Below are 56,142 nucleotides of genomic sequence, written 5' to 3'. Positions count from 1 at the left end.
GCGGGGGTGATCCGCGAGCGGTGCAAGCTTGGTGTGCAATGTCGTCTCGAGCCGCGCGGCCTCGTCGAGCAGCCCTTCGTTCTCGAGGATGTCGAGGTTCGCCAGGGCTGCCGCGGCCGACCCCGCGTGTCCGCCGTAGGTGTAGCCGTGGCGCCACCACACCCCCCCGGCGAAGAACGGCTCGGCCACCCGCGGAGCGACGAACACGGCGCCCATCGGCAGGTAGCCGGACGTCAGACCCTTTGCGGTGGTCATGATGTCGGGCTGCAGATCGAACCGTGACGACGCGAACCACGATCCACCGATGCGGCCGAATCCGGTGACCACCTCGTCGACGACGAACAGGATGTCGTGGTCGCGGCAGATGTCACGGATCTCGGTGAGGTAGCCCTCCGGCGGCAGGTACACCCCACCGGCGCCGATGATCGGTTCGGCGAAGAACGCGGCGATCGTGTCCGCACCGACGGACTCGATGAGCTCGAGCAGCGCCTTCGCGTCGTCCCACGGCACCGTCGCGGTGTCGTCCCACAACTGCCCGTAGCCCTCGCCGTTGACGGGGATCCCGGCCAGCGACGTGCCACCGATGTGCATGCCGTGATACGCCTTCTGCCGTCCGACGAGCAGCGTCTTGGTGGACCGGCCCATCTCCTGCCAGTAGCGGCGGGCCAGTTTCGCGGCGGTGTCGATCGAATCGGAGCCGCCGGAGGTGAAGAAGATCTTGCTGTCCGGGACGGGCGCGATCGCGGAGAGTCGTTCGGCGAGCGCGACCGTCGGCTCGAGCGCGAGATCCCCGAAGTTCGAGTAGTGCGCGACCTTTGCGAGCTGCGCGGCCACGGCCTCGCCGATCTCGGTGCGGCCGTGCCCGATGTTCGCGAACCACAGGCCCGCGGTCGCGTCCAGGTAGCGGGTGCCGGCGTCGTCCCAGATGTAGGCGCCCTCACCGCGAGCGACGACGAACGCTCCGTCGCGTTCGATCGCGCCCATGTCGGCAAATCCGTGCCACAACGCGCCCACGATCCACTCCCGTCCACGACCGTTCATGTCCGTCGGCCATCGTACGTACCGGCAACGATTCTGGCGTGCACGGCGCGCGTGCGCCACGCTGGAGTGCATGACCGGATTCCGGTTCTCCGTCAACGTACTCGGCATCGAGTCCCCGGAGGCCTTCGCACGGTCCTGCCGGGCCGTCGAGGAGGCCGGATACGACGCACTCTTCGCCGCGGATCACCTCGGGGTGCCGGCACCGTTCCCGACGCTGGTGGCCGCCGCGTACGCCACCGAGCGGTTGCGGGTGGGGACGCTGGTGCTCAACGCCGGGTTCTGGAATCCGGCGCTGCTCGCCCGCGAGATCGCCACGACCGACGCGCTCACCGGCGGGCGGCTCGAGGTCGGCCTCGGTGCGGGTCACATGAAATGGGAGTTCGAGTCCGCAGGCATCGTGTGGGAACCCTTCGGCGCCCGCGCCGACCGCCTCGAAGCGACCATCGCCGAACTGCGGCGACTCTTCGCGCATCCCGGCTACGAGCCACAGGCCGCGATGCGCGAGGCCTTCGGCATGCCGGTGCTGCGACCGGTCCAGCGGCACGGCTTCGGCGGTGAGGGTCCGCCGCTGATCGTCGGTGGCACCGGAGACCGGATCCTCGCGATCGCGGCGGCGCACGCGGACATCGTCGGTGTCGCCGGCGCGTACCAGGTGCGAGGCCGTCCCCCGGGCACCTTCCGGATCGGGTCGGCAACCGAAGCCGACGACCGCGTCCGGTTCGCGCGGGCCTGCGCCGGGCCGCGCGCCGACCACATCGAGTGGCACACCCTGCTCCAGCTGGTGCTCGAAACCGACGACCGGGAAGCGGCGGCGGCGTCCGTCGCGCACAGGCTCGGATTGCCGGTGGGCGACCTGCTCGACACCCCGTTCCTGCTGATCGGCACGGTCGAGGAGATGGCCGCGCAGATCCTGAACGCGCGCGACCGTTACGGCTTCACCCACTTCACGGTGCACGCCCCGTTCCGGGACGTCTTCGCGCGGGTGATCGCGCGGGTCCGGGAGACCGAGCGCCCACCCGCCCCGGCCGACTGACCGCTCGCCGTTCCCGAAGCGTGCCTGTGACGGGGCCCGACGATCGTGTTTCGCTAGGCTGTCTCTTCAGCATGTCCATCTCTCCCGCCCCGAACCGCCGCGACCTGAAGTCGGCCCTCGCCGAGGTGTCGCTCCGCGACGAACAACGTCTCCGCCGCAAGCTCGATCGCGCTCGCGGCGCCGACGCGCTCACCGCGATCGCCGCCGAGATCGAACGGGCCCGCATCCGCCTCGCCGAGCGGGCCGCCGCCGTCCCCGCGATCACCTATCCCGAGACGCTGCCGGTGTCGCAGCGCAAGGACGACATCGCGGCCGCGATCCGCGACCGGCAGGTGGTCGTCGTGGCCGGCGAGACCGGTTCGGGCAAGACCACGCAGATCCCGAAGATCTGCCTCGAACTCGGTCGCGGTGTGCGCGGGCTGATCGGGCACACCCAGCCGCGGCGCATCGCCGCGCGGGCGGTCGCCGAACGTCTCGCCGAGGAACTCGACACCGAACTGGGCGAGACCGTCGGCTACACGGTGCGCTTCACCGACCAGGTGTCGGACTCGACACTGGTCAAGCTCATGACCGACGGCATTCTGCTCGCCGAGATCCAGCGCGACCCGCTGCTGCGCCGCTACGACACCCTGATCATCGACGAGGCTCACGAGCGCAGCCTCAACATCGACTTCATCCTCGGCTACCTGCAGCAGCTGCTGCCCCGACGGCCCGATCTGAAGGTGATCATCACCTCGGCGACGATCGATCCGGAACGGTTCGCACGGCACTTCGCCGCCCCCGACGGGACCCCGGCACCGATCGTCGAGGTGTCGGGGCGGACGTTCCCGGTCGAGATCCGGTACCGGCCGCTCACGGTCGAGGTCGGCGATCAGCTGATCGACCGGGATCCCGTCGATGCGGTGTGCGAGGCGGTCGAGGAACTGCAGGCCGCCGGTGACGGCGACATCCTGGTGTTCCTCTCCGGTGAACGCGAGATCCGCGATACCGCCGACGCCCTGCGCGACCGCAAGCTGCGCAACACCGAGATCCTGCCGCTGTATGCGCGGTTGTCGGCGGCCGAGCAGCACAAGGTCTTCACCCCGCACACGGGCCGCCGGGTGGTGTTGTCCACCAACGTCGCCGAGACGTCGCTGACCGTCCCCGGTATCCGCTACGTCGTCGACCCCGGCACCGCGCGCATTTCGCGCTATTCGGTGCGGACCAAGGTGCAGCGGCTGCCTATCGAGGAGATCTCGCAGGCGTCGGCGCGGCAGCGGTCCGGTCGCTGTGGCCGCGTCGCCGACGGTATCTGCATCCGGCTGTACTCCGAGGAGGACTTCGAAGCCCGCCCGGAGTTCACCGAACCGGAGATCCTGCGCACCAACCTGGCGTCGGTGGTGCTGCAGATGACCGCGCTCGGTCTCGGCGACATCGCGTCGTTCCCGTTCGTCGAACCACCGGACCCGCGCGCGATCCGCGACGGCATCGCGCTGCTCGAAGAGCTCGGTGCCCTCGAGCCGGCCAAGCGCGACGAGCTGCCCAAGCTCACCGCGACCGGCCGCGAACTCGCGCGGCTGCCCGTCGACCCGCGGATGGCGCGGATGATCGTCGAGGGCCACCGCAACGGCTGTCTGCGCGAGGTGCTGATCATCGTGGCGGCGTTGTCGATCCAGGACGTGCGTGAACGTCCCGCCGAGTTCCAGCAGGCAGCCGACGAGAAGCACGCCCGCTTCGCGGTCGAGGGCTCCGATTTCCTGGCCTTCCTGCGCCTGTGGGACTATCTGAAGGAACAACGGAAAGCACTGTCGTCCAACCAGTTCCGGAAGATGTGCCGCAACGAGTTCCTGCACTGGCTGCGGATCCGCGAATGGCAGGACCTGCAGGGGCAGCTGCGTCAGATCACCCTGAACCTCGGCTGGGAGACCCGCCACCAGGACGTCTCCGAGGACTCGATCCACCAGTCGCTGCTCGCCGGTCTGCTCTCCCACGTCGGGCTGCGCGAGGGCGACAAGCGGGACTATCTCGGGGCGCGCGGTTCGCGTTTCGCGATCTTCCCCGGGTCGTCGCTGTTCAAGAAGCCACCGCGTTGGGTGATGGCCGCCGAACTCGTCGAAACGTCACGATTGTGGGCGCGCATGGCGGCGCGCATCGAGCCGGAATGGGTCGAGAAATTGGCCCCGCATCTGGTCAAACGCACGTATTCGGAGCCGCACTGGTCGATCAAACGCGAGGCGGCGATGGCCTACGAGCGCGTCACGCTCTACGGCATCCCTCTCGTGGCGCAACGCCCGGTGCAGTACGGCACGATCGATCGGGAGGTCTCGCGCGACCTGTTCATCCGGCACGCGCTGGTGCAGGGCGAATGGCGCACGCGGCACAAGTTCTTCCACGCCAACCGGGCGTTGCTCGAGGACGTCGAGGAACTCGAGCATCGTGCGCGGCGACGGGACATCCTCGTCGACGACGAAACGCTGTTCGCCTTCTACGACGAACGGGTCGGACCGAATGCCGTGTCGGCCAGGCATTTCGACACGTGGTGGAAGAAGGCGCGCCAGCAGGATCCCGAACTGCTGACGTTCACCCCGGAAACGGTCGTCAATCAGGACGCCGCCGCAGTGCTCGAGGGGGACTATCCCGACGCGTGGCGGCAGGGCGATGTGCAGTTCCCGCTCACCTACCAGTTCGAGCCGGGCACCGAACAGGACGGCGTGACCGCCCGCATCCCCGTGGCGTTGCTGGCCGGGATCCGCCCGGTCGGGTTCGACTGGCTCGTGCCGGGCATGCGTCACGAACTCGTGACGGCATTGATCAAGACCTTGCCGAAACAGCTTCGGCGCCAAGTTGTTCCGGCACCGGACTTCGCGGCGGCCGCGCTCGCGTCGGTCACCCCGCGCAGCGAGCCGCTCGTCAACGCGATGGCCCGCGAGTTGTCGCGGCTCGGGAACTGCCGCATCGAACCGAGCGATTTCGACGTCGCGGCCCTGCCCGAACATCTGCGGCTGACGTTCGCGGCGGTCGACGAGCGCGGGAAGGTCCTGGGGCACAGCAAGAGCCTGGCGGACCTGCGCAAGAAGCTGGCGGTGCGCGTCGACGCGGAGGTGGCGCGCGCTGCGTCGAGCACCGAACGCGCGCCGGCGCTGGTGTGGACGGCAGAGACGCTCGGCACGCTGCCGGAGACCGTGACGCGCACGGTCGGGAACCAGCAGGTGACCGGCTATCCGGCCCTGGTGAGCGAGGGGTCCGGTGTCGCGGTCCGAGTCCTGAGCACCCCGCAGGCACAACGCGCCGCGACCCGCACCGGCCTGCGGGCGCTGCTGCTGGCGGCGGTTCCGACGCAGGCGCGCGCCGCCACGTCGGGGCTGACCAACGCGGAACGTCTCGCGCTCGGCCGCAATCCGGACGGTTCGTTCGACGCGCTGCTCGAGGACTGCCGGGCCTGCGCCGTCGACGAACTGGTCGCGGCGCACGGCGCGCCGATCCGGACCCCCGAGGAATTCGAGGCGATGGTCAAGACGGTCCGGGCGCAGCTGCCCGGCCGGGTGTCGGCGCTGCTGAAGCTGGTGGTGCCGGCGCTGTCCCGGGCCCACGAGGTCGGGGTGCTGCTGGACCGGGTGCGCGGCGAGGCCGCCGACGATGTGCGGGAGCAACTGGCCTCGCTGCTGTTCGCGGGCTTCGTGACCGACCTCGGCAGTCGCCGTCTCGCGGACCTGCCGAGATATCTCGCCGCCGCAGCGCAGCGCCTCGAGGCACTTCCGGCGAGCGCCCACCGCGACGCCCAGGGCATGGACGTACTCGACCGGGTGTACGCCGAATACGATCGGCTGCTCGCCCGGCTGCCCGAGGAACGCCGGGCCGGCGCGGACGTGAACGAGGTGTACTGGTTGATCGAGGAGCTGCGGGTGAGCCTGTTCGCGCAGGGCCTTGGAACTCGGATCCCGGTGTCGGAGAAGCGAATCATGAAGGCCATCAGCGCGATTCGCTGAACGGTCGAGCACCGGCGCCGAGCCGTGCGCCGCACCGACACCCGCGAGGGTCAGTCCTCGCCGGGGTCGGTGCTGCGCCGCGCCTGATGCTCGCGCAGTTCCTTGATCTCGCGTTCGAAGTCCTCCGCCGAGCTGAAGCCCCGGTACACGGACGCAAATCGCAGATAGGCGACCTCGTCGAGGTCCCGGAGCGGGCCGAGGATGGCCAGACCGACTTCGTGGCTGGGCACCTCGGGAGAACCCTTGGCCCGCACCGCGTCCTCGACCTGCTGCGCCAGCAGGTTGAGCGCGTCGTTGTCGACCGCGCGACCCTGGCACGCGCGGGCGACGCCGCGCACGACCTTCTCGCGGCTGAACGGCTCGGTCACGCCGCTGCGCTTGACGACGGACAGCACCGCGGTTTCGACGGTGGTGAATCGGCGGCCGCATTCGGGACATGCCCGGCGCCGGCGGATCGCGGCGCCCTCATCGGCCTCGCGCGAATCGACGACCCGAGAATCCGGGTGCCGGCAGTACGGGCAATACATGTCGGTTCCTTCGTCGCTGCCGTGCGGGCCGCGACGTCGGCGTCGAACCGTCTTCCCGAGGTCATCCCCGCCCTGAGGTGGAGCTGCCCCGACGCGACCACACGGGGTGGTGTGGCTTACAGGAATCGACAATACCTGCCGGCCGGATTCGTCCCGGTCCGGTCCCCGGTCGAGCACGGCAGCTCACCCGCGGCCGACGACCGGAACGATGAGCTGCTGACCGGGACGCACCGTGGTGCCGGACAGCATGTTGAGCTCGGAGATCTGCTCCACTACCTGGACCGTGGCGGCGTCCGGGGCGATCCGGGCGGCGACGTCGGCGAGCGATTCGCCGATTCTGACGACCGCGACGTCGGTGCGCGGAACATGCGCCGCGACCTCGCTCGTCCGCAGGTACCCCACCGCGAGGATCGCGACGAGCGCGGTCGCAGTGAGGAGCACCGTCACCACCGTCTGCCGCACGGCCCGGGGGAACGACAGCGCCGCCGGGCGGGTGCGGTCGGTGCACGCGACGGGAGCCGCTGCCGGACGGCGGTATTCGATGTGTCCCGCATTCGGGCGGGGAAACGGCGGCCGGACCGGGAAGCGATAGATCCGGGCGTCCCGCTCGTGGGCGGGGTCGACCCGCATCGGGCCGGTCGTGAACTCGTTCCACTCGGTTCGGCGAACTGCTGCTGCACCCATCGGATCCTCCGTGCTCGACCGGTCGCGGTACTCGATCGGCTGCGCGAACTGCGCATTTCTCGCTCGATCGCTCAAGTGTTCGATCTATGTCGACCCTTCGTTCGATCAAAGGTTCGAAGAACATCTGTTCGAATTTCTACCACGCCATGATCGACTTGTCAGCTTTTCGAGCCGGAAATCTCGAACAGGTGTTTGATAACGCGCGCGAATGCGGATAGATTCGATACATCACAACCAGCACATCCGACACTCGACGCACGGAGGTCACGACCATGACGGACGCCAACTCCGCGAGCGGCCCCGCCCGGACGGTCGTCGCCGATTCGACGGCCGGGCTCACCGAGCGCCAGCGGCGCGTTCTCGAAGTGATCCGCGATTCGGTGGCCGAGCGAGGGTACCCGCCGAGCATCCGGGAGATCGGCGACGCTGTCGGGCTCAACTCCACGTCGTCCGTGGCCCATCAGCTGCGCACCCTCGAACGCAAGGGCTTCCTGCGGCGCGACGCCAACCGGCCGCGCGCCGTCGATGTCCGCGGCCTCGAGGACAGCGCGGTCACCCCCGACGACAGCACCGAGACCACCGCTCCCGCAACGTCGGCGGTACCGTCCGCGGCGATGGTGCCGGTCGTGGGCAGGATCGCGGCCGGTGGCCCGATCCTCGCCGAGGAGGCCGTCGAGGACGTCTTCCCGCTCCCCCGCGAACTCGTCGGCCAGGGATCGCTGTTCCTGCTCAAGGTCGTCGGCGAATCGATGATCGACGCCGCGATCTGCGACGGCGACTGGGTGGTCGTGCGCCAGCAGAACGTCGCCGAGAACGGCGACATCGTCGCTGCGATGCTCGACGGGGAAGCCACCGTGAAGACCTTCAAGCGAGTGAAGAAGGACGTGTGGCTCATGCCGCACAATCCGATGTTCGAACCGATCCCCGGCAACGACGCCGTCATCCTCGGCAAGGTCGTCACCGTGATCCGGAAGATCTGAGATCTCCCACAACGACATCGGGGCGGTACCGCGATTGCGGTACCGCCCCGATGTGGTTTTCCGGAAGGTCGCTCAGACGTTCAGCGAACGGCCGATGACCTCCTTCATGATCTCGTTGGTGCCGCCGTAGATCTTCTGCACGCGAGCATCCAGGTACGCCTTCGCGACCGGGTACTCACGCATGTAGCCGTAGCCGCCGTGCAACTGGAGGCACCGGTCGATGAGCTCGACCTGCTTGTCGGTGGTCCAGTACTTCGCCATCGCCGCCTCCGGCACGGTGAGCGTGCCGGCGTTGAGCGACTCGATGCACTTGTCGACGAACACGCGCGCGATCTGCGTCTCGGTGGCGAGTTCGGCCAGCTCGAACCGGGTGTTCTGGAACTTGCCGATGGACTTGCCGAACGCCTTGCGGTCGCGGCAGTACTGCAGGGTGTCCTCGAGGACCTGCTCCATGGCGGCCGCGGCGACCACCGCGATCGACAGGCGCTCCTGCGGGAGGTTCTGCATCAGGTAGATGAAGCCGAGGCCCTCTTCACCGAGCAGATTCGCGCCGGGCACGCGCACGTTGTCGAAGCTCAGCTCCGCGGTGTCCTGCGCGTCGAGACCGATCTTGTCGAGATTGCGGCCGCGCTCGAAACCGGGCATGCCGCGCTCGACGACGAGGAGCGAGAAGCCCTGGGCGCCCTTCTCGGGGTCGGTGCAGGCAACGACGATCACCAGGTCGGCGTTGATGCCGTTGGTGATGAACGTCTTGGAGCCGTTGAGGATCCAGTCGTCGCCGTCGCGCACCGCACGGGTCTTGATGCCCTGCAGGTCGCTACCGGTGCCGGGTTCGGTCATCGCGATGGCGGTGATGATCTCGCCGGAACAGAAGCCGGGCAGCCACCGCTGCTTCTGCTCCTCGTTCGCGAGGTTCAGCAGGTAGGGAGCCACGACGTCGTTGTGCAGCATGAAACCGACACCGCTGTAGCCGCCGCGGGTGGTCTCCTCGGTGAGCACGACGTTGTACCGGAAGTCGTCGACACCGCCTCCGCCGTACTCCTCGGGAACGGCCATGCCCAGAAAGCCCTGCGCCCCGGCCTTCTTCCAGACCTCACGGTCGACGATCTTGTCCTTCTCCCACTGCTCGTGGAAGGGTGCCACCTCCTGCTCGAGGAACTTCCGGTACGACTCGCGGAAGAGTTCGTGTTCGGGTTCGAAGAGGGTGCGTTCCATGTGCGCTCCTGTAGGTCACGGCGTACTTCGCCCTTACGGTAGGCAAGTACCACCTGTTGTGACGCTGACAGGAGCGAGCACGTTTTGTGACAGTTGTCGCCGGTGTGGAACGGCGGCAGGGTCACCCTCGGAGGTTCGCCAACTTCCGGAGGATCGGGTAGGCGACGAGGATGCCGATCGATCCCCATGCGATGCCGCCGAGTTCGACCGATCCGATCGACAGCGTCAGGTCGCCGATGCCCGCGACGAGCGCGGCAGCCACGACGGTGAGGTTCACCGGGTCGGTGAAGTCGACCTTCGCGTCCATCCAGATGCGGACGCCGAGGATGCCGATCAGGCCGTACAGGACCAGGGTCGCGCCGCCGAGCACGCCGTCCGGGACGGTGAAGACGAGTGCGCCGAATTTCGGGGAGAACGCCAGGACGACGGCGGTGGCCGCGGCAACCCAGTACGCGGCGGTCGAGTAGACGCGGGTGGCGGCCATGACCCCGATGTTCTCGGCGTAGGTCGTCGTGCCCGAGCCGCCCCCGAAGCCGGCGAGGGTCGTAGCCAGGCCGTCGGCGAACAGGGCATCGCCGGCGACGTCGTCGAGATTGCGTCCGGTCATCGCGGACACGGCCTTGACGTGGCCGACGTTCTCGGCGATCAGGACGATCACCACGGGCAGCGCGACCAGCACGACCGACAGCTGGAACGTGGGGCCGCGCAGTTCCGGAACCCCGAACCAGGCGGCGTCGCGCAGCGCCGTGAGCCGGTCGTCGGCCAGACCGCCGGTGACCGCGGCGAACACCCAGCCGATCACGACACCGACGAGGATGCCGAGCCGGCCGAGCAGGCCGGGACCGAGCACGGTGACCAGCAGGATCGAGACCAGGGTGATCGCGGCGATCAGCGGCTGCGCCTCGAACGAGCCGACGGCGGTGGGGGCCAGGTTCAGGCCGATGAGCGCGACGATCGCGCCGGTCACCACCGGCGGCATCACGGCGTCGATGACGCGGGCGCCGAGCGCCTTGACCACGAGCCCGACGACGGCGAGCAGCACGCCGACGGCGACGATGCCGCCCAGTTGCGCGGCGGGTCCATCGGCCGCCGACGCGGTGAGCGGGGCGATGAAGGCGAAGGACGAACCGAGGTAGCTGGGCACCCGGCCCCGCGTGATCAGCAGGAACAGCGCGGTGCCGATCCCGGAGAACAGCAGCGTCGTGGTGACCGGGAAACCGGTGATCGTCGGCACCAGCAAGGTGGCTCCGAACATGGCGATGACGTGCTGCATGCCGATGCCGACGGTCCGCGGCCAGGACAACCGTTCGTCCGGAGCAACGACCCCGCCGTGGGTGATGCGGCGGCCGTCACCGTGCAGTGTCCAGCCGACGCCCGCACGTACCCTCTTCGTGGTCTTCACCGGTTCGCTCACGAAACGGAATCGTAAGGCCAGGAAGGCGCGCCGCGCAGTGCTCAGCCCAGGATGCGGGTGACCGCCGCACGGGCGGACGCCGGATCCGCGGCGGCGACGGCCGCTTCGGCGGCCTCCCGGCACCGGTCGAGAGTGACCGTCGCGAGCCGGGCGCCGACCGCGCCGACCGCGGCCGCCGCGCACGACAGCGAGGTGACGCCGAGCCCGGCCAGTACGCAGCCGAGCAGCGGATCGGCGGCGGCCTCCCCGCACACTCCGACCGGTTTTCCGGCCGTCCGGCCGGCCTCCGCGGTCCGGGCGACGAGCGCGAGCACGGCCGGCTGCCACGGGTCGGTCAGCGCCGCGAGCTGCGGGGACATGCGGTCGGCGGCCATCGTGTACTGGCCGAGATCGTTGGTGCCGACGGACAGGAAGTCGACGTGCTCGAGCAGCCGGTCGGCGAGCAGTGCCGCGGCGGGCACCTCGATCATGACGCCCGGCACCATCTCCCGGGCCCGCACCAGCGCGGCGAACCGGGCGGCCTCGGCGACGGTCGCGATCATCGGGGCCATGACCCACGGCGACTGGCCGGTCCGCGCGGCCGCCTCGGCCACCGCGTCGAGTTGCCGCTCGACGATGCCGGGTGCGGTCGCCTCGATCCGGATGCCCCGCACACCGAGCGCCGGGTTGTGTTCGTCGGGATGGGTCACGAACCGCAGCGGCTTGTCGGACCCGGCGTCGAGGGTGCGCACGACGACCTTGCGCCCGGCATAGGCGGTGAGCACCTCCGCGTAGATGTCGGCCTGCTCGGCCACCGACGGTTCGACGTCCCGGTCCAGGAAGCACAGCTCGGTGCGGAACAGGCCGACTCCCTCGGCGGGGGTCTGCCGGGCTGCACGCGCGCCGGCACCGTCCTGCACGTTCGCGAGGATCGCGACCGGGTGGCCGTCGGCGGTGGCACCGGGGCCGGTCCAGGAGGCCACGCGGGCGCGTTCCTGCCGGTCCACCTCGACCGCCGCGCGTGCGGCCTCCGGGTCCGCATCCATGCGGATCTCGCCGGTGGAACCGTCGAGCAGGACGGCCGCGCCCGCCGGGATCGCGTCGAGTCCCGCCGCGGCGACCACGCACGGAATGCCCAGCTGGCGCGCGATGATCGCGGTGTGGCTCGTGGGTCCGCCCAGGGTGGTGGCCAGCCCGATGATGCGGGTGGGGTCCAGGCCGGCGGTATCGGCCGGGGCGAGGTCCTCGGCGAGCAGCACCGACGGCTCGTCGGGCAGCTGGATTCCCGGTTCCGGATGTCCGCTAAGTTCCGCGACGACGCGGTCGCGGATGTCGCGCAGGTCGGTGACCCGCTCGGCCATGAGCCCACCCAACTGCGCGAACATCGTCGCGAACTGCTCGGTGGTGTCGATCGCGGCGGCCACGGCGTCCGATCCGTTGCGGATCCTGCCGGTGGCGGCGCCGATCCAGGCGCGGTCCTCGGCGAGGCCGGCGTTGGCCAGCAGCACCTCGGCGGCGGCGCCGGAGGCGTGGGCGGCGCGGGCCCGCAACCTGTCGGCGACGACGCTCGCGGCGGCCGTGAACCGTTCCGCTTCGGCTGCGCGGGCGGTGTCGGGAACGCCCGCGTGCGCGGTGGGTAGTTCGGGGCGCGGCGCGGGGCGGATCGCCGGGCCGTAGGCCACACCGGGCACGACGGGGGTTCCGTGGACTTCGCGCACCGGCGAACCGTCTGCCACCGGCATCACGTTCTTCATGCTTCCTCCTCGCCACTGGCGGAGATCGATGTGATCGAGATTACTCCGGAGCATTGACATGTCAACACATACGGGCGTAAAACAACATAAAGCAACATTTTCCGCAGGCGACGAGGAGACCCGGTGTACGCAGAGGAACGGCAACAGGCGATCGGCGAGCTGATCGAGCGGCGCGGACGCATGTCCGTCGCCGAACTCGCCGGTCGGTACGGCGTCACGACCGAAACCGTCCGCCGCGATCTGGCCATGCTCGAACGGCTCGGCCACGTGCGGCGTGTCCACGGCGGCGCCATCCCCGCCGCATCCCTCACCGTCACCGAACCCGGCCTGGCGGAACGCGACCAGACCCGCGCCGGATTCAAGGACCGCATCGCCGCGGCCGCCACCCGATTCCTGCCGGAATCCGGCGGGAGCGTCGTCATCGACGCGGGAACCACGACCGGTCGCCTGGTCGCGGCCCTGCCCACCGACGTCGACCTCACCGTCGTGACGAACTCGGTACCCATCGCGGCACGGCTCGCCGGGCTCGGCTCCGTCCGGCTGCATCTGCTCGGCGGTCGCGTCCGCGGCGTCACGCAGGCCACCGTCGGCGAGGACGCGTTGCGCTACCTCGGCATGCTGCACGTCGACGTCGCCTTCATCGGTACCAACGCACTGTCCGCCGATCACGGCCTGTCGACGCCCGACGCGGACGAAGCCGCGGTGAAGCGCCGGATGGTCGAGGCCGCGGACCGCGTCGTCGTGGTCGCCGACTCCTCCAAGATCGGCCGGCGGCACCTGCTGAGTTTCGCTCCCCTCGCTGCCGTCGACGTCCTCGTCACCGACAGCGAGATCGACGAGACCGACCGAATCCAGCTCATGGAACAGGGAATCGAGGTGGTGACGGCGTGATCGTCACACTGACCGCCAATCCGAGCCTGGACCGCACGATCGCGCTGTCCGGCCCGCTCGTCCGAGGCGCCGTGCACCGCACCGCCGACGTGCTCGTCGACCCCGGAGGCAAGGGCATCAACGTCGCACGGGTCCTGCACGCCGCCGGCCACCCGGTTCTCGCGATCCTGCCGGGCAACCCGGGAGACCCACTCCTCGCCGCCCTCGAAACACACGGAATCGACTGCCTGGCAATAGAAACCGCATCGCTCGCACGAACCAACACCACCGTCGCCGAACCCGACGGCACCACTACGAAACTCAACGAACCCGGTAGTGCATACGGCCCCCGGACACGCGCGGAACTCCGGGCCGCCGTGGTCGCCCGGGCCGCCGGGGCGGACTGGACGGTGCTCTCCGGATCGCTGCCCCCGAGCGTTCCGGACGACTGGTACGCCGACCTGGTGTGTGCACTGCGCGCCACCGGAACCCGGATCGCGGTGGACACCTCAGAGGCGCCGCTGCTGGCACTCTCGGCGCGGTTCCCGGAGGCCGCACCGGATCTCGTCAAACCGAACTCCGACGAACTCGCCCAGCTCACCGGCGCCGATTCCGCGGCGCTCGAAGCCGCCGCGGCCGCCGGCGACACCGCTCCGGTGGTCGCGGCCGGGCGCAGCCTCGTCGCCCGCGGGGTCGGGGCGGTGCTGGCCACGCTGGGCGCCGCCGGTGCGGTGCTGGTCACCGCCGAGGGTGCGTGGCGGGCCGTGGCACCGGCGGTCACCGCCCGCAGCACGGTCGGCGCCGGCGATTCGTCGCTCGCCGGCTACCTCGTCGCCGAACGCAACGGTCTCGGCCCGGCCGACCGGCTCCGGCACGCCGTGGCGTACGGATGCGCCGCCGTCGCCCTGCCGGGCACCGCACTGCCCGGCCCGGACTCGGTCGATCCGGCCGCGGTGACCGTCACCGACCTCGATCCCCGCTCCGCGGTACTCCCCCACCACTCGTAAGGACCTGTCATGCCAGATACCGCACCCGCGATCATCGCCGCGGATCTCATCACGCTCGACGCCGATCTCGGCACCGACAAGGCCGCGGTGATCACCGCACTGGCCCAGCGGCTCACCGGAGCGGGCCGCGCCTCCGACGCCGACGCACTCGCGGCCGCCGCCCTGGCCCGGGAGGACAAGTCGGCGACCGGTCTTCCCGGAGGCCTGGCTATCCCGCACTGCCGGTCCGAGGCGGTCACCGCGGCGTCGCTCGGATTCGCGCGGCTGGCCCCGAAGGTCGACTTCGGTGCCCCCGACGGCCCCGCCGACCTCGTGTTCCTGATCGCCGCACCCGAAGGGGCCGGCGCCGAACACATGAAACTGCTGTCGTCGCTGGCCCGCGCGCTGGTCCGCCCCGAGTTCGTCGCGTCGCTGCGCGGCGCCGCCACCGAGGCGGACGTCATCGCCCTCGTCGAGGGCGTGTTGCCGCCACCACCCCAGCCGGCGCCGGAACCTGTGTCGGAACCCCGGCCGGAACCCGAAGCGGAGGCGGTGTCCTCCGACGCGGCCCCCACCGAACGCACGATCGTCGCGATCACCGCGTGCCCCACCGGCATCGCCCACACCTACATGGCCGCCGACGCCCTCACCGCAGCCGGGCAGCGCGCGGGCGTCACCGTCCGCGTCGAGACCCAGGGCTCGGCCGGCAGCACTCCCCTGCCGTCCGCGGCGATCGCCGCCGCGGACGCGGTCATCTTCGCGACCGACGTCGGCGTCAAGGGCCGCGAGCGCTTCGCCGGTAAGCCCGTGGTCGCGTCCGGCGTCAAGCGTGCGATCAACGAGCCCGACGCGATGATCGCCGAAGCGGTCCGTGCCGCAGCCGACCCGTCCACCGCGACCGTCGAGGCCGGTTCCGCTCCCGCGGATGCGGAGGAGACCCGGGGCGGCGAACTCGGCTGGGGCACCCGCATCCGGCAGATCCTGCTCACCGGCGTGAGCTACATGATCCCGTTCGTCGCGGCGGGTGGTCTGCTCATCGCGCTGGGATTCCTGCTCGGCGGGTACGACATCTCCGATTCGGCCGCCGATATCGTAGTGAACAACACCCTGTGGGACCTGCCGGCCGGCGGAGTCGCCACCTATCTCGGCGCGGTGCTGTTCCAGCTCGGGTCGCTGGCGTTCTCGTTCCTGGTGCCCGCCCTCGCCGGGTACATCGCCTTCGCGATCGCCGACCGCCCCGGCCTGGCACCCGGATTCACCGCCGGCGCGGTCGCGGTCTTCGTCGGCGCCGGGTTCATCGGCGGTCTCGTCGGCGGCATCATCGCCGGTTTCGCGGCCCTGTGGGTGGGACGGATCCCGCTACCGGTGTGGGCGCGCGGGCTCAAGCCCGTCGTGATCATCCCGCTGCTCGCCACGCTCATCGTCGGGGCGCTGATGTTCCTGGTGCTGGGCCGGCCGCTGGCCGCGATCACGACCGGGCTCACCGACTGGCTCAACGGCCTGTCCGGCGGCTCCGCCGTGATCCTCGGTGTGATCCTCGGCCTGATGATGTGCTTCGATCTCGGCGGCCCGGTCAACAAGGCCGCGTACGCGTTCGCGGTCGCCGGTTTGGCCGTCGACAACCACGCGTCGCTGCAGATCATGGCCGCGGTCATGGCCGCCGGCATGGTGCCGCCGCTGGCGATGGCGCTGTCCTCGACGCTGCGGCCGAAGCTCTACAGCACCGCGGAACGCGAGAACGGCAAGGCCGCATGGCTGCTCGGTGCGTCGTTCATCTCCGAAGGCGCTATCCCGTTCGCCGCGGCCGATCCGTTCCGCGTGATCCCGTCGATGATGGTCGGCGGCGCCGTGACCGGCGCGATCGTGATGGCGACCGATGTCACGCTCACTGCTCCGCACGGCGGCGTGTTCGTCATCTTCGCGATGGACCGGGTCCTGTGGTTCTTCGCCGCCCTCGCCGCCGGAACGATCGTCGGCGCCCTGTGCGTCACGCTCGCCAAGGAACTGAAGCGCCCAGCTCACCTGACCACGCCTGCTCCGGCACCGCAGCCGGTCGCCGCCTGACCCAGCCAACCCCGACTCGGCCCAACCCCGACTCGACCGATCGAAGGAGATCCCATGTCCAGCACCACCGTCACCGTCGGCTCGTCCATCGGCCTGCACGCCCGTCCCGCCGGGATCATCGCGGAGGCCGTCGTCGCGGCCGGTGTTCCCGTCACCCTCGCGGTCGACGGCGGCGAACCCGTCGACGCGGGCTCCGCGCTGATGATCATGACGCTCGGCGCCACCCAGGGAACGGCCGTCACCGTCAGCTGCGACGACGACGCCGTACTGGCGAAGATCGCGGAACTCGTGGTCGCCGACCTCGACGCCTGACCGGATGTCAGCGGCGCGAGGCCGGCCGGCCGCGAGCCGGTCGGCGTCGGCGGCGCCACCACCAGCCCGCCGCGGCCGCGAGAACCACCGCCGCGCCGGCTGCCGCGGCGGCTTCGGCGACCGCGACACTGCTCGTGCCGGACTCGGCGGTTTCCGGCGCCGCAAAGAGGCCGGTCACCCCGCGCCACACCCGGATCTGCGGCAGCGGACCGCCGTTCGACTCGGACGCCGTGAGCAGATCACCGTCCGGGGTGAACGCGACCGCTTCCCCCTGCGGCTCACCGGCGACCGGGATGCGCAGTTGCGGGCCCCCGGCCAGCGCCGCCACGAGGTCACCGTCCGGGGCATGGAACAGATACACGTCGGTGTAGGTGCGCACGGCCGCGACCGTGCCGTCGGCGCTGACCGCACCGCCGGTGATCAGGGTCGACGATCCGCCGGCGAGCGGTCCTCCAGGGGTGTCGGTGGGTCCGAGCCGGAGCACACCGACTTCCTCGAGCGGATTCGGGCCGGGCGACGCGAGATCCGTGAGGGTCTTCCCGTCCGCCGGCCGGTAGACGGTGCTCGCACCGAACAAGGCCTTCGACACGAACAAGGGCACGCCGTCGCGACCGATGAGCAGGGTCTCACCATCGCGGGCGCCGCTCGGGTAGGTCATCCGGTACAGGTCACCGGCACCGGTGGCGGGGTCGAGGGAGATCAGCGCGACGGTCTCCCGGCGTGCTGTGTTGTCGCCGGTGTCGGACAGCCAGAGCCGCCGATCCGGTCCGGCCGCAAGATCTTCCACGTCGTACGGGTCGACCGGTGCAGGGATGCGGCGCACGACCGAGCAGTCGTCACCGAGTTCGACGACCGACTCGTCCGCCCCCGCATCGGGTACCGCGAACAGGCGGCCGTCGAGCATCGCGAGTCCGGAAAGTTCCGCGAGTCCGGCGTCCGACGGGATGCACAACACCCCCTCCTGCACGTCCGCGATCGGCACGTCCTGCGCCTGGGCGCTCGCCGGTGCCGGTGCGGCGAGCACCGCGAGCACGATCGTCCCCGTGAGCGCCGCGAGCAGAACCGTCACCGCGACCGGCGCGGCCCCCACCCCCGTCCGCACTAGGCGGCGTACTCGACCAAGGCCGAGGCCAGTGCCTTCGGTACGCGGGCGTGGACGCGCGTGCCGTCCTCGCCGTGCGCGGATTCGAGGATCTGCCCGTCCGTGTGGATGCGGGCCAGCAGGTCTCCGCGCGTGTACGGCAGCATCACCTGGACCTCGACGTCCGGATCCTCGAGCAGTCCGGCGACCCGGTCGCGCAGCTCGTCGAGACCTTCGCCGGTGCGTGCCGACACGAAGATCGCGTCCGGAAGCAGCCCGCGCAGCTGCATCAGCATCACCGGATCGGCGGCGTCGATCTTGTTGACGACGATCAGTTCCGGCGGCGCGGGCGCATCGGATTCGCGCAGCACCTCGGTGACGACCTCGCGGACCGCCTTGATCTGCTCGGTAGGCATCGGGTCGGATCCGTCGACGACGTGCATCAGCAGATCCGCGTCCGCGACTTCCTCGAGGGTGGAACGGAACGCCTCGACGAGCTGGGTCGGCAGGTGCCGCACGAATCCGACGGTGTCGGTCAGCACGAACTCGCGCCCGTCCGGCAGCGCTGCGCGCCGGGTGGTCGGATCGAGGGTCGCGAACAAGGCGTTCTGCACCAGAACCCCGGAGCCGGTCAGCGCATTGAGCAGGCTCGACTTGCCGGCGTTGGTGTATCCGACGATCGCCACCGACGGAATGCGGTTGCGCAGCCGGCGGGTCCGCTTGGTGTCGCGGGCCGCCTTCATCGCCTTGATCTCGCGGCGCAGCTTCGCCATGCGTTCGCGGATGCGACGGCGATCGGTTTCGATCTTCGTCTCACCGGGGCCGCGCAGACCGACGCCGCCGTTGCTGCCGGCACGGCCACCGGCCTGCCGGGACATCGATTCACCCCAGCCGCGCAGTCGCGGCAGCATGTACTCCATCTGGGCGAGCGAGACCTGCGCCTTGCCTTCCCGGGAGGTGGCGTGCTGGGCGAAGATGTCGAGGATCAGGGCGGTCCGGTCGATGACCTTGACCTTGACGACCTTCTCCAGTGCGGTGAGCTGGGCCGGGGTGAGTTCACCGTCGCAGATGACGGTGTCGGCGCCGGTCGCGAGGACGACCTGCCGCAGCTCGTCGGCCTTGCCGGAGCCGATGTAGGTCGCGGCGTCGGGCTTGTCGCGACGCTGGATGAGGCCCTCGAGAACCTCGGAACCCGCGGTTTCCGCGAGTGCGGCGAGCTCGGCGAGACTCGCCTCGGCCTGGGCGGCGGTTCCGCCGGTCCACACGCCGACGAGCACCACTCGCTCCAGGCGGAGCTGGCGGTACTCGACTTCGGTGATGTCTTCGAGTTCGGTGGACAGACCGGCGACGCGGCGCAGTGCACTGCGATCCTCGAGCTGCATCTCTCCGACCGACGGGTCGTCGGTGGTCCATCCGTCGTATTCGGTGCGGTCCTCGGTCACGGACTCCCCGTTGCGCGGTGTCTTCGTCATACGCTGTGTGTTCGTCATACAAGATCCATGGTCCCACGCCACCGGAGTCCGTGCATTCGAGTTTTTCCCGGCATCGCGGACACGCCGGGATCCGGGGCGGACCCGCCGGATCTCAGGACAGGGCCGCCCACCAGGAATCGGCGATGGTTCCGGTCGCGACCAGCACGGACGGGCCGCGCAGGGACGCGCGCGAGTCCTCGATCCGCACCTCCACAGTGCCGCCGGGGATCCGCACCTGGACGCGGCCGGAGTCGGCGCCGTCGAAGCGCAGCGCGGCCATCGCCGCGGCGACGGTCCCGGTGCCGCACGACCGGGTCTCCCCCACGCCCCGCTCGTGGACGCGCATCTCGACCGCGCCCGAGGTGATGGGGGTGAGGAACTCGATGTTGACGCCGTGCGGGAAGAAGCCCGGATCGTAACCGGGCGCGGACAGGTCGAGCGCGGCCAGGCCGGTGCCCGCCAACTGCGGGTCGACGCATGCCAGGTGCGGATTGCCGACGTCGATGCCCAGACCCTTGTACACGCGGCCCTCGACGGTCGCGGCGGACTCTCCCAGCTCGCGGACGACACCCATGTCGACGGTGACCTCGCCGTCGACCGGGCCGGCCGCATGCACCTGCACGGGCTTGCCCCCGGCCCTGCTGCCGACCACGAAGTCGGTGCGGCTCTCCAGACCCTGGGCGCACAGGTAGTGCGCGAAGACCCGGACGCCGTTGCCGCACATCTCGGCGATCGAACCGTCGCCGTTGCGGTAGTCCATGAACCAGTCGTCGGCGCCGGTACCGTCGGGCAGTTCCGCGAGCACGCCGCGCTCGACGAGCGCCCCGGCCCGAGCGACCCGCAGAATGCCGTCGGCGCCGAGACCGCGGCGACGGTCGCACAGGGCGGCGACCCGCTCCGGCGCGAGGTCCAGCCGGGCGTCCGGATCGGGAAGAATCACGAAATCGTTCTCGGTGCCGTGCCCTTTGCTGAACTCCATGCCGGTCAGCTTATCGAGCCGCTCGTCGCGCCCACGACGCGCAGGGCCGCGGCCGTCAGGTCCGGGTCGGCGCCGTCGAGCCAGTGGACCCGTGGATCGCGGCGGAACCAGGATCGCTGCCGGCGGACGTACCGGCGAGTGCCGATGAAAGTGCGCTCGCGGGCATGCTCGAGGTCGCAGTCGCCGTCGAGGTACTCGAGCACCTGGGCGTAGCCGATGGCATGTTTCGCGGTCACCCCGTCGCGCAGCCCGTGGTCGAGCAGTCCGCGTACCTCGTCGACGAGTCCGCGCTCGAACATCAGGTCGGTGCGCCGCGCGATGCGCTCGTCGAGTTCGGTGGTCTCGCGGTCCACCCCGAGGATCACCGTGCCCCAGCGGGGCTCCCCCCGCTGCGGTTGCGATGCCGCGAACGGCCGGCCGGTCAGCTCGACCACCTCGAGCGCCCGCACCATGCGGCGCCCGTCGGTCGGCAGGATCGTCGCGGCCGCGACCGGGTCGGCCTGCTGCAGCGCGGCGTGCACGGCGGCGAGACCGCCCTCGGCGAGCACCGCCTCCCACTTCGCGCGGACCTGCGGGTCCGTCGCCGGGAACGCCCAGTCGTCGAGCAGGGCCTGCACGTACATCATCGAGCCGCCCACGATGATGGGGACGGCTCCGCGCGCACGGATCGCCTCGATGTCCGCGGTGGCGGCCTCCTGGTAGCGGGCGACGGTGGCGGTGTCGACCACGTCGAGCACGTCGAGCTGGTGGTGCGGAATGCTCCGGCGTTCGGCGACGGTCAGCTTCGCGGTACCGATGTCCATACCCCGGTACTGCTGCATGGCATCGATGTTGACGATCTCGCCGCCGAGCGCGCACGCCAGGTCCAGGCCCAGGTCGGATTTGCCGGTGGCGGTCGGGCCGACGACGGCGACGGGAACGGTCGCGCTCACGGTCGCCACGTCCCGACGTGATAGCCGACCCCGTACGGCGCGCCGCGGTAGACGATCTTCACCGCACTCGGTGCCGTGGTGAACGCACCGGCGAGAACCTGCCAGGCGGCGCGTCCGTCGAGGACGATCCCGGCGCACAGGTCCGGGTCGAGCGCGGCCAGCGCCGACGGATCCCCGGCGGCGAGTGCGGCAGCGAGGTCGGTTTCGACGGCCTCGGCACGCGCGTCGAACGCACCCGGTGCCTTGGCGGTCAGGGTCGCGGCCCCGTCGGCGATCACCAGCAGCCCACGGCGTTTGTCACCCTCGTCCAGCTCGGCCCGCAGCCGCTGCCCGAGCCCGGTGCACTCGTCCCGGCCCGCGTCGACGGGCACGACGTGGACCTCCGCGCGCACACCGGGGGCCGCCCGGCCGCGCAGCCATCCGGCGATCAGCGCGGGCAACGCCAGTTCCGGATCGGCCTCACCGGTCGCGTCGGGGCCGAGGCCCACACGGACGTCGGCGCCGTAGCCGCGGAACGTGCCGGATGCCGTCGCCGCGATCCGTTCGACGGCCCGGCCGGTCCCGACGACGACCCAGTCGGTGCAGTCGCCGATCTCGGAGACAGCGGCGAGCGCGGCGCTGCGCAGCTCGTCGGTCTCGTTCGCGGCAAGGCCGTTCAGCTCGGGCACGAGGAGGGGCGGGGACGGCACGAATACCGCAGCGGTCAGCACACGAGCCACGGTAGTCGACCGGACCGGGCGCCCCGCGAGGGCGCGACCTGTTTCAATAGTGGGCGGACGTCGTCGCGGGTGACCCCGCGGCGGACCTACGGATGAGCCATGCGACCAGGCAGCCGTGCCGCGCGGCAGAGATGAGGACCCGATGACCGACCCCAACGCACAGGACACGAGCGCAACTCGAGAATCCGGTGCCGTGCCGGCACCCGCGGCCCCGAAGCCGGCGCCCACGCCCGGTGCGCCGCGTCCCGGCGCGGAGCACACCCCGAAACCGCATCCGGTGCCCTCGCACGTGCATGCGGCGGCCCCGGCGGTGCCCGCGAGCGACCCGAGTCTGTTCGGCCGGGTGGACGAGGACGGCACCGCATGGGTGGTGACCTCCGCAGGCGAGCGGTGCATCGGTTCGTGGCAGGCCGGTGACGCGGCCGAGGGTCTCGCGCACTTCGGGCGCCGCTTCGACGATCTTGCGACCGAGGTCGCGATCCTCGAGTCCCGGCTCGCGTCGGGTTCCGGCGACGCGAAGAAGACGCGAGCCGCCGCGGAAGCGCTGGCGGAGTCGCTGCCGACCGCCGCGGTGATCGGCGACCTCGACGGGCTGGCCGCGCGTCTTGCGGCGATCGTCGCGGACTCGGAGAAGGCCGCGACGGCCGCCAAGCACGAGAAGGAGCACCAGCGGGCGGAGAACACGGCCCGCAAGGAGGCGCTCGCTGCGGAAGCGGAGAAGATCGGCGCCGAGTCCACCCAGTGGAAGGCCGCCGGCGACCGGTTGCGGGAGATCCTCGAGGAGTGGAAGACCATCCGGGGCGTGGACCGCAAGGTCGACGACGCGCTGTGGCGGCGCTACTCGAAGGCCCGCGAGGCGTTCAACCGCCGCCGCGGTGCGCATTTCGCCGAACTCGACCGTGAACGAGCCGCCGCGAAAGCCCGCAAGGAGGAACTCGTCGCGCGCGCCGAAGCGCTGCAAGATTCCACCGATTGGGGTGCGACCGCCGCGGCGTTCCGGGATCTGCTCACCGAGTGGAAGGCGGCCGGGCGGGCGCCCCGCGAGGCGGACGACCAGCTGTGGAAGCGTTTCAAGGGTGCGCAGGACGTGTTCTTCGCCGCCCGCAACGCCGCGAGCGCCGAGCGGGACGCGGAGTTCGAGGAGAACGCGCGGGCGAAGGAAGCGCTGCTCGCCGCCGCCTCGATCGATCCGTCCGGCGACATCGACGTCGCCCGCGCGCAGCTGCGGGAACTGCAGGACAAGTGGGAGCAGATCGGCAAGGTTCCGCGCGAGCGGATGCACGATCTCGAGTCCCGCCTGCGGGCGATCGAGAAGCGGGTGCACGAGGCCGCCGAGTCCGAATGGCGCCGCACCGACCCCGAAGCCCTGGCTCGCGCCGCGCAGTTCCGGGAGCGGGTGCGTCAGTTCGAGGAGCAGGCCGCGAAGGCGACCGCGGCCGGACGCGCGAAGGACGCGGAGAAGGCACTCGCGCAGGCGCAGCAGTGGCGCGAATGGGCCGACGCGGCCGAGGGTGCCATCGGCGAACGCTGACCGCAGTCACAGACAGAGAAACCCCGCATCACCGGAGACGGTGACGCGGGGTTTTCTGTCCTGATGCCGGAGGCTGTGAGCCGGAGGCCGAAGGGCGGGGTCGTTACGGGTTGTCGTCGGTGCCGAACAGTCCCTTGCGTTCCTCCTCGGCCCTGCGCTCCTCCTCGGCGGCGGCCCGGCGAAGCTCCGCTTCCGCCGCGAGCTGCAGCGAGGTGCGCGCCCACACGACCCGCGTCCAGTGGAAGGTCAGCAGCATGACCGCGAACCATCCGAGGACGAGGCCGATGCCCGGCCCGGAGGCCGTCGACTCGACGGGCAGCGTCTGCCGGGTCCAGATCGACAGCATGCCGAAGACGATGGAGACGGCGGATCCGGCCAGGGCCAGCCACGCGAGCACCCACTTGCGGGTGAGCAACGCCAGGATCGAGCACACCCCGCCGAAGACCAATGCCAGCCACACGAAGATGCGTGACGGCAGCGCGATGTCCTCGGCGACGGCGTCCTGCCCGAACGACAGGATCTCCCAGCCGTTGGCGGCTCCGGCGTGCGGCAGGCTGAAGGAGCCGAGCAGGAGCAGAACGCCGACGGCGACGACGACCGCCCGCGCGCCGGGATCGATCTCGCTCGCGATCTTGCGTTCGGCCTGTTCGAGGTCCCCGAGGACCTCGTCCATCGGGTCGTCCGCGCCGTCGTCGTGTGCGGCGCTCATGCGTCACATCCCATCTGTGTCGGAAGGGGTTCGGGAACCCCGATCTTCGGCAGTCCCAGTCCCACGCCGATCGGCGGGGTCTTGGGCATACGTCCTTGTTCGAAGTGGTCACCCGCCCGGGTGCGGCGGTGCGTCAGGATCGGGGTGTCGGCGACCAGGTGGTGCGGGGCCGCATCGCTGACGACGATCGTGACGATGTCGCCGGGACGCACCGCACCGTCGATGTTCCCCTCGGGGCGGAAGTGCACCAACCGGCCGTCGCGGGCGCGGCCGCTCATGCGGGCGGTCTCGGCGTCCTTGCGGCCTTCCCCGGCGGCCACCAGCAACTCGACCTCGGTGCCGACGAGCTTGCGGTTCTCCTCGAGGGTGATCCGTTCCTGCAGCGCGATCAGCCGTTCGTAGCGTTCCTGCACGACCGCCTTGGGAAGCTGGCCGTCCATCTCCGCGGCCGGGGTACCCGGACGCTTCGAGTACTGGAAGGTGAAGGCACTGGTGAAACGGGCCTTTTCCACCACGTCGAGGGTTTCCTGGAAGTCCTCTTCGGTTTCGCCCGGGAATCCGACGATGATGTCGGTGGTGATCGCCGCGTGCGGCATCGCGGCGCGCACCCGTTCGATGATCCCGAGGAACTTCTCCTTGCGGTACGAGCGCCGCATCGCGCGCAGGATGCGGTCGCTGCCGGACTGCAGCGGCATGTGCAGCTGGGGGCACACGTTGGGAGTCTGCGCCATGGCGTCGATCACGTCGTCGGTGAACTCCGCCGGATGGGGCGACGTGAACCGGACGCGCTCGAGACCCTCGATCTGCCCGCACGCGCGCAGCAGCGAAGCGAAGGCGCCGCGGTCGCGGGGCTGGTCCGGATCGGCGAAGGAGCGGCCGTACGAGTTCACGTTCTGGCCGAGCAGCGTCACCTCGAGCACGCCCTCGTCGACGAGTGCCTGGACCTCGGCCAGGATGTCGCCGGGCCGCCGGTCGACCTCCTTGCCGCGCAGCGACGGCACGATGCAGAAGGTGCACGTGTTGTTGCAGCCGACGGAGATCGATACCCACCCGGCGTAGGCGGACTCGCGCTTGGCCGGCAGGGTCGACGGGAACGCATCGAGCGACTCGAGGATCTCCACTTCGGCCTTGCGGTTGTGCCGCGCGCGGTCGAGCAGCGCCGGCAGGTTGCCGATGTTGTGGGTGCCGAACACCACATCGACCCAGGGCGCCTTCTTCACGACGATGTCGCGGTCCTTCTGGGCGAGGCAGCCGCCGACCGCGATCTGCATGTTCGGGTTCTCGTCCTTGACCGGACGCAGATGGCTCAGGTTGCCGTACAGCTTGTTGTCGGCGTTCTCCCGCACCGCACAGGTGTTGAAGACGACCAGGTCGGGCGAGCCGCCCGGGGCGACCTTCGCGAAGCCCGCCTCCTCCAGCAGACCGGACAGTCGCTCCGAATCGTGCACGTTCATCTGGCAGCCGTACGTGCGAACTTCGTACGTTCGGGCGCCGGCCGGGGAGTCGGAGATGGTTTCATCGTCGATCAATGACACGTCTCAGGGTAGCTCAGGCCCAGAACCGCGCCGTATCTGCCCTGGTCGGGCCGCAGCCCGCACCCGTGTCGCAAAAGTTCCGTTTCCTGCCGCGCGTCGTGCCTCAAAATCCGGTCCTGCGTGCCTGCCACCGCATAGGGTCCTGGACATGGCACCAGAGGCTGTCGATATGGAGAAGACCTCCACGCCGTCGATGATCTCGATGGCGAACGTGAACAAATATTTCGGGTCCCTGCACGTGCTGCAGAACATCGATCTGGAGATCCCGCGCGGCCAGGTGGTGATCGTGCTGGGGCCGTCGGGTTCCGGCAAGTCCACCCTGTGCCGCACCATCAACCGGCTCGAACCGATCGATTCCGGGCGGATCGAGGTCGACGGCAAGGTCCTGCCCGCGGAGGGCAAGGCACTCGCCGCCCTGCGTGCCGACGTGGGCATGGTGTTCCAGTCGTTCAACCTGTTCGCCCACAAGACGATCCTCGACAACGTCATGCTCGCGCCGCTGAAGGTCCGCAAGAAGAAGAAGGACGAGGCGAAGAAGGATGCGCTCGCGCTGCTCGAGCGGGTCGGTATCGCCAATCAGGCCGAGAAGTATCCGGCCCAGCTGTCCGGCGGCCAGCAGCAGCGCGTCGCCATCGCCCGCGCCCTGGCGATGAACCCCAAGGTGATGCTGTTCGACGAGCCCACCTCCGCGCTGGACCCCGAGATGGTCCAGGAGGTGCTCGACGTGATGACCTCCCTCGCGAAGGACGGCATGACGATGCTCGTCGTCACCCACGAGATGGGTTTCGCCCGCAAGGCCGGCGACCGCGTGCTGTTCATGGCGGACGGGCAGATCGTCGAGGACACCGACCCGAACACCTTCTTCACCGCCCCGAAGTCCGATCGCGCGAAGGACTTCCTCGGCAAGATCCTCAGCCACTGACCCGTCAGCCCCGATCACTGGAGGTAGTCCGAATGAAACTGTCCCGCACCGTCCGCCTGGGCCTCGGCGCGCTCGCCGTTGCGCTCGCCGCCACCGCGTGTGGCGGCGAGGAGCAGCGCAGCGCCCTCGAGTCCGCCCAGGCCGGGAATCTCACGATCGGCATCAAGTTCGACCAGCCGGGGCTCGGACTGCGCAACCCGGACGGCACCTTCAGCGGTTTCGACGTGGAGGTCGCCAAGTACGTCGCCGGTCAGCTCGGTGTCTCGGAGGAGAACATCACGTTCAAGGAGGCACCGTCCGCGCAGCGCGAGACGCTCATCCAGAACGGTGAGGTCGACTACATCGTCGCGACGTACTCGATCACCGATGCTCGCAAGGAGAAGGTCGACTTCGCCGGGCCGTACATGGTCACAGGGCAGTCGCTGCTCGTGCGGGCGGACAACACGGACATCACCGGACCCGAATCGCTCAACGGCGGCAAGAAGCTGTGCTCGGTTGCGGGCTCGACCCCGGCGCAGAACGTGAAGGACAAGTACGCGCAGGACGTGCAGCTGCAGGAATTCGACACGTACTCGGCCTGCGTCGAGGCGCTGCGCAACGGCGCGGTCGATGCGCTGACCACCGATGCGATCATCCTCGCCGGCTACGCGGCGCAGTCCCCGGGTGAGTTCAAGGTGGTCGGTGAACCGTTCACCACCGAGAACTACGGGATCGGTCTCGCCAAGGGCGACGAGGAGTCGCGGGCCCGCATCAACGACGCGATCCAGTCGATGCTCGATTCCGGAGCGTGGGAGGCTGCGTTCCAGTCCACGGTCGGCGCCTCCGGCCTACCGGTTCCGGAGCAGCCGACCATCGATCGTTACTGATCCGGTCGCGGCCGGACGATCACAGCCCGTTCGGGGCGGATCGTCCGGCCCGCGTCGCAGCTCGGGTGCGAGCTCGTCGCACAGTCTCGTCCATCGAATCCTGGAGTCCACCAGTGGATCTGTTGAACAAGTACGGCAGTCAACTGCTCGAGGCGTTCTGGACCACGATCCAGCTCACCGTTCTGTCCGCGATCGCCGCCCTGATTCTCGGCACGATTCTCGCCGCGATGCGGGTCTCCCCCATCCCGGTCGCGCGGGCGGTCGGAGCCGCGTACGTGACGATCTTCCGCAACACGCCGCTGACGCTGATCATCCTGTTCTGCCTGTTCGGCCTCTCGCAGACCCTGGGTGTCGCGCTCGCACCGACCGATTCACCGACCTTCTTGGTGGACAACAACTTCCGGCTCGCAGTTCTCGGCCTCAGCGTCTACACGGCGGCATTCGTCTGTGAATCACTGCGGTCCGGCATCAACACCGTCCACGTCGGGCAGTCGGAGGCGGGCCGCTCGCTGGGCCTGACGTTCGCGCAGAATCTGCGGCTGATCGTCCTACCCCAGGCGTTCCGCGCCGTCATCGCTCCGCTCGGCAGTGTGCTGATCGCCCTGACGAAGAACTCGACGATCGCCTCCGTGATCGGTGTGGCCGAGGCCTCGCTCCTGATGAAGTCGATGATCGAGACCGAAGCCGCGATCTTCCTCGTCGGTGGGATCTTCGCGCTCGGCTTCGTGATTCTCACCCTTCCCATGGGCCTGCTGTTCGGCTGGCTCGGAAAGCGTTACGAGGTGGCCCGATGAGCGCCCGCGCAACCGTCCTCTACGACGCGCCCGGCCCGCGGGCCCGCGCGACCTACCACGCGATCTCCGCGCTCGTCGTCGTCCTGCTCGTCGCTGCCGGGTACGTGGTGTACCGCGCCCTGGACAGCAAGGGGCAGCTGACCGCGGCCAAATGGGATCCGTTCCTCGAGTCGACGTCGTGGACGACCTATCTGCTGCCCGGTATCCGCGGCACCCTGATCGCCGCCGCGCTCTCCATCGTGTTCGCGCTGATTCTCGGGTTCGTGCTCGGCATCGGCCGGTTGTCCGATCATCGCTCGGTGCGCCTCGTGAGCGGCACCATCGTCGAACTGTTCCGGGCGGTGCCGGTGCTGATCCTGATGATCTTCCTGTACCAGATCTTCGCCGAATACCGGGTGTTCAAATCGTCCTATCTCGCGCTCGCCGCGGTGGTCACGGGCCTGACCCTGTACAACGGCTCGGTGATCGCGGAGCTGGTGCGCGCCGGCATCCGGTCCCTGCCACGCGGGCAGACCGAGGCGGCGAGCGCCCTGGGTATGCGAAAGAACCAGGTCATGCGCCTGATCCTGCTGCCGCAGGCCGTCACGGTGATGCTGCCGGCGATCATCTCGCAGATGGTGGTGGCACTGAAGGATTCGGCGCTCGGCTATCTGATCGGTTACGTCGAAGTGGTGCGGTCCGGTCAGCAGCTCGGCGCGGCCTTCGGCAACTATCTGCCGTCGCTGCTGGTGGTCGCCGCGATCATGATCGTGCTGAACAGTTCGCTGACGGTACTGGCCACCCGGGTCGAGAAGCAGCTGCGGGCCGGTCGCCGCAAGAAGGGCGCCGTGACACCCGAAGAGCCGCAAACCATCCCGGTGATGGCGGTTCCCGGCATGGACATCACCGGCGAGCAGAAACCGTGACGCGACCCGCGCGGCGGTGACCGGACCGCGTCAGACGTCCGCGAGACCGTCGGTGCCGGAGCCGAACTCGGCGAGTTCACTGCGCACCACGTCGAACGCCATACCCTGGGAATAGCCTCGTCGCGCCAGCATGCCGACCAGCCGGCGCACGAGTTTGTCCCGCTCGGCGGCGATCTCGCGTCGATCACCCTCGGTCGGCAGCGGCGGCTGGGTGCGCAGCTTCTTGCGTACGAGCTCGACGGCGCGCTCGCGTTCGTCGTCGCTGTCGATCTGGTCCAGCGCCTCCGCGGCATCCTGATGCCCGATTCCTTTGCGCCGCAGTTCGAGTGCGATCGCGCGTTTGCCCTTGCCGGCGTACAGGTGCCGGGACCGGACCCACTGCTGCGCGAAGTCCGCGTCGTCGACCAGGCCCACCGCGGCGAGCCGGTCCAGGGTGCGCTCGGCGATCTCGGCCGTGAACCCCTTCTCCGCGAGCTTCGTGGCCAGTTCGGCACGGCTGCGTGCCCGGTCCGTCAGCAGGCGCAGGCACACGTCCTTGGCCTGCGCCTCCGTGCCTCCTCCGGGTTCCGGGCGCGGACGTCGACGGCCCCGCCCGGATGAGGGGGCCGAGTGCGGGTCCGGAGTCGTGGGATCGTCCATGTCCGGCACGTTAGCGGGCCCCACCGACAGCGGCGGCCGAGCGGATCCACGTGATCCACGCCCCCTGTACGACGTCGGCGAGGTCGCGGTATCCCTGCGCGGACGGGTGCGCGCCGTCCCCCGCAGCCGCTTCCCGTATCCACGCGGTGTCGCCGTGAAGGTGCTCGAAGACCGGGCAGTACGGCACGTTCCGCTCGGCACACACCTCGGCGAACAGCCCGTCGAGGCGCCGGGTGCGTGCATTCTGCTGCTCGTCGGCAACCGGTGGCGGACCGACGACGAACACCGGCCAGCCACACGCGCGGGCGTCGTCGAGGATCGCGGTGAGGTTGGTCACCGAATCCGCGGGCGGCACCCGCGTCGAATCCTCTTGCTGCGCCGGGTCGTCCAGCAACGTCGTGTCGTTGACACCGAACGAGAGGACGAGGCGATTGTCGCACCCGTCCGGGAAGCGACGGCGGGCCTCGTCGAGCCAGCGGGCCCGGACATCGGCGGTCGTGTCGCGGCGGACCCCGAGGTTGTAGACGGTGACATCGACGTCGCCGAGCGCCGGCCGGGTGACATCGACGTCGCCGAGCGCCGGCCGGGTGACATCGACGTCGCCGAGCGCCGGCCGGGTGACATCGACGTCGCCGAGCGCCGGCCGAGCGCACTCGGCGAGCAGACCCGCCCAACCGCGGTGCGCGGGATCACCGACTCCCGCGACGAACGAATCACCGAAGAAACACAATCGAATCGGCCGCACGGTCATGGCGGCCATGATGCCAGGGTGGCGGGCCCGGTCGTCGACCGTGCCCGCCCCCCGCCGCAGGCGTGCGTCAGAAGTCGGCGGCTTCCTCGGCCTCGTCGGTGACCACGGCGCCGATACCGAGCTTCTCCTTGATCTTCTTCTCGATCTCGTCGCGGATGTCGGTGTTCTCGAGCAGGAACTTGCGCGCGTTCTCCTTGCCCTGGCCGAGCTGGTCGCCCTCGTAGGTGTACCAGGATCCGGACTTGCGAACGATGCCCTGCTCGACACCCATGTCGATGAGCGAGCCCTCCTTGGAGATGCCCTGACCGTAGAGGATGTCGAACTCGGCCTGCTTGAACGGCGGTGAAACCTTGTTCTTGACGACCTTGACGCGGGTGCGGTTACCGACGGCGTCGCCGCCGTCCTTGAGCGTCTCGATCCGCCGCACGTCCAGTCGGACGGAGGCGTAGAACTTCAGAGCCTTACCGCCCGTGGTGGTTTCGGGCGAGCCGAACATGACGCCGATCTTCTCGCGCAGCTGGTTGATGAAGATCGCGGTGGTGCCGGAGTTGTTGAGGGCACCGGTCATCTTGCGCAACGCCTGGCTCATGAGGCGGGCCTGCAGACCGACGTGGCTGTCGCCCATCTCGCCCTCGATCTCGGCGCGCGGCACGAGCGCCGCGACCGAGTCGACCACGATGATGTCGAGCGCGCCGGAGCGGATCAGCATGTCCGCGATCTCGAGCGCCTGCTCACCGGTGTCCGGCTGGGACACCAGCAGTGCGTCGGTGTCGACACCGAGCTTGCGGGCGTACTCCGGGTCGAGCGCGTGCTCGGCGTCGATGAACGCCGCGATGCCGCCGTTGGCCTGCGCGTTGGCCACCGCATGCAGCGCGACCGTCGTCTTACCCGAGGATTCCGGACCGTAGATCTCGACCACGCGGCCGCGCGGCAGACCGCCGATACCGAGTGCGACGTCGAGCGCGATCGATCCCGTCGGAATCACCGCGATCGGCTGGTGGGCCTCCTCCCCCAGTCGCATCACGGAGCCCTTGCCGAAGCTCTTGTCGATCTGCGCGAGGGCGAGCTCGAGCGCCTTCTCGCGGTCGTGTGCCTGTGCTGCCATCGTGGTCCCCTTCATCGAATCTCGTCTTGTTGTCGACGACGTTAGAGCCCGGTACCGACAAGTTCGTCGTGGCGACCGGTGAGCCGCCGGATCTGTGGATGGATCCGACGCCTGTGGACAACTACGCCACCGTGCACGACACCAGCATAGGCGAACAATTGTTCGAACGGTGCGTTCCGGCTCGTCGCGTCACCGGCGTGAGGGCGGAACGTCGAACTCCTCGCACATGGCCCGCCACACCTCTCGAGGCTCCTGACCTGCTTCGATCGCCTCGGCGGGGGTGAGACCGCCGAGCGAGAGAATCACGTGGTCGCGGAGCAACGCGTCGCCGTGGAGCTGCCCGAATTCGATCCGGACGAGCTCGTGGAATTCCGTCAATCGCATCCCGCCCACGGTAGTGGGCGCCGGCCGGTCGCGTCGAAGCGGTCGGGCTCAGGCAGTAGCCACGGTCCGGCAGACCTGCACCGGATCCTCGACCCGGCTCGCGGTCGCTGCGGCACTGCGGGCCGCCGCAGCGAAACGCTTCTCGCTCAGGATCGTCTCGACCGCGGTGAGCACAGCCACGGGGTCGAGCGGCCGCACCACCAGCGCGCTGCCCTGCCGGGCGGCCCGGTTGGCCAGTTCCCACTGGTCGCCGCCCCCGGGCACGATCACCGCGGGCACTCCGGCACTCAGCGCCTTCGCGAGCATCCCGTGACCGCCGCCGCACACCACCACGTCGGCCTGCCCGAGCAGCAGGTCCTGGCGGCCCCGCCCCGCGACCGCCCAGTCCGGCAGTTCCCCGTCGGCTCCGTCGAGCATGGTCGCCGCGACACGCATCCCGGTTCCGTCCAGAGCGGTGCACACGGCGTCGAGCATGCCCACGACACCGGTGGTCGCCGTGGACGGAGCCACCATCACCAGCGGGCCGGTGCCGGGGGGTGGGGCCAGCACGGTCTCGGTCGGTTCCCACAGCAGCGGACCCACGAGGTGCGCGTTCGCGGGCCAATCGGGTCGCGGCACCTCGAGCGCCGGCAGGGTCGCGATCAGGCGCGCGGCGGGTCCCGGGTCCTTTTCGGGCAGGCCGATGCCCATCCGCGCGGCGCCGCGTTCGCGTTCGCCCTGCCGCACGGAGCGGGCGGTCATGCGACGCAGCAGGGCATCCCGGACCCGGCCGCGGATCCCACGACCGGGCGCGAGACCGCTGCCGATAGGCGGCAGGCCGCGTGAGGGCAGGTACAGCGGATGCGGGGACAGCTCGATCCAGGGGATGCCGAGCCGTTCGGCGGCCATGCCGCCTCCGGCGGTGATGACGTCGGAGACGACCAGGTCCGGCAGCAGCGCGCTCAGGTCGGGCAGGATCTCGGTCGCGATGTGCGCGGCGCGGGCGTGGAGCTTGGCGCCGGCGTCGGCGTCGTCGTCGCCCGGCCGCGGATCCAGGCCTTTGAGCAGCGCGAACGTGACGCCGGGCAGGTCGGTACCCAGCCAGCGCTCGCCGGTGAACAGGATCGGATCGTCCCCCGCCTCCGCCAGGCGCCGGCACAGTTCGATCGCCGGGATCGCATGTCCGGCATCAGGTCCGGCCACCACCGCAACTCGCATCGCACCAGCCTGTCACATCGCGCGGGCCGCTCGGCCGGGACCGGTCAGGCGAGGCCGTGCTCGGCGAGCACGGACAGTGCCGCGTCGTGCGCCGCGGCCCGGTCCGCGGGGACGAGGCCGATGCGGGTACGCCGGTCGAGGATGTCGTCGGCGTCGAGTGCCCCCTCGTGGGTGACTGCGAACTCGAGTTCGGCGCGGCACACGTCCAGGCCGGGAGCGACGGGCGCGAGTCCCGCGGGATCGGCGGCGAGGAACGCCGCCTCGGTCCCGTAGCGACTCACCAGGGACACCGGCGCCGACAGCCGGGACAGCGCCGTCCGGTCCGCCGCCCCGACCAGCGCTATCCGGTGGGTGTTGCAGGGCCCGGCCGGCAATCCGGTGGCGGCGACGGCGGCGTCCACCGCGTCCTGCGCCATCTTCCGGTAGGTGGTCAGCTTGCCGCCGACGATGCCGATCGGACGGCCTTCGCCGCGGACGACCGCGTGCTTGCGGGACAGGTCCGCCGTGGCACCGTCCCCGTCGGGCGTGCGCAGGAGCGGACGCAGCCCGGAATAGGTGGCGAGCACGTCGTCGCGGGTCAGCGCGGTGGTGAGCGCCGAGTTGACGGTGTCGAGCAGGAAGTCGATCTCGCCGTCGGTCGCGTGCGGGACGTCGGGGATGTCGCCGGGGGCGTCCTCGTCGGTGAGGCCGAGGTAGATCCGCCCGAGCTGGGCGGGCAGGGCGAACACGAACCGGTTGGTCGCGCCCGGAACGGGAACGGTGAGCGCCGCGGAAGGGTGCCCGAGGGCGGCCGCGTCGAGGACCAGGTGGGTGCCGCGGCTGGGGCGCAGCGCGATCGAGGGATCGACGTGGCCGGCCCACACCCCCGCCGCGTTGATCACCGCGCGGGCCCGCACCGTCAGGTCTCCGCCGGTGATCTCGTCGTGCAGGACCGCCGTCTCGGCGGTGGCGGCGTACGCGGAGACGCGGGTGAGGATGCGCGCACCGAAGGTCGCGGCGGTGCGGGCGAGCGCGACGACGAGCCGGGCGTCGTCGACGAGTTGCCCGTCGTGGGCGAGCAGCCCGCCGCGGAGTCCGTCGCGACGCACCGCGGGGACGAGGGCGGCGGCACGGGCCGCTCCGACCCGGCGCGACCGCGGCAGCAGCGTCCCGGGAGTGCGGGCCGCCGCGCGCAGCGCGTCCCCGGCGAGGAAACCGGCCCGGACCAGCGCGGACTCGGCGCGGCCGAGGGACGGCAGCAGCGGGACCAGTTGCGGCATCGACCGGATCAGGTGCGGGGCGGTGACGGTCATGAGGATGCCGCGTTCGACCGCGCTCTCGTGTGCGATCCCGACGTTGCCGGTCGCGAGATAGCGCAGTCCGCCGTGGACGAGTTTCGAGCTCCACCGGCTGGTTCCGAACGCGAGGTCGTGACGTTCGACGAGGACGACGCTCAGCCCGCGGGCGGCGGCGTCGAGTGCGACCCCGGCGCCGGTCACCCCGCCGCCGATCACCAGCACGTCGACGGTGGGGTTGTCGGCGAGCCGGTCCAGGTCGCGGCGGCGGCGCACCGCGGAGAGCGCGCCGGGTCCGAGTCCGGTCACGGTGGTCCTCCCTGGGTGGGGGTCAGATAGGCGTCGACCGCGTGGCCGAGTTCGGCCAGCAACTGTTCGCGGGGTGTCGTGTCGGCGACCGCGCGCGCCGACTGGACCACCGACTGCGCGGTGAGCAGCACCATCACGGCGATCCGCCGCGGTTCGCCCTCGCGGATCGATCCGTCGCGTTGCCCCTCGACGATGCCGGCGGTCAGGGTGTCGAGCAGCATGCGCTGGCTGGTGCCGAGCCGGTCGACGATGTAGGTGGTGAGCACGTCCGGGTCGGTGTTCACGATCTTCCGGAACAGCGGATGGGCGCCGATCGCGTCGGCGGTGGTCACGACCGCCCGAACGAGCCGGGTCCGCGCCGGGCCACCGCCGGCCGCGTCGGGGACGACGCGCCGGATCTCGCGGGTGAGCAGGTCCGCGACGATCGCGCGGGTGTCGGGCCAGCGGCGGTAGACGGTCGGGCGGCTGACCCCCGCGCGGCGGGCAACCTCGGCGAGCGTCGTCCGCCGCAAACCGAAGTCGAGCATGCAGGAGTAGGCGGCGTCGAGGATCTGGTCCTCGATCCTGGCGGGCTCGCGCGGACCTGCGGTTCTCGAATCATCGTTACGGATCGACATCGTATGTAAAACTGTAACCCATGAACGCGCCTTTCACCCCGCAACATCCCGACGAAGCGCCGACGATGGCGTGGGACGCGTGGGGAACCGAGGACCGCCGCATCGAACTCTCCGCGCGGGTCCTCGACCTGCTCGAACAGGCACTCGGCGTCGACACCGGACGCGACCGCGTCCTCCCCGAAGCCGACGTGCGACTGAGTCCGGGCCGGCTACGCCCCGAACACCGCGACGAACTCGCCCGGATCGTCGGCCGCGACCACTTCGCCGACGACGACCGGACGCGGCTGCGGCACGCGGGCGGCAAGAGCACCCTCGACCTTCTGCGCCGACGCAGCCGCGCCGAGCAGGACGCGCCGGATGCGGTGCTGTTCCCGGGCAGCCACGAGGAGGTCGTCGCCGTGCTCTCCTACTGCTCGACGGAGGCGATCGCGGTGGTCCCGTTCGGCGGCGGCACCAGCGTCGTCGGCGGCGTGGATCCGGTGCGGGGGCGGTTCGAAGCGGTGGTCACGGTCGATCTGCGCCGCCTGACCGCGCTGACGAGCCTCGATCCGGTGTCCGGTCTGGCGACCCTGCAGGCCGGCGCGACCGGACCGCAGACCGAACAGCTGCTGGCCGCGCACGGCTTCTCGCTCGGTCACTTCCCTCAGAGTTACCGGCACGCGACTCTCGGCGGCTTCGCGGTCACCCGCTCGGCGGGCCAGGCGTCGGCCGGCTACGGGCGGTTCGAGGACATGGTCGACCATCTCGTCGTCGCCACCCCGCGCGGCACACTGCGCGCCGGACGGGCGCCGGCGTCCGCGGCCGGTCCCGACCTGCGCCGATTGTTCCTCGGCTCGGAGGGCACGCTCGGCATCGTCACCGAGGTGGGGGTGCGCATTCACCCCGTGCCCGCGACCACCGCGTTCCGGGCGTGGTCGTTTCCCGATTTCGCGACCGGCGCGGCGGCATTGCGCACACTCGCCGGGACCGGCGCCCTGCCGACGGTGCTCCGGCTGTCGGACGAGGCCGAAACCGGCATGAATCTCGCACTGCACGAGAACATCGGCGGTGACGCTCCCGGCGGCTGCCTCGCCGTGACCACCGTCGAGGGCAGCGAAGCGCACGTGCGGGCCCGTGCCGCCGAGGTCGCGGCGCTGCTCGCGGCGTCCGGCGGCACCGATCTGGGCGACGGTCCGGCCCGCGCCTGGCAGCACGGCCGGTTCGACGCACCGCATCTGCGCGACGCCCTGCTGCGGGTCGGGGCGCTCGCCGAAACCCTCGAGACCGCGACGACCTGGTCCAACCTGCTGTCCCTGCGCGCCTCCGTCACCGAGGCGCTCACCGCGGACCTGACCGCGCAGGGCACACCGCCGCTGGTGATGTGCCACATCTCCCACACCTATCCGACCGGCGCTTCGCTGTATTTCACGGTGGTGTGCGCCCAGTCCGACGACCCGATCGCGCAGTGGTCGCGGGCCAAGCGCGCCGCGGGCGACGCGATCGTCGCGGCGGGCGGCACAATCACCCATCACCACGCGGTCGGTCGCGACCACCTGCCGTGGCTGGAAGCGGAAGTCGGCGATCTGGGACTCGACGTGCTCGCCGCGGTGAAGAACGCGATCGACCCTCGCGGAATCCTCAGTCCTGGGAAGCTGATCGGGTGACCGGCACCGTCACCGCACTCACGAATCCGGCCGCCCGCGACCGGCGGTCCGCACACGTCCGCGCCGCAGCCCTGCACCGCCTGCGCGAGCGCGGGTTCGTCGTCACCGAGATCGCCGGCGACTCCCCCGCCGAATCCTCGGAACTGGCCGCGCGGGCCGTCGCGGACGGCACCGACGCGCTGGTGGTGATCGGCGGCGATGGCCTGGTGTTCCTGGCGTGGCAGGCGACAGCCGGCACCGGAATTCCGCTCGGCATCGTACCGGCCGGCACCGGCAACGACCACGCGCGCGCGCTCGGCATCCCCACCGATCCCGTCGCGGCCGCCGACGTGATCGTCGGCGGCCGTACCCGGACGATCGATCTCGGGCGCGCGACGCCGGTCGGGCTCCGGCCGCTGTGGTTCGGCACGGTGCTCGCCAGCGGGTTCGATTCCCTGGTCACCGACCGCGCGAATCGGATGCGGTGGCCGCGCGGGCACCTGCGCTACAACGCGGCGACCGTGGCCGAACTCGCGAACCTGAGACTGCTTCCCTATCGAATCACCTTGGACGGCAATACCTTCGACACCGAAGCCACGATGGTGTCGGTGGGCAACGCGTCGAGTTACGGCGGCGGGATGCGGATCGCACCGAACGCGCGGCTCGACGACGGCCTGTTCGACGTGGTCGTGGTGACCTCCGCGAGCCGGTCGCGGCTGCTGCGCCTGTTCCCGACGGTCTACCGCGGCACCCACGTCGACCTCGACGAGGTGACGGTGTACCGGGCGCGGTCGGTGCGGCTCGACTGCCCCGGCATCACCGCCTACGCCGACGGCGAGCGCGTCGGACCCCTGCCCGTCGACATCGAGGCCGTGCCCGACGCCGGCTGCGTGTTCGTTCCCTAGCCGAACGTGTACAGCTCGAATCCGGCGGCGTGGGTGGCGTCGAACCCCGGCAGCGGCCCCGACGCCATCGCCACCTGAGCCTGCGCCTGTTCCTCGACGGGCACATCGCTCAATGCCTCGAGGTAACGCCGGTGCGCGGCGAGCGAGGCCACCGCGACCTCGACCGTGTCGGTGACGTCCACCGCGTGCGTCGGCATCGTGGTGTTGACGGCGACCCATCGCACCCCGGTCCACGGTTCGAGTCCCTGTTCGGCCAACTCCGGGAAGATCCACTCGTTGGCGGCGTCGGAGACCGCGTCGAGCACGCTGAGCCCCAGCGCACGATGGTCGGCGCTGTTGAGAATCCCCGGGAACCAGGTGAGCCCGAAATTGCCGGTTACCACCATGTGCGGGCGGTGCCGCCGAATCGCGGCGGCGAGGTCGCGGCGCAGATCCGGTCCGGCGACGAGTGTGCCGTCGCGGTGACCGAGGAACTCGACCTGCTCGACACCGACGATCCGCGCCGATTCCCGTTCCTCCGCTTCGCGCAGCGGCCCGCACTCCTCCGGAGGCAGGCCGGCGATGCCCGCTTCGCCGCTGGTGGCCAGCACGTAGCGAATGTCCTTTCCCTGCCGGGTCCATCGCGCGACCGCCGCGGCCGCGCCGTATTCGATGTCGTCGGGATGCGCCGCGATCACCAGTCCGCGTTCCCAGTCCTCCGGTACCGATTCCATACGACCACTATCTGCGATGACGGTTCGGTGCGGGGGCACTCGCGCATACTGATGATCATGTCCTGGTCCGGTATCGCCGATGCGATGCTCGACGTACAGCTGATCACCACCGCAGCGGCCGTGACGTTCTGGTGTCTGACCGTGGTCGGGATCGCGGTACTCGTGGCGCGCAGGAGTCGACGCTGGACCGTCGTCGGCATCCCCGGCGCGATCGCGGCGACGCTGGTTCTGGTCGGACTCGCGGCGCTGCTGATCGAGAAGGTGTGGCGACCGTTCCCGGACCCCTTGCCGCACGCCGTGTACGCATGGTCCGCGACCGCCGTCCTGGCCGTCGCGCTGCTGATCGGCCGATGGCTGTTCCGGCGCCGGGAGCGCCGTCACATCCCGGTTGCAGTGGGCCTCGTCGTCGCGGCGGCACTGGTCGCCACCGCGGCGGCAGGCCAGATCAACCTCGTCTTCGACGCCTATCCGACCGTGCGATCCGCACTGGGCCTGTCCGTGTTCCGCACCGTTCCGCTCACCGAAGCGCAGGCCCGCACCGCGACGACTGTCACGGGCACGCCACTCTCGGCGCAGTGGTCACCGCCGCCCGACATGCCTTCCACCGGTGCCGTGGTGTCTGCACCGATCCCCGCCGCAACGTCCGGGTTCCCCGCACGTGAAGCGCGGATCTACCTGCCCCCGGCCTATTTCACCGATCCTCGCCCCGAACTTCCGGTTCTGGTCCTGCTGGCGGGGCAGCCCGGCAGTCCGGACGACTGGCTGGTCGGCGGCAGGCTGACACAGACGATGGACGCGTTCGCCGCGCAACACGACGGGCTCGCACCCGTGGTCGTGGTCGCGGACGGCACCGGCGGGCAGTTCGCCAATCCGCTGTGCATGGATTCGCGACTGGGCAACGCCGCGTCGTACCTGACCGTGGACGTGCCCGCCTGGGTGAAGCAGAACCTGCAGATCGACCAGGAGCCGCGGGCGTGGGCGATCGGCGGGTTGTCCTACGGCGGTACGTGTGCGCTGCAACTCGCGACCCTCCGGCCGGACGTGTATCCGACCTTCCTCGACATCTCCGGACAGGCCGAGCCCACCCTCGGTGATCGCGCCCGCACCGTGCAGGAGGCGTTCGGCGGCGACGACGCGGCCTTCGCCCGCAACAACCCGGCGGATCTGCTTGCACACAACCGCTATCCCGACAGCGCGGGTGCGTTCGTGGTGGGTCTCGACGACCGCGAGTACCGTGCGGGTGTCGAGCAGCTCACCGCCGCGGCACGCGCGGCCGGTATGGACGTGCACTTGACGGAACTGCCAGGGGGACACACGTTTTCACTGTGGTCCGCCGCACTGGAGAAGGAGATGCCGTGGCTGAGCCGGCGACTGGGTCTCACCTCGTGACCGCGCGGCGGGTGCTCGACGGGCCCGCCGGGCGCGCAGCGAGAGCACTGCGCCGCGCACCGGTATCGCTCGTGCTGCTGGCCGCGTTGTGGCTGCTCGGGATCCTGACCGGCGCCCTCCGGCACGGACCGTCCCCCGATCTCGCGCGATGGGTGTCGTCGGGGGTGGCGAGCTTCGAGAGCGGACATGTGTGGGTGCTGTGGACCTCGGGCCTGTTCGCGTCCGGCATCGTCGAGTACCTGCTGGTGACCGTCGTGATCCTGGCGGTGGCGGTACCGACGGAGAATCGCATCGGCAGCGTGCCGTTCGCCGCCGCCGCGGTCGTGACGCAGGGCATCGGTTCGGCGCTGGCGCTGCTGATCGCGTGGGTCGTGTCGACCGTCCCGAACACGTGGGGCCTCGAACTTCACGGTCATGTGATCGAGGATCCAGTCCCCTGGGTCCTGGGTACGCTGCTCGCGTCGACCTCGGTGATGAACACCCTGTGGCGCCGACGGATCCGGACGCTCGTGCTGGTGTTCCTGGTGACGGCCGCCCTGTTCGCCGGGCACCTGCAGGACGTGACGCGGCTGTGCGCGGCGGTGGCGGGCGTGGTTCTGGGGCCGTGGCTGTGCGGACGCTCCGCGCGGGGCCCGGCGCTCGGTGGCACCGTCCGCGAGCAACGCACGCTGGTCGCGCTGGTCGTGGCCGCGAGCGTGCTCGGTCCCGTGCTGGCCGCGTTCTCTCCGCACGCGATCGGACCGCTCTCGGCGCTGCGGATGCTGTTCGACCAGGTCCCCTATTCGGCGCGCGAACTGGTGGACGTGTGTGCCGACCCGGCGCTGCACGACGAATGCCGCAAGGGACAGCAGGCGCTGCGGCTGTCCGGGCTCGGACCGCTGGTGATGAACCTGATGCCGTCGATCGTGCTGCTCGTGTCCGCGGATGGGTTGCGCCGGGGACGACGCGCCGGGTGGCTGCTGTCGGTGTGGGCGCACGTCGCGCTGATCGCGGTCGCGGCCGCGAGCCTCGTCGCCGAGACCACCGAGCAGGACGCGACCCGGTCGTTGCTGTACGGGCAGCATCGGCACAGCTCGGTGTACATGGAACTGGCCCCGCTGCTGGCGCTGGTCGCGATCCTCGTGCTGCTGCTGGGGAGCCGACGACTGTTCCAGGTCCGTGCCCCACGCGGCACCTATGCCCCCGTGTGGTTGGGCACACTCGGCGCCGTCGTGGTCGCCGCACTCGTCTACGTCGGCGCCGGATCGCTGCTCGCCGACGGCTTCGATCGCGATCCGGGAGCATGGACCCTGCTGCGGGACATGCCGCGACGGCTGATCCCGCCGGTCTACCTCCAGCTGTTCGAACCGCCCGTGCTGCCGCTCACGTCCGCCGCGACCCTGCTGTTCGAGTGGGTCGGCGTCCTGGTGTGGGCGGTGTTCTGCGGGCTGATGCTGCGCAGCTTCCAGGTGCCGGCGCTCGGCTACGACGCCGACGCGCAGCGACGCGTCCGCGAACTGCTGCACTCGCCCGGCGGATCGTCCCTGTCGTGGATGACCACCTGGGGCGGCAACCACTACTGGTTCTCCTCCGACGGCAGGCACGCCGTCGCCTACCGGGTGCACTCCGGTGTCGCGCTCACCACCGGCGACCCGATCGGCGACCGCGACACCCTCGTCGCCGCCGTCGACGAATTCGCCTCGTACTGCGCCGAGAACGGCTGGACCCCGTGCCTGTACTCGGTCGGCGAGCCCACCGCGGCCATCGCCCGCGAGCACGGCTGGACGTGCCTGCAGGTCGCCGAGGAAACCGTGATCCGGCTCGAAGGGCTGGCCTTCTCCGGCAAGAAGTTCCAGGACGTGCGCACCGCCCTCAACCGGGCCCGCAAGGACGGCGTCACCGCCGAATGGACGACCCTGCACGACGCGCCGCTGGCCGTCGTCGAGCAGATCGTGGCGATCTCCGAGGAATGGGTCGCCGACAAGGGCCTGCCGGAGATGGGGTTCACGCTCGGCGGTCTCGAGGAACTCCGCGACCCCGAGGTCCGGCTGCTGCTCGCGATCGACGGCGACCGGCACGTCCACGCCATCACCTCGTGGATGCCGGTCTACCGCGACGGCACCGTCGTCGCGCTGACCCTCGACTTCATGCGGCGTCGCTCCGACGGTTTCCGCCCATCGATGGAGTTCCTCATCGCGTCGGCCGCGTTGTCTGCCCAGCAGGAGGGACTCGAGTACCTGAGCCTGTCCGGTGCGCCCCTGGCCGCGGCCGGACGGACCGACGCGGTGGACCGCACGGCACTCGACGCGCTGCTCGAGATGCTCGGGCGCACCCTCGAACCGGTCTACGGGTTCCGGTCGCTGCTCGCGTTCAAGTCCAAGTTCCAGCCCGAGTACCGGCCCCTGTACATGGTCTTCCCGGATCCCGCCGCGCTGCCCGCGATCGGCGTCGCGGTCGGACGCGCCTACCTTCCCGACGTCTCGCTCGGGCAAGGGCGGCGCCTGCTCACCCGGTTGCTGCGCAGGTGACAGGCTCGGACCGCTGTGGGCGACAGGCGCGGAGCGCCGTGGATCAGACCTTCATGATGTCGTCGTGCTTGTCACCCGCAATCGCCTTGTAGATCAGATATCCGCCGAAGATGATCGCGCTCACCACGAGAATCCCGAACAAGTGCTCGAACAGGGCGCCGAACAACGCCAGGCCGATCCACACCAGCGCCACCACACCCACGATCTTCCAGAACATCGCCTTCTCCTGACTCGATTGGCATTTCTCACTGCCGTACACCACGATCCTGACAGTCCCAGACCGGAAAAACACCAGGTCAGAGCACAAATCAGGGAAAGATGGGGGGAATCCCCGAGCCGCCGGCCGCCACGTCGGGGTCACTCCCGGAGCGGGGTGGTGACGCACAGCACGCACAAGGCACATAGGCTCGACGCGTTCCCACCCATGTGAAGAAGGCTGAGAAATCGTGTCGTCGACCCGTCGCATTCCCGCCCGCGACCTGGCGCAGATCGCCGTGTTCGCTGCTCTGATCATCGCGCTCGGGCTTCCCGGGCAGATCACCATCGGATCGTCGGGTGTGCCGATCACGCTGCAGACCCTCGGAGTGATGCTCGCCGGGGCACTGCTCGGTGCCCGCAAGGGTGTGCTGTCCGTCGCGACGGTCATCGTGCTGGGTCTTGCGCTTCCCGTGCTCGCCGGCGGTCGCACGACCCTCACGTCCCTGGCCTCCCCCACCGCCGGCTTCCTGATCGGCTGGATTCCCGCCGTCGCGGTCATCGGCTGGCTGTCCGCGCGGATGCTGCCGCGCTACCGGGTGGTGCCCGGTGTCGCGATCAACGTGCTGGGCGGGATCGTGGTGCTGTACGCCTTCGGCATCGCCGGGATGCTGCTGCGCACCGACCTGACCTTCTGGGCCGCGCTGAGCGCCAACGTGACGTTCCTGCCCGGCGACCTGCTCAAGGCCGTCGTCGCAGCCGCCGTTGCGGCGCAGGTGCACCGCGCCTACCCCGGCCTGATCGCGTCGCGCGTGGCGGCGAAGCCCGCCGGCGATCTCGCCCACTGACCGTCCGTCGATGAGCGAGATCCGCTTCGATTCGGTCCGACACGCCTACGGCGAGCGGGTCGTGCTCGACGGCATCGACGTGATCCTCACCGAAAGGCGGATCGGGATCGTCGGGGCCAACGGCAGCGGCAAATCGACGCTGGCCCGCATGATCAACGGTCTCGTCGTTCCCACCTCCGGCACGGTCACCGTCGACGGCCTGGACACCGCACGCAAGGGCCGCGAGGTGCGGCGACGCGTCGGATTCGTGTTCACCGATCCCGACCACCAGATCGTCATGCCGACCGTCGCCGAGGATGTGGACTTCTCGTTGCGGCGCAGCGGACTCGGCAAAGCCGAACGCGCCGAACGGGTCCGGCGGGTGCTCGGCGACTTCGGCCTCGGCGGGCACCACGACCACCCCAGCCACCTGCTGTCGGGAGGCCAGAAGCAGATGCTGGCGCTGGCCGCGATCATGGTCACCGACCCGCAGGTCCTCGTCGCGGACGAGCCGACCACCCTGCTCGATCTCCGCAATACCAGGCTGATCTCGCAGACGTTCGCGAACCTCGAACAGCAGTTGATCGTCGTGACCCACCAGCTGGATCTGCTCACCGACTTCGATCGGGTGCTCGTCGTCGACGGCGGCCGGATCGTCGCCGACGACGCGCCCGGCCCGGCCGTCGACTTCTACCGGACCCTGGTCGCATCATGACGACGCTGGGCCTCTACCACCCGGCGACCACGCCGCTGCACCGCCTCCCGGCGGGACCGAAGCTCGTCGTCACCGCGGCGGCCATCGTCGCGCTGACGTTGTGGATCGACCGGCCGTGGCAGGTGCTGCCCGTCGCCGCCGCCGTGGCCGGGCTCTACGCCATGGCGCGGATTCCGGTCCGGCTCGCCGTCGTCCAGTTGCGTCCGTTGCTGTGGATGCTCGCGTTCATCGGTGTGTTCCAGGTCGTGGTCGCGGGCTGGGAACGCGCGGTGGTGGTGTGCGGTTCGCTGCTGCTCGCGGTCGCGCTCGCGGCGCTGGTGACGCTCACGACCCGCGTGACGGACATGCTGGACGCGATCGTTGCGGGCCTGGGGCCGTTGCGCCGGGTCGGTGTGAATCCGGAGCGGATCGGCCTCGTGCTGGTCATGACCATCCGCTGCATCCCCCTGCTCGGTGAGCTGGTGACACAGGTGAGCGACGCGCGCAAGGCCCGCGGCCTGGGCTTCTCGTTGCGCGCCCTGGTGGTTCCGGTCGTCGTGGGCGCCCTGCGGTCCGCGGATGCGATGGGCGAAGCACTCTCCGCGCGGGGCGTGGACGACTAGGCGTAGTTCCTAGGGCCGGAACCGCTGCTGGATCCGGTCGACGTCCTGCCACGACTGGGCCCAGCCCTCGAAGCGATCGGACGCGGAGATCAATTCGGCGCGCTGCTGCTCGAGCACGGCCATGGGCCGGCTGCCCTCGGGCGCCCCGGCGAGCCGCGCGGCGGCCGCCACGAGTTCCTCGAACTGATCGACACCGGTCTCGAGACGGTGACCGGCCGCGGCGAGCGCCGGTCCGAGCTGCGCCGCGGCCGCGGCGCTCCCACGTGCTGCGGATTCGAGCGCGACGACGTCGACCGCGACGGCCTCGAGCGCGGACGACGCGGCCCGAGCGGCCTCGCCGATCTCGTCGAGATCCTCGGCGACGACCGCCTGGGACCGGGCGAGGACCCCGAGCAGATGCGCCAGGCTCCGCTCGTTGCTGGCCAGTCGCGCCATGGGTGCGCGTGCGACGGAACCGTCCGACGGCAACGCGCGCCGACGCGGAGGAGCCGGCGGGATGGGCACCGCATCGAGGCGTCGCACCTTCCGTACCGCCAGAACCGCGGGAACCGCGAGCGCCGCGGTGGTGCCGCCGGTCGCGACGATCGTCCAGTCCGGGGCGGACGCGGCGACCAGCGTGGCGGTGCCGACGCCCCACATGCCGGTGGCGGCCCCGAAGATTCGGGCTCTGCGGCGGGCCCGCCGCTTCTTCCGCCGCAGCCGGGCGGACGGATCACGCCAGCGGCGCGCCGCTTCGACGACACCGTCGGCGGCTTCCCTGAGCGCGGCAACGGCCGGGGCGGGAACGTTCCCGACCCGGCCGTTGCCCGGAGTGCTCATGTCTGGATCACATCCGACTGTCGACTACTGCGTTCCCGCTGCACCGGCGGCCGGCGGTTCCTTCGCGGTGTTCACGGCCGGCGTGGAGGTACCGGCGGCACCACCGGGGAGCGCCTCGCCCTTCATCGATGCGCGGATCTGCTCGAGCCGGCTGTGCCCGGCCATCTGGATCGTCGCCTGCTGGACCTCGAGCATGCGGCCCTGCACCGAATTCTGGGCGAGCTCGGCCGAGCCCAAGGCGTCGGCGTAACGCCGCTCGATCTTCTCGCGCACGGCGTCGAGGCTCGGGGTGGTGCCGGGAGCCGACAGGGTCGAGTCCATCGAGCGCAGCGACTCGCTGACCCGTTCCTGCATCTTCGCCTGCTCGAGCTGGCTGAGCAGCTTGGTGCGCTCGGCGACCTTCTGCTGCAGGGCCATCGCGTTCTGCTCGACGGCCTTCTTCGCCTGCGCCGCGGCCTGCAGCGACTGGTCGTGCAGCACCTTGAGGTCCTCGACGGACTGCTCGGCGGTCACGAGCTGGGCCGCAAACGCCTCGGCGGCGTTCGTGTACTGGATGGCCTTCTCGGTGTCGCCGGCGGCGGTGGCCTGGTCGGCCATGAGCACGGCCTGACGGGCACTGGCGTTGAGCTTCTCGACCTCGTCCAGCTGACGGTTGAGCTTCATCTCGAGCTGCCGCTGGTTGCCGATGACGGACGCAGCCTGCTGGGACAGGGCCTGGTGCTGACGCTGGGCATCCTCGATCGCCTGCTGAATCTGGACCTTCGGATCGGCCTTCTCATCGATCTTGGAGTTGAAAAGCGCCATGAGGTACTTCCAACCCTTGACGAACGGATTAGCCATGGGTGTGATCCTGCCTCCATCTGGTACGCCGCGCCGAACGCGACCCGGTGCGCGGCCCTCGCGCACCGATTCGGACCGCCGCACCTTCACCGTTCATCGGGCGGTCCCACCTGTCGTGTCCCGGGCCACCCCCCGGTGGTGACCCGAAAAAGTCTGTCGCTTTCGTCCGCATCCGGCAAGCCGGCGCGGTCGTGATCCATGTTAGGCGGCAGCCAGCGCCCGCGTCGCAGGTGGCGGAATCACCACGCGGGTGTCCTGCGCAATTCGCGCGGCCGGATCCCCGGCAGGACCGTGGACGGCCACACCGGAATCGAGGGGTGCCGCCGCAGCGGCATCCTTCCGATCGCGATGCGGTGCCGCATCCGCCAGCGACTCGCTGACGTCGAACAGCACGTCGGACAGCGGCACCTCGAGCGCGTCGCAGATTGCCGCGAGGAGTTCGCTCGACGCTTCCTTGCGTCCGCGTTCGATCTCCGAGAGGTAGCCGAGGCTGACCCGCGCACTGCTCGACACCTCGCGCAGAGTGCGACTCTGCGACACACGGGTGCGCCGAAGGCTGTCACCGATTGCCTCACGCAACAACAGAGCCATCGCGTCCTCCTCGTCCGTCGTGCCTTATCCCGGACAACGCGTAACCGCGCCGCCGGGTTCCCGCGGTCGCGACACCGTGCACCGAAACCGCGGTGAGCAGACACTACAACGCCGAGTCCAATGTCAGGCGCCCGAGTAGCCCCGACACGGCGGCGTCCACCGCACCGAGCCGGATGGACCATCGGTCGCCGTGCACCGCAGGGCATGTCACGGTGGTGCCGTCGGGGCCACAGATCCCCAGAAAAAGGGTGCCCGGCGGGTGCCCGTCCTGATCGTCGGGGCCGGCGACCCCGGTCAGTCCGACACCCCACGTCGCACCGCAGCGTTCCGCAGCGCCCTCGGCGAGTGCTGCAGCGGTCGACTCGGCGACCGGACCGTCCCGCCCGAGGCGCTCGGTGTCGACGCCGGCGAGCGATGCCTTCAGATCGGTCGCGTACACGACGAGACCACCGCGCAACACCGCGCTGGCTCCGGGCACACCGGCGATCGTGGCCGAGAGCAGGCCCGCAGTGAGCGATTCGGCGGTCGCGACGGTCTGCCCTCGCTCGACGAGGGCGGCAACGAGGTCTGCGGCCCGGGTGGCGGCGACGAGAGGATCCGGCGCGGCGGCCATCTACGCTTCGGCTCCGCCCAGGTCGTCGCGGTGATGCTGGTCGTCGCGGTGATGCTGTGCCTCCGTGCGGACGCCCGCGCGCAACCGTGCCGCCTGGACTACATAGTCGATGCCGGTACCCACGGTCAACAGCACTGCCAGCGCCATCAGCGCGACCGCGAACGGCATCACGGCGTCCGGCAAAGGCAGCAGGTACACCCCGATCGCGAGGGTCTGCACGAGAGTCTTGGCCTTGCCGCCGCGGCTGGCGGGGATCACCGCGTGCCGGAGCACCGCGAATCGCAGTGCCGTGATACCGAGTTCGCGGGCGGCGATGATTCCGGTCACCCACCAGGACAGGTCGCCGAGGACCGACAGGCCGACGAGTGCGGCACCGATCAGCGCCTTGTCCGCGATCGGGTCGGCGAGCTTGCCGAAATCCGTGACCAGACCTCGACGACGGGCGAGCTGACCGTCGACGCGATCGGTGATCGCGGCGATCGCGAACACCGCCGTGGCCGCGATGCGCCAACGGGTCTCGTGACCGTCGCCGACGAACAGCAGCACGAGGAACACCGGCACCAGCGCGATCCGCAGCATGGTGAGGATGTTCGCGATGTTCCACAGCGGCACCGGCTCGTGGGCGGTGCCGGCGTGCGGTCCCGGCGCGGCGCCGCTACCGGCCCCGGCGACATGGGGACGGGGCGTGCTCATGCGGACCTCCGGGTGCAACGTCGTGAAGTACCGGAAGTCGGCACAGGTCGGGCCGGTGGACGTAGTTCCCCCGGAATCTGGGATGAACTCGACGATCCGACCGGCACGTGACCCACAATATCGTTCCGAGCACCCGCTACTGTTCACCGCATGACTTCTCCGACGCCCGATCACGAACACGCCGACCGGATCATCGTGCGCCGTGCTCGAACGTCGGACGTTCCGGAGATCAAGCGTCTCATCGACATCTATGCAGGTCGCATCCTGCTCGAGAAGAACCTCGTGACCCTGTACGAGTCGGTGCAGGAGTTCTGGGTGGCCGAATCGGGTGGCGAGGTCATCGGCTGCGGCGCGCTGCACGTGCTGTGGGCGGATCTCGGCGAGGTGCGCACGGTCGCGGTGGATCCGCGGGTCAAGGGGCGCGGCGCCGGACATCTCGTGGTGGCCAAACTCATCGAGGTCGCGCGAGAACTCGAGCTCGACCGGCTCTTCGTGCTCACGTTCGAGGTGGAGTTCTTCGGCCGGCACGGATTCGCCGAGATCGAGGGCACCCCCGTCACCGCCGAGGTCTACGCCGAAATGTGCCGGTCGTACGATACCGGCGTCGCCGAGTTCCTGGATCTGAGCTACGTCAAACCCAACACACTCGGCAACACGCGGATGCTGCTCACGCTCTGAGCGGCTCCGGAGCACACCCCGAACCCGAAGCGAGGAACCCATGCCCCTGTTCGCCGTCGAATACACCTACTCCGACGCCACCGTCGCCGCACGCGACAAGCACCGCCCGACGCACCGCAGCTGGCTGAGCGACCTCGTCGACGCGGGCACGGTCGTGGCGACGGGCCCGTGGGTGGACGGTTCGGGCGCCCTGATCCTCATCGACGTCGCCGACGAGGCTGCCGCGCACGAACTGATGGCACAGGACCCGTTCGCGCAGCGCAACCTCGTCGACGCCGTCCGCATCACCGGTTGGCAGCCGGTGATGGGCGTGTTCAACGCCTGACGGTCACCGCACGTTCTCGGTTTCGGAGCTCTCCACGGCCTCGGCCTTCCGGGCGTCGCTGCGGTTCTTGAGCAGGCTCAGGACGGTCGTCACGACGAGCACCCCGATGATCACCGCCAACGACAGGCTCGTGGAGATCTCCGGGACCGCGACGTGCTCCCCGCCGTTGACGAACGGCAGCGTGTTCTCGTGCAGCGCGTGCAGCACAAGCTTGAGGCCGATGAACGCCAAGATGATCGACAGGCCGTACGACAGGTACACGAGGCGGTCCAGCAGGCCGCCGATGAGGAAGAACAGCTGACGTAGGCCCATCAGGGCGAACGCGTTCGCCGTGAACACCAGGTACGGCTCCTGGGTGAGGCCGTAGATCGCCGGGATGGAGTCGAGGGCGAACAGCACGTCGGCGAAGCCGATGGCGAGCAGCGCGAGCATGAGCGGCGTGACCATGCGCTTGCCGTCGATCCGGGTGACCAGACGGTCGCCGTCGTAGTGCTCGGTGGTGGGAACGACCTTGCGCACCAGCTTCACGATGCGGCCCTCGTCGGGCTTGGTGTCCTCGTCCTTGTTGTGGTCGATGATCAGCTTGACCGCGGTGTACAGCAGGAAGACGCCGAACAGGTAGAACACCCAGCTGTAGGCGTTGATCGCCGCGGCACCGACCGCGATGAACGCGCCGCGCATCGCCAGGGCCAGGACGATGCCGATGGTGAGCACCTTCTGCTGATATTCGCGGGGGATCGCGAAGGTCGCCATGATCACCACGAACACGAACAGGTTGTCGACCGACAGCGCCTTCTCGGTGACGTAGCCGGCGAAGTACTCGCCGCCGTACTGCGGTCCCCACAGCGCGAAGACCACGACGCCGAACAGGATCGCGATGCCGATGAAGACGGCGGACCAGAATCCGGATTCACGCAGCGAGGGGGCGTGCGGGGTACGGACGTGGGAGACGAAGTCGAACACGAAGAGCGCGGCGATGACCGCGATCGTGACGAGCCACACCAGGGGTGTCACATGCATGGGGCTGAATTCCTCCGGTAGACCTGAAAGGGCACCGGAGGTCTCTCCCGCCTGCACAGGTGCAGACCGACAGTCCCGGAGCGGCAACGCTGCCGTACGTGTTGACGGAACTGTCGCGGATCACGGGGATACTCCCCTCCACAACGTGGTCCATTCAACCACACTCGCAGCCCGGGGCCGTATCAGTCCTGGTCGGAGCCGTTCTCCCCGTCTCCACCGCCCCCACGGATGGAGTACAGCAGGCCCTCGAGTTCGTCCGGCTTGACCAGCACCTCGCGGGCCTTCGACCCTTCGCTCGGGCCGACCACACCGCGGGTCTCCATCAGGTCCATGAGCCGGCCGGCCTTCGCGAAACCGACGCGCAGCTTGCGCTGCAGCATCGACGTCGAGCCGAACTGGCTGGACACCACCAGTTCCACGGCCTGGAGGAACACGTCGAGGTCGTCGCCGATGTCGGGGTCGACGTCCTTCTTCTCCCCCGCCTTCTGCGTCGTGACGCCCTCGGTGTACTCGGGTTCGGCCTGGTTCTTGGTGAAGTCGACGACCGCGGCGATCTCTTCGTCGGTGATGAACGCACCCTGCAGGCGTTGCGGTTTGCCCGCCCCCATCGGCAGGAACAGACCGTCGCCCATACCGATGAGCTTCTCGGCGCCGGGCTGGTCGAGGATGACGCGCGAGTCCGTGAGCGACGAGGTCGCGAACGCCAGCCGGGACGGCACGTTCGTCTTGATCAGGCCCGTGACGACGTCCACGGACGGTCGCTGCGTGGCCAGCACGAGGTGGATACCGGCGGCGCGGGCCTTCTGCGTGATCCGCACGATCGACTCCTCGACCTCACGCGGCGCGGTCATCATCAGGTCGGCGAGCTCGTCGACGATCGCCAGGATGTACGGATACGGGCGGTACACGCGTTCACTGCCGAGCGGCGCGGTGATCTCCCCGGAGCGCACCTTGGCGTTGAAGTCGTCGATGTGCCGCACCCGGTTGGCCTGCATGTCCTGGTAGCGCTGCTCCATCTCCTCGACGAGCCACGCCAGCGCGGCCGCCGCCTTCTTCGGCTGCGTGATGATGGGCGTGATGAGGTGCGGGATGCCCTCGTACGGCGTCAACTCGACCATCTTGGGGTCGATGAGGATCATCCGCACGTCCTCCGGGGTCGCCCGGATCAACAGCGACACCAGCATCGAGTTGACGAAGCTGGACTTACCGGAACCGGTGGAACCGGCCACCAGCAGGTGCGGCATCTTCGCCAGGTTGGCGTGCACGAAGTCGCCCTCGATGTCCTTGCCGAGGCCGATCACCAGCGGATGCCGATCCTTGCGGGTGCTCGGGGCGGCGAGCACGTCGGCCAGCCGGACCAGTTCGCGGTCCGAGTTGGGCACCTCGATGCCCACCGCGGACTTGCCCGGGATCGGGGCGAGCAACCGCACGTTGTCGGTCGCGACGGCGTACGCGATGTTGCGCGCCAGCGCGGTGATCTTCTCGACCTTGACGCCGGGACCCAGTTCGACCTCGTAGCGGGTGACGGTCGGACCGCGGGTGAACCCGGTGACCGCCGCGTCGATCTTGAACTGTTCGAGGACCTCGGTGATCGAGTCGATCATCTGGTCGTTCGCGGACGAGCGCGTCTTCGGCGGGTCGCCCTGGATGAGCAGCCCGATCGACGGCAGCGTGTAGTCGCCTTCGACGACCCGCTCCGGCACCATCGCGTCGAGTTCGTCGGCCTCGTCGACGGCCGGCGTCGGCAGCGGGGTGGGCTTCGGGGTCGGCTTGGGCCTGGTCCGCTGTTTGGGCGGTTCCGGCGTCGGTTCCGGTTCCGGTTCGGGTTCGGGAGCGGGCGGCGCCTCGAACGGCTTCGTCGCGGGCGCGTCCCACAGCGGCAGCACCTCGGTGCGGGCGTTGCCGTCGAATTCGTCGGTCGGGTAGTTCTCGGCCGGGGTGCGGCGCCGTCGCGGGCGGCGTTCGGTGGGATAGCCGTCGGCGTCGAACAGCGTCGGGTCGTGGTCGTCGTACGGCGGTTCGTCACGGCCGAAGTCGTCGTGGGGGTCGTACTCGTCGTAGTCGCCGTATTCGTCGTCGGCGCGATACGACAACCCGAAGTAGTCGCGGAAGAGACCGGGCAGTTCACGCACGGTGGTGCCGGTGATGAGCAGGATCCCGAACCCGGCGGCCAGCACCATCAGCGGCACCGAGAGCCAGACGGTCAGGCCCGAGGTGAGCGGCCCGCCGACCGCGCCGCCGACGAACCCGGCGCCCTGCGATCGGCCTTCGGGGGTGGTGGGCGATCCGGATGCGATGTGCCACAGCCCGAGTGCCGGGAGCCCGACCAGCAGCCCGCCGAGGATCAGGCGGGGGCGGATCTCGGGTCGCGGCTCGGTGCGCATGAGCACCACGGCGATACCGATCGCGACGAGCGGCAGCACTGCGCTGGCACCACCGGTGACCGCGCGCACCCCGGATTCGACCCAGCCGCCGACCGGGCCGCCGACCCCGAACCACACGCTGCCCGCCACGACCAGGCCGAGTGCGATCAGTCCGAGCGCGATGCCGTCGCGGCGGTGACCGTGTTCGATGTCGCCGGCCTTGCCCATCGTGCGGATGGTGGCGCCGACGCCGCGAGCGATCATGAACCAGCCGGCGCTGATCCCGCGCCCGAGGGAGTCGAGCACGCCGGGGCCCCGACGTCCGGACGCCGAGGTTCGAGAGGGCGCGGCGACGCGGGCCGGACGCGTGGATGCGGCCGAACGCCGCGCCGGGGTCCGGGTGGACGACGCCGAGGACCGGCGCTTGGTGGCGCCGGTCTTCGCGGTGCCCGCCTTCGCGGTTCCACTCTTGGCCGCGCCGCTGCGCGACGATCCGCTCTTCGAGGAACCGCCGGACCGGCTCGCACCGGCGCTGCCGGAGCGGCTCGAGGTCCCGGCCGAGCCGCGCGCTGTCGCCTTCGACCGGGAGGTCGTGGACGATCCGCGACTGCTCGACTTTCCTGCCATACCCGTCAGGTTAGCCGCTCGGTCCCCATCCGAACCATCCGCAACACCGGCACCACGTCGCGGTTCATGTCACAGGACACGCCGTGACCTGGGTATTCACCGTCACACGCCGCGAGCCGAGGCCGTGATCTCGTCGAGGTCGCGGGGCTCGCCGTCCGTCTCCAGCCGCACCTGGTCGCGACCGAACGCGTGCAGCAGCAGTTCCGCCGGTTCGCCGCGCAGCACGACGGTGCGCGGGCCTCGTTTCCGCACGGTGGCGCGCGTGCCGTCGGGGCGTTCGAAGACGACGCTGACATCGCTGCCGCGGTAGCTGCGCCGGCCGATCTGCCGGGCCAGCCGCCACAGGTGCTCTTGATCGTCGGCGGGCAGCACCCGCGGCTCCCAGCCGTCGACGGCGCGCCGGACGTCCTCGTGGTGGACGAACATCTCCCCCGCGTTCGCGACCGCGTCGACCAGGAACAACGGGGACCACATCGGCGGCCCGGACTCGATGTCCGCGAGCAGGTACGCCCACGGCCGGTCGGTGGCCGACTTGCGCACCTTCTCGGTGTGGTCCGCGAGCTGCGGCAGAAGGATGCCGGGCATCGAGTCGATCCGGCGCTCGCGCACCAGCAGGTGCGCGGCGAGATCCCGTGTCGTCCAGTCCCCGCAGAGGGTGGGCGCGTCGGGACCGACCTCCGACATCGTGCGGACCAGGGCTGCTCGTTCGCGTTTGGCCAGGCTCACGGCGCCGACGGTACACGGCGCGCCCGACACCGTCATCGCTCCCGGCGGGCGACCCGCGGTCGGTGGACACGGGCCGCCCGAAGATCACTCCGGTGCTGTCACCGCGATGACGGTCGGCACGATCATCGGCCGGCGGCGGTAGGTCTCGGACACCCAGCGCCCGACCACACGCCGGATGGCCTGTGCGATGCGGTGGGTCTCGTTGATGCCTTCCGCGGCGAGTTCGTCGAGCGTCTTGTCGACGAGCCGGGCGGCCTCGGACAGGGCCGTGGGGTCGTCGGAGAATCCGCGTCCCGACACCTCGGGGGAACTGACCGCACGGCCGGTGGCCGAGTCGACGGCGACCGAGATCGAGATGAAGCCGCCCTCGCCGAGGATGAGCCGGTCCGACAGGGTCGATTCGCCGACGTCGCCGACGGACAGACCGTCGACGTACACGTGGCCGACGGGGATCTGCCCGACGATCTCGGCGAGACCGTCGACCATGTCGACGACGACACCGTCCTCCGCGAGGACGATCCGCTCGGGCGGCACACCGGTGGCTTCGGCGAGCTTCGCGTTGGCGCGCAGGTGCCGCCATTCGCCGTGGACGGGCATCGCGTTGGTCGGGCGCACCGCGTTGTACAGGTACAGCAACTCACCGGCCGATGCGTGGCCGGAGACGTGGACCTTCGCGTTCTGCTGGGTGACGACGGTCGCGCCGCGCTTGGCGAGTCCGTTGACGACCGCGAACACCGAGTTCTCGTTGCCGGGGATCAGCGACGACGCCAGCACGACGAGGTCGTCGGCGCGGATGTTGATCTGCCGGTGCTCGCCGCGGGCCATGCGTGAGAGGGCCGAGAGCGGTTCGCCCTGGGATCCCGTCGAGACCAGGACGAGGCGGTTGCCCGGCAGGCTCGCCGCGGTGTCCAGGTCGACGACGAGGCCGTCGGGCACCTGCAGGTACCCGAGGTCCTGGGCGATCTGCATGTTGCGGACCATCGAGCGGCCGACGAACGCGATCCGCCGGTTGTACCGGGCGGCGACGTCGACGACCTGCTGGATGCGATGGACGTGGCTGGCGAACGAGGCGACGATGACGCGGTTGGTGGCCTTGCCGATGACGCCGTCGAGCACGCCGCCGATCTCGCGTTCGGGGGTGACGAAACCCGGCACCTCGGCATTGGTGGAGTCGACGAGGAACAGGTCGACGCCTTCGTCGCCGAGTCGCGAGAACCCGGCCAGGTCGGTGAGCCGGTTGTCCAGGGGCAACTGGTCGAGCTTGATGTCGCCGGTGTGCAGGACGAGACCGGCGTCGGTGCGGATCGCGACGGCGATCGCGTCGGGAATCGAGTGGTTGACCGCGAAGTACTCGCACTCGAAGGGGCCGTGCGTGGTGCTCTCCCCCTCGGTGACCTCGACGAGCACGGGCCGCTGCCGGTGCTCGCGGCATTTCGCCGCGACCAGCGCCAACGTGAACTTGGAGCCGACCACCGGAATGTCGGGGCGCAGACGCAGCAGGAACGGCACCGCGCCGATGTGATCTTCGTGACCGTGCGTCAGCACGATCGCTTCGACGTCGTCCATCCGGTTCTCGATGTACCGGAAGTCGGGCAGGATCAGGTCGACGCCGGGCTGCTGATCCTCGGGGAACAGCACGCCGCAGTCGACGATCAGGATCTTGCCCTGGTGCTCGAAGACCGTCATGTTGCGGCCGATCTCGCCGATACCGCCGAGCGCGACGACCCTCAGGCCCTTCGCGGGCGCCTTGGGCGGTGCGCCCAGACGCATAGTCGGATCGACCGGCTGACGCAGGTCGGGTCGCTGGGTCGCCGCAGAGGTCTGCGG

General features: G+C 70.1%; 52 protein-coding genes (1 of these 52 only partly in view). 21 read left to right on the top strand and 31 right to left on the bottom strand.

Translation table 11 applies throughout. The features are described 5' to 3' along the window. Nucleotides 1-1,041, bottom strand: the 5' portion of a protein-coding gene (locus M1M07_RS14875; protein ID WP_248674753.1) for an aspartate aminotransferase family protein. Its footprint begins 210 nt before the window's first position; 1,041 of the gene's 1,251 nt are visible here — the first part of the coding sequence; the start codon lies at nt 1,039-1,041; its stop codon lies beyond the left edge, outside the window. A gap of 70 nt (nt 1,042-1,111) precedes the next feature. Between M1M07_RS14875 and M1M07_RS14870 the strand changes: the two genes are divergently transcribed. Together M1M07_RS14870 and hrpA are read left to right on the top strand one after the other, a co-directional pair. Then, nucleotides 1,112-2,074: a TIGR03621 family F420-dependent LLM class oxidoreductase gene (locus tag M1M07_RS14870; protein ID WP_248674752.1), complete on the top strand. Its 963-nt coding sequence runs from the start codon at nt 1,112-1,114 to the stop codon at nt 2,072-2,074. 71 nt (nt 2,075-2,145) lie between these two features. Continuing rightward, nucleotides 2,146-6,039 (top strand): ATP-dependent RNA helicase HrpA, encoded by a 3,894-nt coding sequence (gene hrpA / locus M1M07_RS14865; RefSeq protein ID WP_248674751.1) that lies wholly within the window; start codon nt 2,146-2,148, stop codon nt 6,037-6,039. Between the two features lie 50 nt (nt 6,040-6,089). Here the strand turns inward: hrpA and nrdR are convergent, their stop codons facing one another. Both nrdR and M1M07_RS14855 read right to left on the bottom strand, forming a co-directional pair. Further along, nucleotides 6,090-6,566: a transcriptional regulator NrdR gene (gene nrdR, locus M1M07_RS14860; protein ID WP_197254661.1), complete on the bottom strand. Its 477-nt coding sequence runs from the start codon at nt 6,564-6,566 to the stop codon at nt 6,090-6,092. A gap of 183 nt (nt 6,567-6,749) precedes the next feature. Beyond that, complete coding sequence (locus tag M1M07_RS14855) at nt 6,750-7,250, bottom strand: LysM peptidoglycan-binding domain-containing protein (protein ID WP_248674750.1); 501 nt, start codon at nt 7,248-7,250, stop codon at nt 6,750-6,752. Between the two features lie 272 nt (nt 7,251-7,522). Between M1M07_RS14855 and lexA the strand changes: the two genes are divergently transcribed. Continuing rightward, entirely contained in the window at nt 7,523-8,230 is a 708-nt protein-coding gene (gene lexA / locus M1M07_RS14850; protein ID WP_197254663.1) for a transcriptional repressor LexA, read from the top strand. 72 nt (nt 8,231-8,302) lie between these two features. On the opposite strand, the gene M1M07_RS14845 is transcribed toward lexA, so the two are convergent. From M1M07_RS14845 to M1M07_RS14835, 3 genes are all read right to left on the bottom strand, one after another. After that, entirely contained in the window at nt 8,303-9,445 is a 1,143-nt protein-coding gene (locus M1M07_RS14845; protein WP_197254665.1) for an acyl-CoA dehydrogenase family protein, read from the bottom strand. Between the two features lie 121 nt (nt 9,446-9,566). Further along, nucleotides 9,567-10,859: a uracil-xanthine permease family protein gene (locus M1M07_RS14840; RefSeq protein ID WP_248674749.1), complete on the bottom strand. Its 1,293-nt coding sequence runs from the start codon at nt 10,857-10,859 to the stop codon at nt 9,567-9,569. A 41-nt stretch (nt 10,860-10,900) separates the two neighbouring features. After that, entirely contained in the window at nt 10,901-12,592 is a 1,692-nt protein-coding gene (locus tag M1M07_RS14835; protein ID WP_197254667.1) for a phosphoenolpyruvate--protein phosphotransferase, read from the bottom strand. Nucleotides 12,593-12,715: 123 nt separating this feature from the next. Here M1M07_RS14835 and M1M07_RS14830 point away from each other — a divergent pair, with 123 nt between their 5' ends. The 4 genes from M1M07_RS14830 to M1M07_RS14815 are packed head-to-tail and all read left to right on the top strand — an operon-like array spanning nt 12,716 to nt 16,824. Continuing rightward, nucleotides 12,716-13,483 carry a DeoR/GlpR family DNA-binding transcription regulator gene (locus tag M1M07_RS14830; RefSeq protein ID WP_248674748.1) on the top strand — a complete coding sequence of 256 codons (768 nt, stop codon included), beginning with the start codon at nt 12,716-12,718 and terminating at the stop codon, nt 13,481-13,483. Continuing rightward, a complete protein-coding gene (locus M1M07_RS14825) occupies nt 13,480-14,469 on the top strand; it encodes a 1-phosphofructokinase family hexose kinase (protein WP_197254669.1) in 990 nt (329 codons plus the stop codon). Before M1M07_RS14830 ends, M1M07_RS14825 begins: the two co-directional genes overlap by 4 nt. A 9-nt stretch (nt 14,470-14,478) precedes the next feature. Then, nucleotides 14,479-16,512: a fructose-specific PTS transporter subunit EIIC gene (locus tag M1M07_RS14820; protein ID WP_248674747.1), complete on the top strand. Its 2,034-nt coding sequence runs from the start codon at nt 14,479-14,481 to the stop codon at nt 16,510-16,512. A gap of 54 nt (nt 16,513-16,566) precedes the next feature. Then, nucleotides 16,567-16,824 (top strand): HPr family phosphocarrier protein, encoded by a 258-nt coding sequence (locus M1M07_RS14815; RefSeq protein ID WP_197254677.1) that lies wholly within the window; start codon nt 16,567-16,569, stop codon nt 16,822-16,824. 7 nt (nt 16,825-16,831) lie between these two features. Here M1M07_RS14815 and M1M07_RS14810 read toward each other — a convergent pair whose 3' ends face one another. From M1M07_RS14810 to M1M07_RS14790, 5 genes are all read right to left on the bottom strand, one after another. Continuing rightward, on the bottom strand, nt 16,832-17,914 hold the full coding sequence (locus M1M07_RS14810) for a hypothetical protein (RefSeq protein ID WP_248674746.1): 1,083 nt from the start codon (nt 17,912-17,914) through the stop codon (nt 16,832-16,834). A gap of 11 nt (nt 17,915-17,925) precedes the next feature. Continuing rightward, nucleotides 17,926-19,377 (bottom strand): GTPase HflX, encoded by a 1,452-nt coding sequence (gene hflX, locus M1M07_RS14805; protein ID WP_197254721.1) that lies wholly within the window; start codon nt 19,375-19,377, stop codon nt 17,926-17,928. Nucleotides 19,378-19,489: 112 nt separating this feature from the next. Continuing rightward, nucleotides 19,490-20,356: a diaminopimelate epimerase gene (dapF, locus tag M1M07_RS14800; protein WP_197254679.1), complete on the bottom strand. Its 867-nt coding sequence runs from the start codon at nt 20,354-20,356 to the stop codon at nt 19,490-19,492. Between the two features lie 5 nt (nt 20,357-20,361). Continuing rightward, nucleotides 20,362-21,288, bottom strand: coding sequence for a tRNA (adenosine(37)-N6)-dimethylallyltransferase MiaA (miaA, locus tag M1M07_RS14795; RefSeq protein WP_197254681.1), 927 nt, complete (start codon nt 21,286-21,288; stop codon nt 20,362-20,364). After that, a complete protein-coding gene (locus M1M07_RS14790) occupies nt 21,285-21,998 on the bottom strand; it encodes a hypothetical protein (RefSeq protein WP_197254689.1) in 714 nt (237 codons plus the stop codon). Before M1M07_RS14790 ends, miaA begins: the two co-directional genes overlap by 4 nt. 151 nt (nt 21,999-22,149) lie before the next feature. Here M1M07_RS14790 and M1M07_RS14785 point away from each other — a divergent pair, with 151 nt between their 5' ends. Beyond that, nucleotides 22,150-23,538, top strand: a complete 1,389-nt coding sequence (locus M1M07_RS14785) for a DUF349 domain-containing protein (RefSeq protein ID WP_197254691.1) — start codon at nt 22,150-22,152, stop codon at nt 23,536-23,538. A gap of 103 nt (nt 23,539-23,641) precedes the next feature. On the opposite strand, the gene M1M07_RS14780 is transcribed toward M1M07_RS14785, so the two are convergent. Both M1M07_RS14780 and miaB read right to left on the bottom strand, forming a co-directional pair. After that, entirely contained in the window at nt 23,642-24,247 is a 606-nt protein-coding gene (locus M1M07_RS14780) for a hypothetical protein (RefSeq protein ID WP_197254693.1), read from the bottom strand. Beyond that, nucleotides 24,244-25,782: a tRNA (N6-isopentenyl adenosine(37)-C2)-methylthiotransferase MiaB gene (gene miaB, locus M1M07_RS14775; protein WP_248674745.1), complete on the bottom strand. Its 1,539-nt coding sequence runs from the start codon at nt 25,780-25,782 to the stop codon at nt 24,244-24,246. Before miaB ends, M1M07_RS14780 begins: the two co-directional genes overlap by 4 nt. Nucleotides 25,783-25,975: 193 nt before the next feature. On the opposite strand from miaB, the gene gluA reads away from it, so the two are divergent. The 4 genes from gluA (at nt 25,976) to M1M07_RS14755 (ending at nt 29,269) form a co-directional block, all read left to right on the top strand. Beyond that, nucleotides 25,976-26,704: a glutamate ABC transporter ATP-binding protein GluA gene (gene gluA / locus M1M07_RS14770; protein WP_248674766.1), complete on the top strand. Its 729-nt coding sequence runs from the start codon at nt 25,976-25,978 to the stop codon at nt 26,702-26,704. A 32-nt stretch (nt 26,705-26,736) separates the two neighbouring features. Further along, the gene (locus M1M07_RS14765; protein WP_197254695.1) at nt 26,737-27,570 is read left to right on the top strand and encodes a glutamate ABC transporter substrate-binding protein; all 834 of its coding nucleotides are present in this window, start codon (nt 26,737-26,739) and stop codon (nt 27,568-27,570) included. Between the two features lie 113 nt (nt 27,571-27,683). Then, a complete protein-coding gene (locus tag M1M07_RS14760; RefSeq protein ID WP_197254697.1) occupies nt 27,684-28,364 on the top strand; it encodes an amino acid ABC transporter permease in 681 nt (226 codons plus the stop codon). Then, entirely contained in the window at nt 28,361-29,269 is a 909-nt protein-coding gene (locus M1M07_RS14755; protein ID WP_248674744.1) for an amino acid ABC transporter permease, read from the top strand. Before M1M07_RS14760 ends, M1M07_RS14755 begins: the two co-directional genes overlap by 4 nt. Before the next feature lie 30 nt (nt 29,270-29,299). Here M1M07_RS14755 and recX read toward each other — a convergent pair whose 3' ends face one another. The 7 genes from recX to M1M07_RS14720 all read right to left on the bottom strand — a co-directional run bounded on the left by recX (nt 29,300) and on the right by M1M07_RS14720 (nt 35,545). Beyond that, a complete protein-coding gene (gene recX, locus M1M07_RS14750) occupies nt 29,300-29,908 on the bottom strand; it encodes a recombination regulator RecX (protein WP_248674743.1) in 609 nt (202 codons plus the stop codon). A gap of 10 nt (nt 29,909-29,918) precedes the next feature. Continuing rightward, nucleotides 29,919-30,668 carry a GDSL-type esterase/lipase family protein gene (locus tag M1M07_RS14745; protein ID WP_248674742.1) on the bottom strand — a complete coding sequence of 250 codons (750 nt, stop codon included), beginning with the start codon at nt 30,666-30,668 and terminating at the stop codon, nt 29,919-29,921. A 58-nt stretch (nt 30,669-30,726) separates the two neighbouring features. Beyond that, entirely contained in the window at nt 30,727-31,764 is a 1,038-nt protein-coding gene (gene recA / locus M1M07_RS14740) for a recombinase RecA (protein ID WP_197252591.1), read from the bottom strand. Nucleotides 31,765-31,953: 189 nt separating this feature from the next. Further along, entirely contained in the window at nt 31,954-32,148 is a 195-nt protein-coding gene (locus M1M07_RS14735; RefSeq protein WP_197252590.1) for a DUF3046 domain-containing protein, read from the bottom strand. Between the two features lie 48 nt (nt 32,149-32,196). Further along, complete coding sequence (locus M1M07_RS14730; RefSeq protein ID WP_248674741.1) at nt 32,197-33,345, bottom strand: glycosyltransferase; 1,149 nt, start codon at nt 33,343-33,345, stop codon at nt 32,197-32,199. Between the two features lie 44 nt (nt 33,346-33,389). Continuing rightward, nucleotides 33,390-34,928: a glycerol-3-phosphate dehydrogenase/oxidase gene (locus M1M07_RS14725; protein WP_248674740.1), complete on the bottom strand. Its 1,539-nt coding sequence runs from the start codon at nt 34,926-34,928 to the stop codon at nt 33,390-33,392. Further along, entirely contained in the window at nt 34,925-35,545 is a 621-nt protein-coding gene (locus M1M07_RS14720) for a TetR/AcrR family transcriptional regulator (RefSeq protein ID WP_197252587.1), read from the bottom strand. The genes M1M07_RS14725 and M1M07_RS14720 overlap by 4 nt, the downstream gene beginning before the upstream one ends. A 20-nt stretch (nt 35,546-35,565) precedes the next feature. On the opposite strand from M1M07_RS14720, the gene M1M07_RS14715 reads away from it, so the two are divergent. Together M1M07_RS14715 and M1M07_RS14710 are read left to right on the top strand one after the other, a co-directional pair. Beyond that, a complete protein-coding gene (locus M1M07_RS14715) occupies nt 35,566-37,188 on the top strand; it encodes an FAD-binding oxidoreductase (RefSeq protein WP_248674739.1) in 1,623 nt (540 codons plus the stop codon). Then, entirely contained in the window at nt 37,185-38,072 is an 888-nt protein-coding gene (locus tag M1M07_RS14710) for a diacylglycerol kinase (protein WP_248674738.1), read from the top strand. The genes M1M07_RS14715 and M1M07_RS14710 overlap by 4 nt, the downstream gene beginning before the upstream one ends. Here the strand turns inward: M1M07_RS14710 and M1M07_RS14705 are convergent. Further along, nucleotides 38,069-38,785, bottom strand: coding sequence for a PIG-L deacetylase family protein (locus tag M1M07_RS14705; RefSeq protein ID WP_248674737.1), 717 nt, complete (start codon nt 38,783-38,785; stop codon nt 38,069-38,071). The genes M1M07_RS14710 and M1M07_RS14705 overlap by 4 nt on opposite strands. A 57-nt stretch (nt 38,786-38,842) precedes the next feature. On the opposite strand from M1M07_RS14705, the gene M1M07_RS14700 reads away from it, so the two are divergent. After that, nucleotides 38,843-40,174 (top strand): alpha/beta hydrolase family protein, encoded by a 1,332-nt coding sequence (locus M1M07_RS14700; RefSeq protein WP_197252583.1) that lies wholly within the window; start codon nt 38,843-38,845, stop codon nt 40,172-40,174. Between the two features lie 47 nt (nt 40,175-40,221). Then, on the top strand, nt 40,222-42,681 hold the full coding sequence (locus tag M1M07_RS14695) for a DUF2156 domain-containing protein (RefSeq protein ID WP_307846240.1): 2,460 nt from the start codon (nt 40,222-40,224) through the stop codon (nt 42,679-42,681). Nucleotides 42,682-42,724: 43 nt separating this feature from the next. On the opposite strand, the gene M1M07_RS14690 is transcribed toward M1M07_RS14695, so the two are convergent. Next, nucleotides 42,725-42,898 carry a hypothetical protein gene (locus tag M1M07_RS14690; RefSeq protein ID WP_197252582.1) on the bottom strand — a complete coding sequence of 58 codons (174 nt, stop codon included), beginning with the start codon at nt 42,896-42,898 and terminating at the stop codon, nt 42,725-42,727. A gap of 229 nt (nt 42,899-43,127) precedes the next feature. Between M1M07_RS14690 and M1M07_RS14685 the strand changes: the two genes are divergently transcribed. Genes M1M07_RS14685 through M1M07_RS14675 form a run of 3 tightly spaced genes read left to right on the top strand, consistent with a single transcriptional unit; the run spans nt 43,128 to nt 45,020 of the window. Next, a complete protein-coding gene (locus M1M07_RS14685) occupies nt 43,128-43,724 on the top strand; it encodes a biotin transporter BioY (protein WP_197252581.1) in 597 nt (198 codons plus the stop codon). A gap of 10 nt (nt 43,725-43,734) precedes the next feature. Then, nucleotides 43,735-44,418: an energy-coupling factor ABC transporter ATP-binding protein gene (locus tag M1M07_RS14680; protein ID WP_248674735.1), complete on the top strand. Its 684-nt coding sequence runs from the start codon at nt 43,735-43,737 to the stop codon at nt 44,416-44,418. Continuing rightward, complete coding sequence (locus M1M07_RS14675; RefSeq protein ID WP_248674734.1) at nt 44,415-45,020, top strand: energy-coupling factor transporter transmembrane protein EcfT; 606 nt, start codon at nt 44,415-44,417, stop codon at nt 45,018-45,020. The genes M1M07_RS14680 and M1M07_RS14675 overlap by 4 nt, the downstream gene beginning before the upstream one ends. A 9-nt stretch (nt 45,021-45,029) precedes the next feature. Here M1M07_RS14675 and M1M07_RS14670 read toward each other — a convergent pair whose 3' ends face one another. The 5 genes from M1M07_RS14670 to pgsA all read right to left on the bottom strand — a co-directional run bounded on the left by M1M07_RS14670 (nt 45,030) and on the right by pgsA (nt 48,576). Continuing rightward, the gene (locus M1M07_RS14670; protein WP_248674733.1) at nt 45,030-45,839 is read right to left on the bottom strand and encodes a hypothetical protein; all 810 of its coding nucleotides are present in this window, start codon (nt 45,837-45,839) and stop codon (nt 45,030-45,032) included. 24 nt (nt 45,840-45,863) lie between these two features. Further along, a complete protein-coding gene (locus M1M07_RS14665) occupies nt 45,864-46,679 on the bottom strand; it encodes a PspA/IM30 family protein (protein WP_197255285.1) in 816 nt (271 codons plus the stop codon). 201 nt (nt 46,680-46,880) lie between these two features. Then, a complete protein-coding gene (locus tag M1M07_RS14660; RefSeq protein ID WP_197255288.1) occupies nt 46,881-47,270 on the bottom strand; it encodes a helix-turn-helix domain-containing protein in 390 nt (129 codons plus the stop codon). 103 nt (nt 47,271-47,373) lie between these two features. Continuing rightward, entirely contained in the window at nt 47,374-47,883 is a 510-nt protein-coding gene (locus M1M07_RS14655) for a CinA family protein (RefSeq protein ID WP_248674732.1), read from the bottom strand. Beyond that, nucleotides 47,884-48,576 (bottom strand): CDP-diacylglycerol--glycerol-3-phosphate 3-phosphatidyltransferase, encoded by a 693-nt coding sequence (pgsA, locus tag M1M07_RS14650; RefSeq protein WP_197255290.1) that lies wholly within the window; start codon nt 48,574-48,576, stop codon nt 47,884-47,886. Nucleotides 48,577-48,726: 150 nt separating this feature from the next. On the opposite strand from pgsA, the gene M1M07_RS14645 reads away from it, so the two are divergent. Together M1M07_RS14645 and M1M07_RS14640 are read left to right on the top strand one after the other, a co-directional pair. Continuing rightward, nucleotides 48,727-49,254 carry an amino-acid N-acetyltransferase gene (locus M1M07_RS14645; RefSeq protein WP_197255292.1) on the top strand — a complete coding sequence of 176 codons (528 nt, stop codon included), beginning with the start codon at nt 48,727-48,729 and terminating at the stop codon, nt 49,252-49,254. A 40-nt stretch (nt 49,255-49,294) separates the two neighbouring features. After that, nucleotides 49,295-49,579: a YciI family protein gene (locus M1M07_RS14640; RefSeq protein WP_248674731.1), complete on the top strand. Its 285-nt coding sequence runs from the start codon at nt 49,295-49,297 to the stop codon at nt 49,577-49,579. A gap of 3 nt (nt 49,580-49,582) precedes the next feature. Here the strand turns inward: M1M07_RS14640 and M1M07_RS14635 are convergent, their stop codons facing one another. The 4 genes from M1M07_RS14635 to M1M07_RS14620 form a co-directional block, all read right to left on the bottom strand. Next, the gene (locus tag M1M07_RS14635) at nt 49,583-50,599 is read right to left on the bottom strand and encodes a TerC family protein (RefSeq protein WP_197255296.1); all 1,017 of its coding nucleotides are present in this window, start codon (nt 50,597-50,599) and stop codon (nt 49,583-49,585) included. A 182-nt stretch (nt 50,600-50,781) separates the two neighbouring features. Continuing rightward, a complete protein-coding gene (locus M1M07_RS14630) occupies nt 50,782-53,589 on the bottom strand; it encodes a DNA translocase FtsK (RefSeq protein WP_248674730.1) in 2,808 nt (935 codons plus the stop codon). A gap of 102 nt (nt 53,590-53,691) precedes the next feature. Then, nucleotides 53,692-54,315 (bottom strand): TIGR03085 family metal-binding protein, encoded by a 624-nt coding sequence (locus M1M07_RS14625; RefSeq protein WP_197255301.1) that lies wholly within the window; start codon nt 54,313-54,315, stop codon nt 53,692-53,694. Nucleotides 54,316-54,399: 84 nt separating this feature from the next. Then, nucleotides 54,400-56,085 carry a ribonuclease J gene (locus tag M1M07_RS14620; protein ID WP_197255303.1) on the bottom strand — a complete coding sequence of 562 codons (1,686 nt, stop codon included), beginning with the start codon at nt 56,083-56,085 and terminating at the stop codon, nt 54,400-54,402. Nucleotides 56,086-56,142: the final 57 nt, after the last annotated feature.

It is taken from the genome of Rhodococcus sp. HM1 (genome assembly GCF_023218075.1).
Lineage (GTDB): Bacteria > Actinomycetota > Actinomycetes > Mycobacteriales > Mycobacteriaceae > Rhodococcus.
This window is presented reverse-complemented; position numbering and strand designations above follow the sequence as displayed.

Bases quoted from the DNA above. Each gene is read 5' to 3' on its own strand.
- dapF (WP_197254679.1), bottom strand. From the start codon at position 20,356: ATGGAGTTCAGCAAAGGGCACGGCACCGAGAACGATTTCGTGATTCTT.
- M1M07_RS14705 (WP_248674737.1), bottom strand. From the start codon at position 38,785: ATGGAATCGGTACCGGAGGACTGGGAACGCGGACTGGTGATCGCGGCG.
- M1M07_RS14855 (WP_248674750.1), bottom strand. From the start codon at position 7,250: ATGGGTGCAGCAGCAGTTCGCCGAACCGAGTGGAACGAGTTCACGACC.
- nrdR (WP_197254661.1), bottom strand. From the start codon at position 6,566: ATGTATTGCCCGTACTGCCGGCACCCGGATTCTCGGGTCGTCGATTCG.
- M1M07_RS14765 (WP_197254695.1), top strand. From the start codon at position 26,737: ATGAAACTGTCCCGCACCGTCCGCCTGGGCCTCGGCGCGCTCGCCGTT.
- M1M07_RS14660 (WP_197255288.1), bottom strand. From the start codon at position 47,270: ATGGCTCTGTTGTTGCGTGAGGCAATCGGTGACAGCCTTCGGCGCACC.
- M1M07_RS14730 (WP_248674741.1), bottom strand. From the start codon at position 33,345: ATGCGAGTTGCGGTGGTGGCCGGACCTGATGCCGGACATGCGATCCCG.
- M1M07_RS14670 (WP_248674733.1), bottom strand. From the start codon at position 45,839: ATGAGCACTCCGGGCAACGGCCGGGTCGGGAACGTTCCCGCCCCGGCC.
- hflX (WP_197254721.1), bottom strand. From the start codon at position 19,377: ATGACGAAGACACCGCGCAACGGGGAGTCCGTGACCGAGGACCGCACC.
- hrpA (WP_248674751.1), top strand. From the start codon at position 2,146: ATGTCCATCTCTCCCGCCCCGAACCGCCGCGACCTGAAGTCGGCCCTC.
- M1M07_RS14870 (WP_248674752.1), top strand. From the start codon at position 1,112: ATGACCGGATTCCGGTTCTCCGTCAACGTACTCGGCATCGAGTCCCCG.
- M1M07_RS14720 (WP_197252587.1), bottom strand. From the start codon at position 35,545: ATGTCGATCCGTAACGATGATTCGAGAACCGCAGGTCCGCGCGAGCCC.
- recA (WP_197252591.1), bottom strand. From the start codon at position 31,764: ATGGCAGCACAGGCACACGACCGCGAGAAGGCGCTCGAGCTCGCCCTC.
- M1M07_RS14700 (WP_197252583.1), top strand. From the start codon at position 38,843: ATGTCCTGGTCCGGTATCGCCGATGCGATGCTCGACGTACAGCTGATC.
- gluA (WP_248674766.1), top strand. From the start codon at position 25,976: ATGATCTCGATGGCGAACGTGAACAAATATTTCGGGTCCCTGCACGTG.
- recX (WP_248674743.1), bottom strand. From the start codon at position 29,908: ATGGACGATCCCACGACTCCGGACCCGCACTCGGCCCCCTCATCCGGG.
- M1M07_RS14690 (WP_197252582.1), bottom strand. From the start codon at position 42,898: ATGTTCTGGAAGATCGTGGGTGTGGTGGCGCTGGTGTGGATCGGCCTG.
- M1M07_RS14780 (WP_197254693.1), bottom strand. From the start codon at position 24,247: ATGAGCGCCGCACACGACGACGGCGCGGACGACCCGATGGACGAGGTC.
- M1M07_RS14655 (WP_248674732.1), bottom strand. From the start codon at position 47,883: ATGGCCGCCGCGCCGGATCCTCTCGTCGCCGCCACCCGGGCCGCAGAC.
- pgsA (WP_197255290.1), bottom strand. From the start codon at position 48,576: ATGAGCACGCCCCGTCCCCATGTCGCCGGGGCCGGTAGCGGCGCCGCG.
- M1M07_RS14835 (WP_197254667.1), bottom strand. From the start codon at position 12,592: ATGAAGAACGTGATGCCGGTGGCAGACGGTTCGCCGGTGCGCGAAGTC.
- M1M07_RS14715 (WP_248674739.1), top strand. From the start codon at position 35,566: ATGAACGCGCCTTTCACCCCGCAACATCCCGACGAAGCGCCGACGATG.
- M1M07_RS14815 (WP_197254677.1), top strand. From the start codon at position 16,567: ATGTCCAGCACCACCGTCACCGTCGGCTCGTCCATCGGCCTGCACGCC.
- M1M07_RS14755 (WP_248674744.1), top strand. From the start codon at position 28,361: ATGAGCGCCCGCGCAACCGTCCTCTACGACGCGCCCGGCCCGCGGGCC.
- M1M07_RS14620 (WP_197255303.1), bottom strand. From the start codon at position 56,085: ATGCGTCTGGGCGCACCGCCCAAGGCGCCCGCGAAGGGCCTGAGGGTC.
- M1M07_RS14645 (WP_197255292.1), top strand. From the start codon at position 48,727: ATGACTTCTCCGACGCCCGATCACGAACACGCCGACCGGATCATCGTG.
- M1M07_RS14820 (WP_248674747.1), top strand. From the start codon at position 14,479: ATGCCAGATACCGCACCCGCGATCATCGCCGCGGATCTCATCACGCTC.
- M1M07_RS14680 (WP_248674735.1), top strand. From the start codon at position 43,735: ATGAGCGAGATCCGCTTCGATTCGGTCCGACACGCCTACGGCGAGCGG.
- lexA (WP_197254663.1), top strand. From the start codon at position 7,523: ATGACGGACGCCAACTCCGCGAGCGGCCCCGCCCGGACGGTCGTCGCC.
- M1M07_RS14635 (WP_197255296.1), bottom strand. From the start codon at position 50,599: ATGCATGTGACACCCCTGGTGTGGCTCGTCACGATCGCGGTCATCGCC.
- M1M07_RS14665 (WP_197255285.1), bottom strand. From the start codon at position 46,679: ATGGCTAATCCGTTCGTCAAGGGTTGGAAGTACCTCATGGCGCTTTTC.
- M1M07_RS14640 (WP_248674731.1), top strand. From the start codon at position 49,295: ATGCCCCTGTTCGCCGTCGAATACACCTACTCCGACGCCACCGTCGCC.
- M1M07_RS14745 (WP_248674742.1), bottom strand. From the start codon at position 30,668: ATGGCCGCCATGACCGTGCGGCCGATTCGATTGTGTTTCTTCGGTGAT.
- M1M07_RS14630 (WP_248674730.1), bottom strand. From the start codon at position 53,589: ATGGCAGGAAAGTCGAGCAGTCGCGGATCGTCCACGACCTCCCGGTCG.
- M1M07_RS14785 (WP_197254691.1), top strand. From the start codon at position 22,150: ATGACCGACCCCAACGCACAGGACACGAGCGCAACTCGAGAATCCGGT.
- M1M07_RS14845 (WP_197254665.1), bottom strand. From the start codon at position 9,445: ATGGAACGCACCCTCTTCGAACCCGAACACGAACTCTTCCGCGAGTCG.
- M1M07_RS14675 (WP_248674734.1), top strand. From the start codon at position 44,415: ATGACGACGCTGGGCCTCTACCACCCGGCGACCACGCCGCTGCACCGC.
- M1M07_RS14735 (WP_197252590.1), bottom strand. From the start codon at position 32,148: ATGCGATTGACGGAATTCCACGAGCTCGTCCGGATCGAATTCGGGCAG.